The sequence below is a fragment of the Streptomyces sp. B15 genome, assembly GCF_018070605.1.
GTDB classification, from domain to species: domain Bacteria; phylum Actinomycetota; class Actinomycetes; order Streptomycetales; family Streptomycetaceae; genus Streptomyces; species Streptomyces smyrnaeus.
This window is the reverse complement of sequence record NZ_JAGPXJ010000002.1, coordinates 169,440-225,376: the sequence shown is the minus strand read 5'-3', so window position 1 is coordinate 225,376 and position 55,937 is coordinate 169,440. Positions and strand designations below refer to the sequence as shown.

General features: G+C 71.6%; 51 protein-coding genes and 1 tRNA gene (1 of these 52 only partly in view). 31 read left to right on the top strand and 21 right to left on the bottom strand.

From position 1 onward, the window contains the following. Positions 1–189 precede the first annotated feature (189 nt). A complete protein-coding gene (locus tag KBY19_RS02465) occupies positions 190–3,012 on the top strand; it encodes a penicillin acylase family protein (protein WP_210965042.1) in 2,823 nt (940 codons plus the stop codon). A gap of 130 nt (positions 3,013–3,142) precedes the next feature. On the opposite strand, the gene KBY19_RS02460 is transcribed toward KBY19_RS02465, so the two are convergent. Next, positions 3,143–3,781: a 5-formyltetrahydrofolate cyclo-ligase gene (locus tag KBY19_RS02460; protein ID WP_185017200.1), complete on the bottom strand. Its 639-nt coding sequence runs from the start codon at positions 3,779–3,781 to the stop codon at positions 3,143–3,145. 107 nt (positions 3,782–3,888) lie between these two features. Here KBY19_RS02460 and galU point away from each other — a divergent pair, with 107 nt between their 5' ends. The 7 genes from galU (at position 3,889) to KBY19_RS02425 (ending at position 9,872) form a co-directional block, all read left to right on the top strand. Then, positions 3,889–4,791, top strand: a complete 903-nt coding sequence (gene galU / locus KBY19_RS02455) for a UTP--glucose-1-phosphate uridylyltransferase GalU (protein ID WP_099886569.1) — start codon at positions 3,889–3,891, stop codon at positions 4,789–4,791. A 3-nt stretch (positions 4,792–4,794) separates the two neighbouring features. Then, positions 4,795–6,135, top strand: coding sequence for a gephyrin-like molybdotransferase Glp (glp, locus tag KBY19_RS02450; protein WP_099881868.1), 1,341 nt, complete (start codon positions 4,795–4,797; stop codon positions 6,133–6,135). A gap of 66 nt (positions 6,136–6,201) precedes the next feature. Then, positions 6,202–6,711: a cyclic pyranopterin monophosphate synthase MoaC gene (gene moaC / locus KBY19_RS02445; protein WP_099881866.1), complete on the top strand. Its 510-nt coding sequence runs from the start codon at positions 6,202–6,204 to the stop codon at positions 6,709–6,711. Further along, complete coding sequence (locus tag KBY19_RS02440) at positions 6,708–7,463, top strand: molybdenum cofactor biosynthesis protein B (RefSeq protein ID WP_210965041.1); 756 nt, start codon at positions 6,708–6,710, stop codon at positions 7,461–7,463. The genes moaC and KBY19_RS02440 overlap by 4 nt, the downstream gene beginning before the upstream one ends. Beyond that, complete coding sequence (locus KBY19_RS02435; RefSeq protein WP_099881862.1) at positions 7,460–8,089, top strand: GNAT family N-acetyltransferase; 630 nt, start codon at positions 7,460–7,462, stop codon at positions 8,087–8,089. The genes KBY19_RS02440 and KBY19_RS02435 overlap by 4 nt, the downstream gene beginning before the upstream one ends. A 173-nt stretch (positions 8,090–8,262) precedes the next feature. Next, complete coding sequence (gene glpR / locus KBY19_RS02430; RefSeq protein WP_210965039.1) at positions 8,263–9,723, top strand: gephyrin-like molybdotransferase receptor GlpR; 1,461 nt, start codon at positions 8,263–8,265, stop codon at positions 9,721–9,723. Positions 9,724–9,798: 75 nt separating this feature from the next. After that, positions 9,799–9,872 (top strand) — tRNA-Ala (locus tag KBY19_RS02425). 62 nt (positions 9,873–9,934) lie between these two features. Here KBY19_RS02425 and KBY19_RS02420 read toward each other — a convergent pair. Next, positions 9,935–10,816 (bottom strand): trans-aconitate 2-methyltransferase, encoded by an 882-nt coding sequence (locus KBY19_RS02420; RefSeq protein WP_210965038.1) that lies wholly within the window; start codon positions 10,814–10,816, stop codon positions 9,935–9,937. Further along, complete coding sequence (locus KBY19_RS02415) at positions 10,813–11,826, bottom strand: NAD(P)/FAD-dependent oxidoreductase (protein ID WP_210965037.1); 1,014 nt, start codon at positions 11,824–11,826, stop codon at positions 10,813–10,815. The genes KBY19_RS02420 and KBY19_RS02415 overlap by 4 nt, the downstream gene beginning before the upstream one ends. Before the next feature lie 92 nt (positions 11,827–11,918). Between KBY19_RS02415 and KBY19_RS02410 the strand changes: the two genes are divergently transcribed. Then, entirely contained in the window at positions 11,919–12,605 is a 687-nt protein-coding gene (locus KBY19_RS02410; protein WP_210965035.1) for a helix-turn-helix domain-containing protein, read from the top strand. Between the two features lie 112 nt (positions 12,606–12,717). Here KBY19_RS02410 and KBY19_RS02405 read toward each other — a convergent pair whose 3' ends face one another. Then, a complete protein-coding gene (locus tag KBY19_RS02405; RefSeq protein ID WP_180289665.1) occupies positions 12,718–13,560 on the bottom strand; it encodes a DUF2637 domain-containing protein in 843 nt (280 codons plus the stop codon). Between the two features lie 559 nt (positions 13,561–14,119). Between KBY19_RS02405 and KBY19_RS02400 the strand changes: the two genes are divergently transcribed. After that, the gene (locus KBY19_RS02400) at positions 14,120–15,304 is read left to right on the top strand and encodes a macrolide family glycosyltransferase (protein WP_185017175.1); all 1,185 of its coding nucleotides are present in this window, start codon (positions 14,120–14,122) and stop codon (positions 15,302–15,304) included. 227 nt (positions 15,305–15,531) lie between these two features. Here the strand turns inward: KBY19_RS02400 and KBY19_RS02395 are convergent, their stop codons facing one another. After that, positions 15,532–16,473 carry a LysR family transcriptional regulator gene (locus tag KBY19_RS02395; protein WP_210965033.1) on the bottom strand — a complete coding sequence of 314 codons (942 nt, stop codon included), beginning with the start codon at positions 16,471–16,473 and terminating at the stop codon, positions 15,532–15,534. Positions 16,474–16,598: 125 nt separating this feature from the next. Here KBY19_RS02395 and KBY19_RS02390 point away from each other — a divergent pair, with 125 nt between their 5' ends. Next, on the top strand, positions 16,599–17,237 hold the full coding sequence (locus KBY19_RS02390) for a maleylpyruvate isomerase family mycothiol-dependent enzyme (protein WP_099881849.1): 639 nt from the start codon (positions 16,599–16,601) through the stop codon (positions 17,235–17,237). 62 nt (positions 17,238–17,299) lie between these two features. Then, positions 17,300–18,274 (top strand): putative RNA methyltransferase, encoded by a 975-nt coding sequence (locus KBY19_RS02385; RefSeq protein ID WP_185017169.1) that lies wholly within the window; start codon positions 17,300–17,302, stop codon positions 18,272–18,274. A 374-nt stretch (positions 18,275–18,648) separates the two neighbouring features. On the opposite strand, the gene KBY19_RS02380 is transcribed toward KBY19_RS02385, so the two are convergent. Together KBY19_RS02380 and KBY19_RS02375 are read right to left on the bottom strand one after the other, a co-directional pair. Then, positions 18,649–19,197, bottom strand: a complete 549-nt coding sequence (locus tag KBY19_RS02380; RefSeq protein WP_099881845.1) for a hypothetical protein — start codon at positions 19,195–19,197, stop codon at positions 18,649–18,651. Positions 19,198–19,377: 180 nt separating this feature from the next. Continuing rightward, positions 19,378–20,154, bottom strand: a complete 777-nt coding sequence (locus KBY19_RS02375; protein WP_210965031.1) for a helix-turn-helix domain-containing protein — start codon at positions 20,152–20,154, stop codon at positions 19,378–19,380. A gap of 55 nt (positions 20,155–20,209) precedes the next feature. Between KBY19_RS02375 and KBY19_RS02370 the strand changes: the two genes are divergently transcribed. Then, entirely contained in the window at positions 20,210–20,794 is a 585-nt protein-coding gene (locus KBY19_RS02370; protein WP_210965029.1) for a class I SAM-dependent methyltransferase, read from the top strand. 17 nt (positions 20,795–20,811) lie between these two features. On the opposite strand, the gene KBY19_RS02365 is transcribed toward KBY19_RS02370, so the two are convergent. Further along, positions 20,812–21,132, bottom strand: a complete 321-nt coding sequence (locus tag KBY19_RS02365; protein ID WP_280635172.1) for a multidrug efflux SMR transporter — start codon at positions 21,130–21,132, stop codon at positions 20,812–20,814. A gap of 52 nt (positions 21,133–21,184) precedes the next feature. Next, a complete protein-coding gene (locus KBY19_RS02360) occupies positions 21,185–21,799 on the bottom strand; it encodes a DUF1269 domain-containing protein (RefSeq protein WP_099881839.1) in 615 nt (204 codons plus the stop codon). Positions 21,800–21,893: 94 nt separating this feature from the next. Between KBY19_RS02360 and KBY19_RS02355 the strand changes: the two genes are divergently transcribed. Further along, a complete protein-coding gene (locus tag KBY19_RS02355) occupies positions 21,894–22,634 on the top strand; it encodes an ACP S-malonyltransferase (RefSeq protein WP_099881837.1) in 741 nt (246 codons plus the stop codon). 118 nt (positions 22,635–22,752) lie between these two features. Here the strand turns inward: KBY19_RS02355 and KBY19_RS02350 are convergent, their stop codons facing one another. Further along, positions 22,753–23,265: a GNAT family N-acetyltransferase gene (locus KBY19_RS02350; protein WP_099881835.1), complete on the bottom strand. Its 513-nt coding sequence runs from the start codon at positions 23,263–23,265 to the stop codon at positions 22,753–22,755. A 22-nt stretch (positions 23,266–23,287) separates the two neighbouring features. Between KBY19_RS02350 and KBY19_RS02345 the strand changes: the two genes are divergently transcribed. Beyond that, positions 23,288–24,091: an exodeoxyribonuclease III gene (locus KBY19_RS02345; protein WP_210965028.1), complete on the top strand. Its 804-nt coding sequence runs from the start codon at positions 23,288–23,290 to the stop codon at positions 24,089–24,091. A gap of 171 nt (positions 24,092–24,262) precedes the next feature. Here KBY19_RS02345 and KBY19_RS02340 read toward each other — a convergent pair whose 3' ends face one another. Further along, positions 24,263–24,778 (bottom strand): hypothetical protein, encoded by a 516-nt coding sequence (locus KBY19_RS02340; protein ID WP_099881831.1) that lies wholly within the window; start codon positions 24,776–24,778, stop codon positions 24,263–24,265. Positions 24,779–25,136: 358 nt separating this feature from the next. Then, positions 25,137–25,538 (bottom strand): RidA family protein, encoded by a 402-nt coding sequence (locus tag KBY19_RS02335; RefSeq protein ID WP_099881829.1) that lies wholly within the window; start codon positions 25,536–25,538, stop codon positions 25,137–25,139. Between the two features lie 146 nt (positions 25,539–25,684). Between KBY19_RS02335 and KBY19_RS02330 the strand changes: the two genes are divergently transcribed. The 3 genes from KBY19_RS02330 (at position 25,685) to KBY19_RS02320 (ending at position 28,368) form a co-directional block, all read left to right on the top strand. Next, a complete protein-coding gene (locus tag KBY19_RS02330; protein WP_099881827.1) occupies positions 25,685–26,065 on the top strand; it encodes a helix-turn-helix domain-containing protein in 381 nt (126 codons plus the stop codon). A gap of 159 nt (positions 26,066–26,224) precedes the next feature. Next, complete coding sequence (locus tag KBY19_RS02325; RefSeq protein WP_099881825.1) at positions 26,225–27,061, top strand: alpha/beta fold hydrolase; 837 nt, start codon at positions 26,225–26,227, stop codon at positions 27,059–27,061. Then, the gene (locus KBY19_RS02320; protein ID WP_180289664.1) at positions 27,061–28,368 is read left to right on the top strand and encodes a cytochrome P450; all 1,308 of its coding nucleotides are present in this window, start codon (positions 27,061–27,063) and stop codon (positions 28,366–28,368) included. Before KBY19_RS02325 ends, KBY19_RS02320 begins: the two co-directional genes overlap by 1 nt. Here KBY19_RS02320 and KBY19_RS02315 read toward each other — a convergent pair. Further along, on the bottom strand, positions 28,312–29,148 hold the full coding sequence (locus tag KBY19_RS02315; protein WP_307843420.1) for a MerR family transcriptional regulator: 837 nt from the start codon (positions 29,146–29,148) through the stop codon (positions 28,312–28,314). The genes KBY19_RS02320 and KBY19_RS02315 overlap by 57 nt on opposite strands. 265 nt (positions 29,149–29,413) lie before the next feature. Between KBY19_RS02315 and KBY19_RS02310 the strand changes: the two genes are divergently transcribed. From KBY19_RS02310 to KBY19_RS02300, 3 genes are read left to right on the top strand one after another with little or no spacing between them, the layout of a single operon-like run. Beyond that, on the top strand, positions 29,414–31,051 hold the full coding sequence (locus KBY19_RS02310; RefSeq protein WP_185017160.1) for an NAD(P)/FAD-dependent oxidoreductase: 1,638 nt from the start codon (positions 29,414–29,416) through the stop codon (positions 31,049–31,051). After that, positions 31,048–32,022: an alpha/beta fold hydrolase gene (locus tag KBY19_RS02305; protein WP_099886565.1), complete on the top strand. Its 975-nt coding sequence runs from the start codon at positions 31,048–31,050 to the stop codon at positions 32,020–32,022. The genes KBY19_RS02310 and KBY19_RS02305 overlap by 4 nt, the downstream gene beginning before the upstream one ends. Beyond that, positions 32,019–32,909, top strand: a complete 891-nt coding sequence (locus tag KBY19_RS02300; RefSeq protein WP_099886564.1) for an SDR family oxidoreductase — start codon at positions 32,019–32,021, stop codon at positions 32,907–32,909. The genes KBY19_RS02305 and KBY19_RS02300 overlap by 4 nt, the downstream gene beginning before the upstream one ends. Before the next feature lie 140 nt (positions 32,910–33,049). Here the strand turns inward: KBY19_RS02300 and KBY19_RS02295 are convergent, their stop codons facing one another. Both KBY19_RS02295 and KBY19_RS02290 read right to left on the bottom strand, forming a co-directional pair. Beyond that, complete coding sequence (locus KBY19_RS02295) at positions 33,050–33,241, bottom strand: hypothetical protein (RefSeq protein ID WP_099881821.1); 192 nt, start codon at positions 33,239–33,241, stop codon at positions 33,050–33,052. A gap of 150 nt (positions 33,242–33,391) precedes the next feature. Beyond that, on the bottom strand, positions 33,392–36,742 hold the full coding sequence (locus tag KBY19_RS02290) for a S41 family peptidase (RefSeq protein ID WP_185017158.1): 3,351 nt from the start codon (positions 36,740–36,742) through the stop codon (positions 33,392–33,394). A gap of 242 nt (positions 36,743–36,984) precedes the next feature. On the opposite strand from KBY19_RS02290, the gene KBY19_RS02285 reads away from it, so the two are divergent. After that, entirely contained in the window at positions 36,985–39,240 is a 2,256-nt protein-coding gene (locus KBY19_RS02285; protein ID WP_210956728.1) for an MMPL family transporter, read from the top strand. Positions 39,241–39,368: 128 nt separating this feature from the next. On the opposite strand, the gene KBY19_RS02280 is transcribed toward KBY19_RS02285, so the two are convergent. Next, complete coding sequence (locus KBY19_RS02280; RefSeq protein ID WP_180289663.1) at positions 39,369–39,782, bottom strand: SsgA family sporulation/cell division regulator; 414 nt, start codon at positions 39,780–39,782, stop codon at positions 39,369–39,371. 284 nt (positions 39,783–40,066) lie between these two features. On the opposite strand from KBY19_RS02280, the gene KBY19_RS02275 reads away from it, so the two are divergent. The 4 genes from KBY19_RS02275 (at position 40,067) to KBY19_RS02260 (ending at position 44,159) form a co-directional block, all read left to right on the top strand. Then, the gene (locus KBY19_RS02275; protein WP_210965027.1) at positions 40,067–41,227 is read left to right on the top strand and encodes an energy-coupling factor ABC transporter permease; all 1,161 of its coding nucleotides are present in this window, start codon (positions 40,067–40,069) and stop codon (positions 41,225–41,227) included. A gap of 12 nt (positions 41,228–41,239) precedes the next feature. After that, on the top strand, positions 41,240–42,004 hold the full coding sequence (cbiQ, locus tag KBY19_RS02270; protein WP_210965026.1) for a cobalt ECF transporter T component CbiQ: 765 nt from the start codon (positions 41,240–41,242) through the stop codon (positions 42,002–42,004). After that, on the top strand, positions 41,992–42,825 hold the full coding sequence (locus KBY19_RS02265; RefSeq protein WP_221505982.1) for an energy-coupling factor ABC transporter ATP-binding protein: 834 nt from the start codon (positions 41,992–41,994) through the stop codon (positions 42,823–42,825). Before cbiQ ends, KBY19_RS02265 begins: the two co-directional genes overlap by 13 nt. A gap of 104 nt (positions 42,826–42,929) precedes the next feature. Then, positions 42,930–44,159, top strand: a complete 1,230-nt coding sequence (locus tag KBY19_RS02260; RefSeq protein ID WP_307842613.1) for a serine hydrolase domain-containing protein — start codon at positions 42,930–42,932, stop codon at positions 44,157–44,159. 24 nt (positions 44,160–44,183) lie between these two features. Here KBY19_RS02260 and KBY19_RS02255 read toward each other — a convergent pair whose 3' ends face one another. The 5 genes from KBY19_RS02255 to rsmI all read right to left on the bottom strand — a co-directional run bounded on the left by KBY19_RS02255 (position 44,184) and on the right by rsmI (position 48,448). Further along, positions 44,184–45,137, bottom strand: a complete 954-nt coding sequence (locus KBY19_RS02255; RefSeq protein ID WP_185017149.1) for a 4-(cytidine 5'-diphospho)-2-C-methyl-D-erythritol kinase — start codon at positions 45,135–45,137, stop codon at positions 44,184–44,186. Next, complete coding sequence (gene rsmA / locus KBY19_RS02250) at positions 45,134–46,081, bottom strand: 16S rRNA (adenine(1518)-N(6)/adenine(1519)-N(6))-dimethyltransferase RsmA (protein ID WP_307843419.1); 948 nt, start codon at positions 46,079–46,081, stop codon at positions 45,134–45,136. The genes KBY19_RS02255 and rsmA overlap by 4 nt, the downstream gene beginning before the upstream one ends. 48 nt (positions 46,082–46,129) lie before the next feature. After that, positions 46,130–47,008 (bottom strand): TatD family hydrolase, encoded by an 879-nt coding sequence (locus KBY19_RS02245; protein ID WP_099881801.1) that lies wholly within the window; start codon positions 47,006–47,008, stop codon positions 46,130–46,132. A gap of 86 nt (positions 47,009–47,094) precedes the next feature. Next, the gene (locus KBY19_RS02240) at positions 47,095–47,385 is read right to left on the bottom strand and encodes a hypothetical protein (RefSeq protein WP_099881799.1); all 291 of its coding nucleotides are present in this window, start codon (positions 47,383–47,385) and stop codon (positions 47,095–47,097) included. Between the two features lie 196 nt (positions 47,386–47,581). Next, positions 47,582–48,448 (bottom strand): 16S rRNA (cytidine(1402)-2'-O)-methyltransferase, encoded by an 867-nt coding sequence (gene rsmI, locus KBY19_RS02235; RefSeq protein WP_099881796.1) that lies wholly within the window; start codon positions 48,446–48,448, stop codon positions 47,582–47,584. Between the two features lie 124 nt (positions 48,449–48,572). Between rsmI and KBY19_RS02230 the strand changes: the two genes are divergently transcribed. The 5 genes from KBY19_RS02230 to KBY19_RS02210 all read left to right on the top strand — a co-directional run. Then, positions 48,573–50,369 (top strand): dolichyl-phosphate-mannose--protein mannosyltransferase, encoded by a 1,797-nt coding sequence (locus tag KBY19_RS02230; protein WP_210965025.1) that lies wholly within the window; start codon positions 48,573–48,575, stop codon positions 50,367–50,369. Between the two features lie 332 nt (positions 50,370–50,701). Continuing rightward, the gene (locus KBY19_RS02225) at positions 50,702–52,342 is read left to right on the top strand and encodes a penicillin-binding transpeptidase domain-containing protein (RefSeq protein ID WP_180289662.1); all 1,641 of its coding nucleotides are present in this window, start codon (positions 50,702–50,704) and stop codon (positions 52,340–52,342) included. Positions 52,343–52,431: 89 nt separating this feature from the next. Continuing rightward, positions 52,432–53,292 carry a DMT family transporter gene (locus KBY19_RS02220; protein ID WP_099881794.1) on the top strand — a complete coding sequence of 287 codons (861 nt, stop codon included), beginning with the start codon at positions 52,432–52,434 and terminating at the stop codon, positions 53,290–53,292. Positions 53,293–53,400: 108 nt separating this feature from the next. Further along, a complete protein-coding gene (locus tag KBY19_RS02215; protein ID WP_210965019.1) occupies positions 53,401–55,296 on the top strand; it encodes an ABC-F family ATP-binding cassette domain-containing protein in 1,896 nt (631 codons plus the stop codon). Positions 55,297–55,354: 58 nt separating this feature from the next. Then, positions 55,355–55,937, top strand: partial view of a PQQ-binding-like beta-propeller repeat protein gene (locus KBY19_RS02210; protein WP_180289661.1) — the start only. Its footprint extends 1,022 nt past the window's final position; the window shows 583 of its 1,605 coding nt (coding positions 1–583); the start codon lies at positions 55,355–55,357; its stop codon lies off the right edge, out of view.

Sequence of the window (55,937 nt, the reverse complement as noted above, 5' to 3'; positions counted from 1 at the left end):
GATGTCCGGCAGCGGCTAGTTCGTTTGGGTAGCTAACAATTTACCATTGCTTGAATATGCCGCCGGGAGAATTCCCAGGGGGTGACTCGCTGTCCGGGCGCGTCGGGGGTCGGCCTATGGTTGCTCCGTACGGATCGAGCCCGTCCGGTCCCCTCAGTCAAGGTTCACCCTGCCCCTCGAAGGACAGCGATGCCCGCCAAGAAGACCTCGCGACGCGCCCGCCTCATCGTGATCGTCGTCGTGCTGCTGCTCGTGGCCGGCATCGGCGGCGGCACCTACTGGGGCGTCAGCACTGTCCGGGACTCCTTCCCGCAGACCACCGGGTCGCTCAAGCTCAAGGGACTGACCGCGCCGGTCAGCGTGAAGCGGGACAGCAGCGGCATTCCGCAGATCTACGCCGACAACTCCAAGGACCTCTTCCTCGCCCAGGGCTATGTGCAGGCGCAGGACCGCTTCTGGGAGATGGACGTGCGCCGCCACATGACCTCCGGGCGCCTGTCGGAGATGTTCGGCGACAGCCAGGTGAAGACCGACGCGTTCTTGCGCACCCTCGGCTGGCGCAGGGTGGCCGAGAAGGAGTACAAGCAACTCCCCGCCGAGACCAAGGGCTTCCTCAAGGCGTACTCCGCTGGTGTCAACGCCTACCTGAAGGACCACAAGGGCTCGGAACTCTCCGTCGAGTACGCGGCACTCGACCTGGCGGGAGAGAACTACCAGCCCGCCGACTGGAGCCCCGTCGACTCGGTCGCCTGGCTCAAGGCGATGGCCTGGGACCTGCGCGGCAACCTGTCGGACGAGACCGACCGGGCGCTGATGACCAGCCGCCTGGACAAGGACCAGATCGAGGACCTGTACCCGGAGTACCCGTTCGACAGGAACAAGCCCATCGTCGACAAGGGCTCGGTCGACCCCGCCACCAAGAAGTTCGACCCGAAGGCCGAGGGCGGCGAGAACGGTCCGCAGAACGGTTCGGCCGGCACCGGCACCGGGCAGTCGGGTACCGGCGGCGGTGAGCCGCCCGCTGCGGGCGCCGGAGCCGGCGGGACGACCCCTGACGCCTCCGGGACCGGGAACGGCGCTCAGGGAGCCGGTGAGGCGGCTCAAGGGGCCAGGACACAGCTGGGGGCCGTGGCCAAGAAGCTGGACAAGATCCCCGGACTGCTCGGCCCGAACGGCAGCGGAATCGGCTCCAACTCCTGGGTGGTGTCCGGGAAGTACACGACCACCGGCAAGCCGCTGCTGGCCAACGACCCGCACCTGGCGCCGCAACTGCCCTCCGTCTGGTACCAGATGGGCCTGCACTGCCGCTCGGTGGACAAGTCGTGCCCCTACGACGTCTCCGGCTTCACCTTCTCGGGCATGCCCGGCGTGGTCATCGGCCACAACCAGGACATCTCCTGGGGGATGACCAACCTCGGCGCCGATGTGACCGACCTCTACCTGGAGAAGGTCAGCGACGGGCACTACCTGTACGACGGCAAGCAGGTGCCGTACCGCACCCGCGAGGAGACCATCAAGGTCGCCGGCGGCAAGGACCGCACCATCACCGTCCGCGAGACCAACAACGGGCCGATCATCTCCGACCGTGACAAGGAACTGCGCAAGGTCGGCGACCAGTCACCGGTCGGAAACGCCGCACCGGACCGCGGTGACGGCTACGCGGTCTCCCTGAGGTGGACCGCGCTGGAGCCCTCCAAGACCATGGACGCGGTCTTCAAGCTCAACCGGGCCTCGAACTTCTCCGAGTTCCGGGCGGCGGCCCGCGAGTTCGCCGTCCCCTCGCAGAACCTGATCTACGCCGACACCAAGGGCAACATCGGCTACCAGGCACCCGGCCGTATCCCGGTACGCGGCAAGGGCGACGGACGCTACCCGGCACCCGGCTGGGACCCCAGCTACCGCTGGAAGGGCTACATCCCCCAGCGCGCCCTTCCGTGGGAGTACAACCCGAAGCGCGGCTACATCGTGACCGCCAACCAGGCCGTCGTGGACCGTGAGAAGTACCCCTACCTGCTCACCGACGACTGGGGCTACGGAGCGCGCAGTCAGCGGATCAACGACCTCATCCAGTCGAAGATCAAGGACGGTGGGAAGGTCTCCATGGACGACATGGAGACGATGCAGATGGACAACAGCAGCGAGATCGCCAAGCTGCTGGTGCCCTACCTGCTGAAGATCGAGGTGGACGACAAGTACGTACGGAACGCGCAGAAGCTGCTGGAGGGCTGGGACTACACCCAGGACTCCGACTCGGCGCCGGCCGCCTACTTCAACGCCGTCTGGCGCAACCTGCTCAAGCTCGCCTTCGGCGACAAGCTCCCCAAGGAGCTGCGGGTCAAGGGCGACTGCCTGTACGTCGCGCCCTCCGACGACTCCGGCCCTGTCGACGATCTGAACGGCAACCAGCGACTGGTGCGCGAGTGCGGACAGCGCTCGCCCGACGACGCACAGCCCGACGGCGGTGACCGGTGGTTCGAGGTCGTACGCAAGCTGCTCAAGCAGCCGGACAGCGAGTGGTGGAAGACTCGCGACACCTCGACCCGCAAGGGTGACAAGAACCGCGACGACCTGCTGGCCCACGCCATGAAGGACGCGCGCTGGGAGCTCACCTCCAAGCTCGGCAAGGACATCAACACCTGGAGCTGGGGCAGGCTGCACCGGCTGATGCTCAAGAACCAGACCATCGGCACCGACGGTCCGGGCTTCATGCAGTGGCTCCTCAACCGCGGTCCCTGGGACCTGGGCGGCGGCGAGGCGGCCGTCAACGCCACCGGCTGGAACGCGGCGGGCGGATACGACGTGACCTGGGTGCCGTCCATGCGGATGGTCGTCGACCTGAGCGACATGGACAACTCCCGGTGGATCAACCTCACCGGCGCTTCCGGGCACGCCTACAACGCGCACTACACCGACCAGACCGACAAGTGGGCCAAGGGCGAGTTCCTCAAGTGGCCGTTCAGCGAGAAGGCGGTGGACAAGGCGACCGAGGACCAGATGGCCCTCACTCCCTGACGGCCCGGCGCTCAGCTACTGCGCTCGGTGACTGGGCTGAGCCGATGCGCTGAGCCACTCGGCTCAGCGGCGCCTGGGCTCAGCCCCTGCGGTAGGCGCCTGGGCTCGCACCTGCGGGCAGTTCCCGTGCTCAGCCTTTCGCTGGGCCTTCCGCCGGGCCCTCCGTGACCCCGAAGCGGTGTACTCCGCTCGGGGTCACGGCCGTGTCCACCCGGCGGTCGTGTTCCTCGCCCTCGATACGGTCGACCATTTCGCCGTCGTACAGCAGCACCGCACAGGCCGGCTGTGCACCCCGGGCCGCCAGCCGGGTGAGTACCCGGTCGTAGCAGCCGGCGCCCCGCCCCAGCCGCAGTCCGCTGCGATCCACGGCCAGCCCCGGCAGCAGCACCGCGTCCGTCTGGGTGACCGCCTCCGGACCGAGTCGGGCCCCGGACGGCTCGCGCAGCCCGCGCCCGGCCGCCACGAGCGCATCAGGCCCCTCGTAGGCCGCCCAGTCGAGGTCGTTGTCCTCCCGCAGAACAGGCAGCAGTACCCGTACGCCCCGCCTGCGCAGCGCCTCCAGCAGCGGGCCGGTGCCCGGCTCGCTGCCCACCGACGCATAACCGGCGACCGTGGCCGCACCGGCGAGCTCGGGCAGCTCCAGCACGTGACGAGCCAGTGCGTGTGCGGCTGCCTGGAGGTCGTCCGCAGTCAACGTTCTCCTCACCGACAGGACAGCGCGGCGCAACTCACGCTTACTACCGTCGCCGACGACCTCCGGTCCGCCCATGGAAATCCCAGCCCCTTCCGCGCCGTAAAACGCAATAAACCCAACAAACGCGATAAACGCCGTGGACGCTTATCTCCCACATCAAGTCAGCGGTTATGGTGCGGGACATGACTTCTCCCCGCGCACCGATCACCAAGGCAGTCATCCCCGCCGCCGGCCTGGGCACGCGCTTCCTGCCTGCGACAAAGGCCACACCCAAGGAGATGCTCCCGGTCGTCGACAAACCCGCGATCCAGTATGTGGTCGAGGAAGCGGTGACAGCCGGTCTTTCGGACGTCCTCATGGTCACCGGTCGCAACAAGCGCCCCCTGGAGGACCACTTCGACCGCAACTACGAGTTGGAGCAGGTGCTGCGGGACAAGGGTGACGACTCGAAGCTCGCCCGGGTGCAGGAATCCAGCGATCTGGCCACCATGCACTACGTCCGACAGGGCGACCCGCGCGGCCTGGGGCACGCCATCCTGTGCGCCGCACCGCACGTGGGGGACCAGCCCTTCGCCGTGCTGCTCGGCGACGACCTGATCGACCCGCGCGACCCACTGCTCTCCCGCATGATCGAGGTGCAGGAGGAGCGCGGCGGAAGTGTCATCGCACTGCTCGAGGTCGACCCCGGCAGCATCCACCTGTACGGCGCAGCAGCAGCCGACTCCACCTCCGACAGCGACGTGGTGCGGGTCTCCGACCTGGTGGAGAAGCCTTCGGCCGAGGAAGCGCCCAGCAATCTGGCCATCATCGGCCGCTATGTGCTCGACCCGGCGGTCTTCGAGGTCCTGCGCAAGACCGAGCCCGGCCGGGGCGGCGAAATCCAGCTCACCGACGCCCTCCAGGCCCTCTCCGCCGACGAGTCCCTGGGCGGCCCCGTGCACGGTGTCGTCTTCAGCGGCCGTCGCTACGACACCGGAGACCGGGCAGACTACCTGCGTGCCATTGTCAGGCTTGCGTGCGAACGTGAGGACCTGGGCCCGGAGTTCCGGGACTGGCTGCGCGGTTACGTCACCGAGGAGATGTAAGTCTTGAGCAAGACCTGGTCGGTCGATGAGCACCTGGAGGACATCCTCCGCAGTGTCCGCCCGCTGGACCCCATCGAGCTGAACCTGCTCGACGCGCAGGGCTGCATCCTGGTCGACGACGTCGTCGTCCCGACCGCGCTCCCGCCGTTCGACAACAGCTCCATGGACGGCTACGCCGTGCGCACGGCCGACGTCGAAGGAGCCAGCGAGGAGTTCCCCGCGGTGCTCAGCGTCATCGGCGACATCGCGGCGGGCAGCCAGGGCCTGCCCACCGTGGCGTCCGGCGAGGCGGCCCGCATCATGACCGGCGCGCCGCTGCCGCCCGGTGCGGAAGCCGTCGTACCGGTGGAGTGGACCGACGGCGGCACAGGCGGCGGTCCGGCGGATGCCATGCCCGCGCACAGTGACGCACCGGAGGGCGCCTCGGGCCAGGTACGTGTGCACCGCCCGGTCCTTCCCCGCCAGCACGTACGGGCCAAGGGCAGCGACGTGAAACCGGGCACTGTCGCACTCAAAGCGGGTACCGTCCTCGGCCCCGCACAGGTGGGACTGCTGGCAGCCATCGGATGCGGCGCCGTGACCGTCCGTCCGCGTCCCCGCGTGGTGGTCCTCTCCACCGGGAGCGAACTCGTCACACCAGGGGAACCGTTGGGGCCCGGGCAGATCCACGACGCCAACAGCTTCGTACTGACCGCCGCGGCACGCGCGGCCGGAGCCATCCCCTACCGGGTCGGGGCCGTGGCCGACGACGCCGACACGCTGCGGGCCACCATCGAGGACCAGCTGATCCGTGCCGATCTGGTCATCACCAGCGGCGGGGTCAGCGTCGGCGCCTACGACGTCGTCAAGGAGGCGCTCTCCCGGGTGGAGGCCTTCCGGGGCGGCGAGGAGGAGGACCGCGAGGACGCCGTCGGTGACGCGGTGGAGTTCCGCCGACTGGCGATGCAACCGGGCAAGCCGCAGGGCTTCGGTCTGATCGGTCCCGACCGCACCCCCATCCTCACCCTCCCGGGCAACCCGGTGAGCGCCTATGTCTCCTTCGAACTGTTCGTACGCCCAGCACTGCGCACGCTGATGGGTCAGGAGTCCGTCCGGCGGCGGACAGTGCGCGCCCGCCTGGCCGTCGACTCCCCGCTGACCTCACCGGAAGGCAAACGGCAGTTCCTGCGGGGCGACTACACACCGCCCGGCGAGGAGGACGAACTGGGCACCGTTCGGGCGGTCGGGGGAGCGGGCTCCCATCTGATCGCCGCTCTCGCACAGGCCAACGCTCTGATCGACGTCCCCGAGAAGACCGACCGGCTCGCCCCCGGTGAAGAAGTGACGGTCGTCCCCCTGGACTGATGCAGCAGGCCGCGCCCTTGCCGCTGCCGGTACCGTGTCTGGGCACAGCACAGGACCGGGAGAACCATGACCAGCCCCCAGCAGCACCTCACCCATGTCGACGCGTCCGGGGCCGCGCGGATGGTCGACGTGTCCGAGAAGGACGTCACCGCCAGGACGGCCCGCGCCACCGGGCGCGTGCTCGTCTCCCCGCAGGTCGTCGCACTGCTGAGGGGCGAGGGCGTGCCCAAGGGAGACGCACTGGCCACCGCCCGTATCGCGGGGATCATGGGTGCCAAGAAGACACCGGAACTCATCCCGCTGTGCCACCCCCTGGCCGTCTCCGGGGTCAAGGTCGACCTGTCGGTCGCCGACGACGCCGTCGAGATCGCGGCCCAGGTCAGGACCACCGACCGCACAGGCGTCGAAATGGAAGCGCTCACTGCGGTTACGGTCGCCGCTCTGACGGTCATCGACATGGTGAAGGCGGTCGACAAGTCGGCAGCCATCACGGACGTCAGGGTGGAGGAGAAGACCGGCGGCAAGTCCGGAGACTGGATCCGTCGGCAGCCGCTCACCGACGAGGAGGGCGCATGAGCGGTCCCGAGCAGCGGGAGTCCGAACGGCACCCGCACCCGCACGGGCACAGCACCGACCCCGGCACCGGTGCCGGCCCCAGCGCCGGCACCCGGGCCCACGACGGCTCCGGCCGCCCCGCGCAGCCCTACCGTGCCCTCGCCGTAACGGCCTCCAACCGCGCATCCGCGGGGGTCTACGCCGACAAGGGCGGGCCGCTCCTCGTGGAGGGCCTGAGGGCCATGGGATTCGCCGCCGAGGGGCCACGGGTGGTGCCGGACGGGGAGCCGGTCCGCGAGGTGCTCGAGGAGGCTGTGGAGGCGGGCTACGCCGTCGTTCTGACGACAGGCGGCACCGGCATCTCCCCGACCGACCGGACGCCCGAGGTGACCCGCGCCGTTCTGGACTACGAGATCCCCGGTATCCCCGAGGCCATCCGCGCCGAAGGAGTGACGAAGGTCCCCACAGCGGCTCTCTCGCGCGGCGTCGCCGGCGTCGTCGGCCGCACACTTGTCGTCAACCTGCCGGGCTCCACCGGTGGCGTCAAGGACGGGCTGGCCGTCCTCACCCGCCTGCTGCCGCACGCTGTCGACCAGGTGCACGGCGGTGACCATCCTGCCGAACCGGGCTCCGCAGGACATCAGGCAGGACATCAGTCCGACAGCCGGTCCAACAGTGGGCGCAGCAGTCGCTCCGACAGTCGGCGCAACAGTCGGTCCGAGAGCCGTTCCGACGACGGGTCCGGCGGCCCAAGAGGGGGCGACCCCCGCTGAACGCCCCGTGGCCGGCCGAGCTGGCGGACGGTCCCACGGCCCTCCGCCCGATAAGACTGCGCGACCAGCGAGCCTGGCGTGAGGTCAACCAGCGCAACCGTGACTGGCTGCGCCCATGGGAGGCCACCATTCCGCCGGCGCCTCCCGGCCATCTGCCGCCGCGCCGGCCCACCTTCCGCCAGATGGTGCGGCATCTGCGGACCGAGGCGCAGGCCGGTCGGATGCTTCCCTTTGTCATCGAGTACGAGGGAAAACTCGCCGGACAACTGACCGTGGCGGGCATCACCTGGGGCTCCATGTGCTCCGGGCATATCGGCTACTGGATCGACCGCGCGGTAGCGGGACGGGGCGTGATGCCGACAGCGGTGGCACTCGCCGTGGACCACTGCTTCCGTTCCGTCGGACTGCACCGCGTCGAAGTCTGCATCCGACCGGAGAACCTCCCCAGCCGCCGTGTGGTGGAAAAGCTCGGCTTCCGGGAAGAAGGCACCCGCCCGCGCTATCTGCACATCGACGGCGCCTGGCGCGACCATCTGGTGTTCGCCCTGACGGCGGAGGAGGTTCCAGAGGGTCTGCTGGCCCGCTGGCACCGGTCGCAGCCCGGTCGCTCGACAGAAATAAAATAAATGTTCGAATTGTGGGGTTGTCGGGATAGCCAGCCCCTGCCCGGCCATTTATCGGCCATTTCCGCGTAGCCCGGACGAGAAGTCACAAAAAAAGTTCGAGGGATCAGCCAGATCGTGCGACACACCGGGCTATTTGGCAGATGGGCTCATGCGATCCCCTCTACCGTGTGAGGGTGAGCAGCAGTGGCCTCATCTACGCAGTCATCGTCGGGGCCTGGGCCGCCTACTTGGTGCCGATGTGGCTTCGCCGACAGGACGAGCTGAACGAAGCCCGTCCGACGGAACGCTTCAGCACCGCCATCCGGCTGCTGTCCGGCAAGGCCGGCATGGAGCGTCGTTACGCGAGAGAAGCGGAGCGACGCCGGGCACGCGAGGGGTGGGCAGCGGAGGATCCGTACGAGCGGAGAGCCGCAGCAGAGTCCGGCGGTCCCGCCGCGTACGGCTTCGACGATGACGCGTACACGAGTGACCCGGACGCCGTCACCGAGCAGGCGGTGGACGTCCGGGCCTTTGCCGACCCCAAGACCATGGTCGGCGCGCCCGGTGTCGAAGCGCTGACCGAAGTGCACGCTCACCGAGTCTCTGCCGCGCACGAAAGTCCTGCTGCCGCGGAAGGCGGCCCTGACGCGGCGGCGCACGCCCGGCAGGCCCGTCCCGGGCAGGCGCACCCCGGGCAGGACCCGCGCGCAGGAGAGGACCCCGCCCAGGCAGGCCCCGACGGCCCCCGCGCGGGCGCGGTACGTGGGCAGGTGGCTGACGCGCGTGCTGCCGCGCTGGAAGGCAGACGCGCCAAGCAGGCCAAGCGCGCCAAGCTGCTGGCGCGACGGCGGCGTACGACGATGCTGCTGTTCCTTGCCTTCACCGTCGGCACCGTCATCGCGGCAGTCCGCGGACTCGCCCTCCTGTGGGTGCCCGCCGTTCCCGCCGTCCTGCTGAGCACCTACATCGTCTACCTCCGCGCGCAGGAGCGGCGCCGTTTCGCGTTCACCATGGACCGGCGCCAGGCCGAGGCGGCAGCGCGCAGTCTGCACGCCCAGCGGCCGCGCGGCAGCGCCAAGAGCGCTCCCGGCCGACGCCGGGCCGCGGCGCAGGAAACGGACACCGAACCAGGCCTCTCCGCCCGCCCGGCGGGAGCCGGTCGCGAGGGGCGCCGCCCACGGGCGGCTGTCGCTCCGGACGGTGCGCAGCCCGAGCGGGAGCGCGAGCGCGGCAGTGCCCACACTGACGCTCCCGGTGAGGACCGGATGGACGCCCGGCAGGAGGCCCGCGTCCAAGCGGAACAGCAGGAGGCGGCCGAACGGCGTGCCCTGGTCGAGCAGACCGACCACGCCGAATGGGTCGACCAGCAGCGTGCCCGGGACCGCGACTCCTCCGAGGGCGAAGGCTGGGATCCCGTACCGGTCCCGCTGCCCACCTATGTGAGCGCCCCGGTCGCCCCCCGCTCCACCCGGGGCGTCGACCTGGAGGCCCCGGACGCGTGGAGCTCGGCCCGCTCCAGCACCGCCCCCGTCGCCGAGCCGCACCCCGCCGAGACCGGGGCCCCCGGCAACGAGGCCTCGCACCCCCGCCGCGACCGCACGCCCCTCTTCGACCAGTACGAGGACGAGCACCGCCCCCGCGCCGCCAACGAATGATCCTCCCCCTGTGACCAGCGCAGGAACGGATTTCCTCCCGCCCCGGCGAGGATGCTAAAGTTTCATCCGTCGCAAGGGCCTGTGGCGCAGTCCGGTAGCGCATCTCGTTCGCAACGAGAGGGTCAGGGGTTCAAATCCCCTCAGGTCCACCGCACGTCAGAGCCCCCGCCGGGGATATCCGGTGGGGGCTCTTTCGTGTGTCGGGGGAGGGTCAGGGGTGGCAGGCGCGGGCGGTGTGGATCGTGGTGGCGGTGAGGAAGAAGGCGTCGGGGCGCCAGAGGATGCCGGTGCAGGCGTCGCCGTGCAGCAGATGGTCGAGAGTGGTGAGGTCCTCCTCGGGCAGGTAGGGGGCCAGTTGGTGGCGCAGGCGGGTCAGTAGGTGGTGGAGGTGTTCCCGGGCCGGCAGGGCGAGGGGGGTCGGGTGGTCGGTGAGGAAGGTGCGGGTGCCGGTGGGGACGAGGCCGGCGTGGGAGAGCATGGCGGGCCAGTCCTCGACGGTTGACATCGAGCCGGGGAGGGCGGCGCGCATTGCTGCGAAGCTCTCCTCGGACGCCGCGTCCAGTCTCGCCTGCAGGCCCGGGCGGCCGATGCCGATGTCGCGGGGGAGGAAGCGCGGGGGCAGCCCGCGTTCGGCGACAGCCAGTACGCCGCCGGGGCGCAGACGGGTGGCCAGGGTGTCCAGGGCGGCCTGTTGGTCGCCGAGGTGGTGTACCGCGTGGCTCGTCCAGATCAGTTCGGCCGATCCCAGGCCGGCCAGTTCTTCGGGCAGGTCGGCTCGGTGGGTGACGACTCTGCCGGCCGGGATCTGGCGGTCCGCGCGGGCCCGGGTGCGTTCCAGGAGGCCGGGTGCCTGGTCGACGGCCACGACCTCCGCGCCGGGGAAGCGGTCGGCGAGCAGGCAGCTGATGACGCCCGGTCCGCTGCCGATGTCGAGGACGCGGCCGACCGCGCGGGCGTCCGTGGCGTCGGTACGCAGCAGATCGTGCAGCCAGGCTGTCGCCGTTTCCAGGGCGGGCAGATGGAGTTCGGCCTCGCGCTCCAGTGCCGCGCCGAGCGCTTCCCAGTCCACGTCCGTCGGGTGTGTCTGCGTCATACGGCGGCTCCCTGCGGGGCGGGCACGGCGTGAGCGGCCGCGCGGTGTGCTTCGAGAGCCCGGTCGATGTCTTCGTCCACCAGGTCATGGGTGAGGGCGAAGGCCGCCGCGGCGCCCATGCCCGCGGCTGTCACCACCTGGGCGCGTGGGTCCACGACGTTGCCGACTGCCCAGACGCCGTACACGCTGGTGCGGCCCGAGCCGTCGGTGGTCACCACTCCCCGTTCGTCCTTGGCGCAGCCCAGTTCCGTCAGGAGGGAGTCGTTCGGCACCATCCGGGGGAAGACGAACGCCGCGCTCCGCGGTACGACGCGGCCGTCGGTCAGCTCGACGCCTTGCAGTCGGTCGTCGGTCACCGCCAGGCGCTTGATCTCGCCTTCGACCGTGCGGACACCGCGCGCGGTCAGCCGTTCGCGGTCCTGGTCGCTCAGTGGCCGGGTGTGCGGGAAGTGGACGACGTCAGCAGACCACTGGACGAGCAGCAGCGCCTGGTCGACCGAGTCGGGGTGGGTGCCCAGTACGCCGAGCGGCTGGTCGCGGACCTCGTAGCCGTGGCAGAACGGGCAGTGCAGCAGATCGCGTCCCCACCGTTCGCGGACGCCGGGAAGGTCGGGCAACTGGTCGCGCAGTCCGGTGGCCACCACGATGCGGCGTGCCCTCAGTGCTGCTCCGCCGGACAGGTGGACGAAGAAGCCGGGCGCTATCCGGTCAACGTGGTTGTCGAAGATGTCGGCACCGTAGCCGGTGAGCTCCGCCCGGCCTGCCTCCAGCAGATCCGCGGGGGGCATGCCGTCGCGGGAGAGGAAACCCCGCATGTGTGCGGCGGATGCGTTGCGGGGTCGGCCGCCGTCCACCACTGCCACCGTGCAGCGGGCCCGTGCCAGTACAAGGGCGGCGTTCAGACCGCCGGCGCCCGCACCGATCACCACCGCGTCGTACACCTTCTCGGCTGCCCCGGCCACCTTGCTGCCGACTTCGTCGGCGCGCCGGGGGGACTTCGTGTCGCTCATCGCGATCACCTCCTGGACGCAGGCTGCGACCAGCCGCGGCAGAGCGGCAAACTTTGTTGCCGTTTCCGGGAAAAGCAGGGTGCAATGGGCGCGTGGCAGACTCCGACGCCCTTGCACAGGCTCTCGCCCAGGTCGGTCCGCGGCTCAAGCGGTTGCGCACCCGGCGGGGGCTTACCCTGGCCGCCCTCGCTCGGGCGACCGGTATCTCCAAGAGCACGCTGTCCAGGCTGGAGTCCGGTCGGCGCCGCCCGAGCCTGGAACTGCTGCTGCCTCTCGCTCAGGCCCACCAGGTGCCGCTGGACGAACTGGTCGACGCTCCGGAGGTCGGTGATCCCCGGGTGCGGCTCAAGCCGCAGCGGGTCAACGGCAACACCGTGCTGCCGTTGACCAGTCAGCCGGGGCCGCAACAGGCGTTCAAAATGGTGCTCCCGGCACAGCGTTCCGAGCCGGACCTGTGCACGCACGAGGGCCACGAGTGGCTGTATGTCCTCTCGGGGCGGCTGCGACTGCGGCTGGCCGCGCACGACCTGGTGCTGGGCCCGGGCGAGGTCGCCGAGTTCGACACCCGGCTGCCGCACTGGTTCGGCAGCACGGGCAGCGGGCCCGTGGAGATACTCAGCCTCTTCGGTCGCCAGGGGGAGCGCCTGCATGTGCGGGCGCAGCCCCGCCAGACTCGTTCCATCGAGGGAGCAGACCGTTCCGCGGAGGGAGCCGGTCGTCCCGCCGGCGGGAGTGACCGGGCCGCCGAGGGGAGCGAGCGGGCCGTCGACGAGGGGTGACGAGTGTGCCGACCGCAGCGCTGGTCCGGCCGGCTGTCGGAGTCGTCCCCGGTGCTGAGCGGGGCGGTCAACCGGGTTGTCCGTTCGTGGTCAACCCGGTTGACCACGCCCCTCAGCCCGCGGACCGGTGACGGTTGGTCCCACGGGGAGGGCGGGCGTGCCGGGAGGGAGCCGTGGGCACCGGAGGGAGGTCGAGCTGTCGGACGAGTTGATGGAAGCAGAGCAGCGCCGTGATGGGCGGCAGGCCGGCCACCGCGATGCCGGCCGGAGTGGGGGGTGCGTCGGCGACGCACAGCAGTGAGGCGACGGCGGCGAAGAACAGTACGACGAGCCAGGAGTGCACGGTGCGGCGGCGGTAGGCGCGGGTCCGCAGGATGGAGAGCGTGGCGGCGACCCAAGGGGCGTAGATCAGCAGCGGCCAGGCGTGCGCGACGCTCGGGGGCGCTGATTCCTGGGCGAGGTCGTAGAGCGACGGGTAGGACGCCTTGGCGCCCAGGAAACTGACCAGCACCACGATCATGGCAGTGAGCGTGACGGAGAAGGCGCTGAGGATCCGCCGCCAACTCAGCTGCGTCCCGCGCTGCTGCTTCACCCGCTCCAAGGGACGTTCCTTGCGGTGTCTGGCCCGGGTGAGCGCGGCCGGGGAGTCGGCGAACCCCTGCTGTTCGACTGTGTCGAGGAAGTGGGCCAGTTCGGCGTCCAGGTCCGGGTGCTCGGCGTGCTCGGGGCGCTCGCCGTGCTCGGAGTGGGGCGAGGCGAAGCGGGTCAGTCCGAGAGTGCCGGTGTCGGTCGGGTCGGTGAGGCCCAGACGCGCCGCGGTTTCGTTCCTGACCGGCGAGGCGCCGTACGCGTGAGCTGAGTGCAGGTCCGGTTCGGCGGCATTTCTCGGCCCGGGAAAGCCGGTGTCCGGATCAGGGGGCGCATAGGGCGCGTACGGGTGCGACGTCTCGGTCAAGACTGAACTCTCTTTTCTGCGGGCAGGTTCAGACGACTGTGTCGAGACTGGTCCCGCACGCGCACGCTTCCGGTGGTGACCGATGGCGCGCAGCCCTGTGTCGTCCGCGATGACCAGCGCCAGGGGCGGATGCCGGGGATGACCGTCTCGGGTACAACCCCGTCAACGACTACTCCAGCCAGCGGAAACCCCTGTGGGCAGTACTCAGACTTATGAGCATGCGCTTTTCACGACGTATGTAACTCCTGCGTGAGACAGCGGGATGTCGGTATTGTGGACGGCATGTACTTTCACCAGATCTACGGCTGACACGCGCGGGGCGGCGCCCCGTCTCCCTCTCGCACCGGTGCGCATGCGCACACCGGTCCGCTGAGCGTGTCCATTTCCCGCCGCGGATTCTTGTCGCGGCGCGAAACCGAAGATCTGAAACGAGTGATCACTCATGTCTCGTGCATCCCGTGCATCCCGCACATCCGGTGAATTCCGTATGTCCCCGACGGCCCGTTCGGCCGATGCCTTTCCCGGGGCCCGGCCCGCTGACCGCCGCGCCCATATCGCGATGATCGGTATTCCCGCGGTCAGCCATGTGCTGCCCAGCTTGGAGATCATCCGGCAGCTCGTCGCCCGGGGGCACCGGGTGACCTACGCCAACGACCCGGCGGTGGTCGAACAGACCGCCGCGCACCTCGCCTCCACGGGCGCCGAGCTGGTGCCCTACACCTCCTCGCTGCCCGTCGCGGACAACAACTGGCCCAGCGATCCGATCGCCGCCATGGAGCTCTTCCTGGACGACGCGACAGCCGTACTGCCTCAGCTGCGGGCCGCCTACGACCAGGACCGGCCGGACCTGTACCTGTACGACATCGGATCGCTGGCGGCCCGGGCGCTGGCCGAGGAGCAGGGTCGGCCCGTTGTGCAGCTCTCGCCCACGTTCGTGGCCTGGGACGGCTACCGGGAGGAGGTCGGGGCGCAGCTGTGGGGGCTGCCGGGTGCGGACGCCCTCCGGGCCAAGTGCGCCTCCTGGCTGGCCGGTTGCGGAGCGACCACGAAGGATGTCGACACCTATCTGAGCCTGCCGGAGCGGGCACTGGCGCTGATCCCGCGCGCGATGCAGCCCAACGCCGAGCGGGTGGACACCGACCGCGTCACTTTCGTCGGCCCCTGCTTCGGCGTGCCCTCCGCCGAGGGGCCGTCGGCCCGTGGCACATGGCAGCGTCCCGACGGCGCCGAGCGGGTACTGCTGGTGTCACTGGGGTCCGCCTACACCAGACAGCCCGAGTTCTACCGGCACTGTCTGACGGCCTTCGGTGGGCTGCCGGGCTGGCATGTGGTGCTGCAGATCGGCAAGTACACCGACCCGGCAGAGCTGGGAGAGATCCCGGAGAACGTGGAAGTGCGCTCCTGGGTACCGCAGCTGGCGATCCTGGAGCAGGCCGACGCGTTCGTCACGCACGCGGGGATGGGCGGCAGTGCCGAAGGGCTGCGGACCGCGACGCCGATGATCGCTGTGCCGCAGGGGGCCGAGCAGTTCCAGAACGCTGACCGGCTGGTCGGTCTGGGCGTCGCTCGCCGGATCGACACCGAGGAGGCGACCCCGGAGCGGTTGCGCGCGGCGCTGTCCGCACTCACCAGCGACCCGGAGGTCGCCCGGCGGTGCGCCGAGTTGAGCGCCGAAGCGCGTGCCGAGGGGGGTACGCGGCGCGCCGTGGAGCTCATCGAGCAGTACGGCGGGTTCGACGACTGACCGACCCCGCCGACAGCCGCCCTGCGGCCCGCTGGAGGTCCACTGAAGGCCGCCGGGAAAGCCAGCTGGAAGGCGCCGTCAGGAAGACCGCCGCGAAGGCTGACGGTGGCAGTGCGCCGGGAGCGGGGACGGTCTCCCCGTCCCCGCCCCCGGCCCCGCCCCCGGCTACGAGGTGGCTTCGTCGAGCTCGTCGACGCACTCGCCGACGACGGTGGTGAGGAAGTACGTCATGCGCTCCATTCACCCAGGGTGTCGCCGTGGTCACCCGTTCGGGGTGCCTCCAGGGCGGTGCGCAGCCGGGGCAGCAGGGCGCGGGCGGCGGGGGCTGTCGGGCCGCCGGTGCGCCAGGTGAGAGCGATCCGGGCCCGCGGCTGAGGCGTCAGACGCAGCGTCCGCAGCCCCAGCGAGGCGGCCACCCGTGGCGGCATGTCCGGTACGACGGCGACGCCCAGTCCGCGCGCCGCCAGCTGGGCGAGGAGAGGCGGAGCGGCGGCCTCGAAGGCCACCCGGGGCCGGAACCCGGCATCGGTGCAGGCACGTTCGAGCACGCCGCGCAGGCCGGTGCCGCTGGGCAGGCTGATCAGGGCGCGGTCCCGCAGGGCGGTGACGTCTACAGGTCCCGCCCCGTGCGCCAGCAGTGGGTCGCCCGGTGCGACAGCTGCGACGACCGGCTCGTCCACCACGATCTCGGCCGCGGTGCCCTCGGGTGGATGCTCGTCCGCCAGCCCCAGTACGCCGATGTCGAGCTCGCCCCGGCGCAGGGCCTGGAGCATGCGCTCGGAGGTGTCCTCGGTGAGGCCGATCTCGACATGCGGGTGCTCACGGTGGAAGTCGGCCAGCACGGAGGCGATGTCGAACTGACCGGTCGCACCGGAGACCAGTCCGACCGCCACATGGCCGCGCAACAGACCGGTGAACGCGTCCGCGGCGTGGCGTACGCTCTCGACGGCCTCCAGGGCGGCCCTGGCGTACGGCAGCACGGCCTCACCGACCTCGGTGGGCGTCACCGAATGCCCCGTGCGATCCAGGAGAGGGTGGCCCAGTTCCCGTTCGAGCCTGCGGATGCGGGCGCTGATGCCGGGCTGGGCCAGGTGGAGGCGTTCGGCGGCTCTGGTGAAGCCGGCCTCCTCCACCACGGCGACGAAGAACTCCAGCTGCCGCAGATCCATGCCCGGCAGCCTAGTCGGGGCCATAACTGCTGCTTCTGGTTGCCAGAACCACCTGGTCTTGGACTTATGCGCCGCCCCGACGCCACCCTGGGAAGATCACCGCAGATGCTGCACGGGGAGCGGCCATGGACATCAAGCAGGCGATCGCAGCCGAACGCACGGAGCTCGCGGAGCTGTTGGAGCACCTGCCGGAAGCCGACTGGCAGGTGCCTTCCTTGTGCGCGGGGTGGCGGGTACGGGAAGTCGCGGCCCACATGTCGTCCGGGTTCCGCTCCTCCCGCTCCCAGGTGCTGCGCGAACTGCTGCGGGCACGCGGCAATCTGCACCGGATGACCGACCACTGTGCGCGCCGGGACGCGGCGGCCCTGAGCACGGCCGAGATCGTGGCTGCGCTGCGGGACAACGCCTACCACCCCTGGAAGCCCCCGGTGGGCGGCCTGCCGGCGGCGCTGGGGCACGACGTGGTTCACGGCCTGGACATCACCGTCGCGCTCGGCCACGAACGGCGCGTACCCGAGGAGCGGATCCGCGTCCTGCTGGACGGCATCACACCCAGGAGCGCGAAATTCTTCGGCGCCGACCTCGGTGGAGTCACTCTCCAGGCCGACGACCTCGACTGGTCGTACGGCGCCGGGGCGCCCGTGTCGGGAGCGGCGCAGGACCTGCTGCTGGTCGCGTTCGGACGCAGGTTGCCGCCTGGTCGGCTGGGGGGCGAGGCGGCGGACCGCTTCACCGCGCGCCTGGCCCGGCCGACCGCTCCGTAGGGCGGGGGCGGGCCGGCCCGACGGTAGCCTGGAGGCCCGCCGTCCGAGGAAGCCGCCGCACCATGTCCGAACCCCCCACCGCGCGCCACGAGCCCGCACGCCGCGAGACCGTAGGCCACGAGGCCGTACGCCGCGAGTCGGCGGGCCGTGCGCCGGCGGGACGCGGACCGTGGGCGACGCTGACGCGGCTGGTGCGTTGTCCCGTCTGCGGGGACGGCCTTGAGGTGGTGGAGCGCTCACTGCGCTGCCCGCAGCGGCACACCTTCGACATGGCGCGACAGGGCTACGTCAGCCTGCTCTCGGGCGCCAAGCGCACCGTGAACGCCGACAGCGCGGCGATGGTGCAGGCACGGACGGCGTTCCTGGAGGCCGGACACTATGCGCCGCTGACCCGGGCGCTGGCCCGCGTCACGGTCTCGCTGGGACTTCCCGGGGGCGGTGAGGACGGCACCGTGCTGGACGCCGGTGCGGGCACCGGGCACTACCTCGCCGCTGTTCTTGAGGCGCTGCCGGGTGCTGTGGGGCTGGCGCTGGACGCGTCGCCGTACGCGCTGCGCCGCGCCGCCCGGGCACACCCGCGGGCGGGTGCGGCCAGCTGGGACGTATGGCGGCCCTTTCCGGTACGGGACAGCTGTGTGGACGTTGTGCTGAACGTCTTCGCGCCGCGCAACAGTGCGGAGTTCCACCGGGTGCTGAAGCCCGACGGAGTGCTGCTGGTGGTCACCCCGACCGAGCGGCATCTGTGCGAGCTGCGCGACCGGTTGGGGCTGCTGGAGGTCGATCCGGACAAGGAGGAGCGCCTGGAGCGCGCACTGTCCGGCCACTTCGTGAGGGAGCGGACCGAGGCACTGGAGTACACCGTCGAGCTGCCCCCGCAGGATGTGGAGAACCTCGCTGCCATGGGACCGGCCGCGCGGCACATCGATCCCGAGGAGCTGCGGGAGCGGGTTGCCGCGCTGGGCGGGCCGGTGGATGTGACGGCGTCCTTCGGCGTCTCGGTCCACCGGGCGGATTCCTCACCCAGCGTTCAGGCCTGAACCAGGCTGCAGCAGGGCCGAACGACCGTCGGCCCGCCGTCGGCCGGGTTCGCGGTGGCCGACCCGGTGCTCACCTTCGCCGCTGAGCTCATCACGCGGCTGGGGCAGGTGGGGGAGTGGGGAGCGGTGGCGCGGCTCGCCACCCCGTCCGCCCTGTTCGGCAGCGATCCGGCCGAGCTCACGGCCGAGGTGTTCGAGGCCGCGGTGGTCAGGAGCGGGAGTTCCTGGCCGGGTTGCCCGGAGCGGCCCGCCGGCGCTAGCCGCTCGGCAGCCGGCCGATGTCCAGCGGCTGCCGAAGGCGAGCGACAGCTGCGACAGTGGCAACAGCTGCGACCGTCGCAAGAGCTGCAGCAGCTGTAAGAAACGCCGGAGGTTCAGCAGCCGCCGCAGTTGTAGTACGTGACGTCCCAGTGGTTGCTCTCGCGGTAGTAGATGTTGCCCGAGGCGGACTTCCACTTGGAGCCGCCGATGGAGGTGAACGTCCCGGTGATGTAGTTGGTCAGACAGCTGGAGAGGGACATGTCGAGTTTGTAGCCGTTCCAGTGGCTGTAGGTTCCGGAGGCGTGCCCCGTCTCCGTTCCGCCGGTCAGCCGGACGGCACAGCCGGATGCCCTCTTGAGCGTGATGGCGCCGTCAGCGGTGGCCGAGCGCAGCCCGTCGAACGAGGTGCAGGTGGGGTTGTTGCGGTCCGAGCAGCCGCCGGAGGACGTCCAGGTGATGCCCGCGGCCCGGAACTTGGCCGTCGCCTGCGCGTGCGTGAGCTTCGCGAGGAGCTGAGGGCTCCCGGCGGCCTGTGAGGGGCTCTGGGAGGCGGCGACAGGGGCCATTTGGGCGGCTTGGGCGCTCGTCGTTCCGGAGAGCGTCAGGGCGGCGGCGGCCACGGTACCGAGGAGTCCGGTCACAGCACGGCGAGTGAGTCTCATGGGTCCTACCTTCCCGAGTGGGGTGGGGCGGGTGGGGGGGGTGCACGACTCGCGGATCGGGGTCTGGGCGGCGGTCGGGCGTCAACGTAGCGGGGTGGCAGGGGCGTGTAAACAACGTGCAGAAGTGGTACGGCCATTGGCGGCGCGACTCGACGCCGGCCCTTCCGTCCGCCCCGGCCGTCAGCGGAAGAACTGCCCCGGAGTGAGCCCTGCCGTGCGGCGGAACGCGGCGATGAACGCGCTCGAAGAGGCGTAGCCCACCCGGTGCGCGACGGACTCGACCGAACGGCCCTGGGCCAGCAGCGGCATCGCCTCCTGCACCCGTAGCCGCTCCCGCCAGCGGCCGAAACCGTGACCGGTCTCGGCCACGAACAGCCGCGCCAGCGTGCGGGCGCTGACACCCGCTGACCGACTCCAGCCGGCGAGCGGGCGGGAGTCGGTGAGATCGGCGAGGAGCGCCTCGGCCACCGTGCGGGCCCGTGGGTCGGTCGGCCAGGTCAGCCCGATGTCCCGCGCGGGCACCGGCCGGAGCAGATCGAACAGCACGCCCTCGGCACGCTCCCGGGCAGGCCGCGACAGACCGGGCTGCGCCAGGTGGTCGATCAGCTCGCGCAGCAGCGGCGGTACGGCCACCACTGTCGGCTCCGGCCATGCCACGGGGCAGTGCGCGGGCGCGATGTACGGGCTGCACATAACCGCCGTACTGGTGGCGCCCGTCGCGTGCGCAACGTGTGCGGGGATCCACAGTGCGACAGAGGGCGGCAGCAGCCAGGTGCCGCCCGGTGCGCGTACCGACAGCAGACCGCTGGCGCACCAGGCCAACTGGTGCGCCGGATGGCGGTGCTCCTCGAACCATGAGCCCTGTGGGAGCGGGAAGCTGCGCACGACCAGCGCCTGCTGTCCGGGCGGGGAGTCGCATCCGGGCAGCGGGTCAGGAAGCTGTCCGTATGGCGGCATCAGTTGGCAGCGTACGGCGTAGTGGACTTCCGTCGGGGCCGTTTAGCTTCCCCGTATGCCGATGAACAGAGCGCACCGCAGACTGTGCAGTTCCGAGAAGTGGGCCACCGGTGTGCGGGAGCACCTGCTGCCGTGGGCCCTGGAGGACGTCGAACTGGGTGAGGACATCGTCGAGATCGGCCCCGGGTACGGAGCCAATCTGCGGGTCCTGATCGAAAACGTGCCCCGGGTGACCGCCGTCGAGATCGACGGCAAGACGGCTGAGCTGCTGCGCGACAAGTGGGGGGATCGCGCGCGCATCCTGCACGCGGACGGTTCGCGGATGCCGCTGCCGGACACGGCGTTCTCCGCGGTGGTGTGCTTCACGATGCTGCACCATGTACCCACCGACACCCTGCAGGACCGCATCTTCGCCGAGGCGTACCGCGTGCTGCGACCGGGTGGGACGTTCGCCGGCGCCGACAGCCAGCCCAACTTCCGCTTCCGCCTGCTGCACATCGGGGACACCATGAACACCCTCGACCCCGGCACACTGCCCGCCCGGCTGTCCAGCGCGGGGTTCACCGACATCGCCGTCGACCGCCATCCGGAGAGTGGCGGACTGCGCTTCCGTGCCCGGCGTCCGGCGCAGGAGGCGTAAGGCAGTGCGACCGCGCGTCAGTGCAGCAGTTTCAGCCCCACCACCCCGCCGACGATCAGCAGCAGGCACAGCAGCCGGGCCACGGTGACCGCGTCCCCCAACACGGCCATCCCGTAGAGCGCCGTACCGACCGCGCCGATCCCCACCCACACCGCGTACGCCGTGCCCAGCGGAATCTGCGACACGGCGTACGACAGGCCCGCCATGCTGGCCGCGAGAGCGACCAGGAAGAGCAACGTGGGCCACAGCCGGTGGAAGTTCTTCGACGCCTCCAGAGCGGTCGCCCACAGCGTCTCCAGACACCCGGAGACGATCAGTACGCCCCACGCCAGACCCATACGGTGCTCCCTCGCCGCCGATACCGTCCGTGTCGGTGCGGCGACGTACCCACTACCGCCGCCACCAGTGCTCCTCCCGTCCGCTCGCCCGCTCCCGCTCGCCCTCGCCGTGCGGCCCGACCTCGTGCCCCGCTGTCGGAGGGCCGGTGGGGGCGTCCGACGGGTTGGGCGCCGGCTGCGGGGTGGACAGGATGTCCTCCAGCTCCTGACGCACCGTGGCGGCCAGATAGCGGCTGACGCCCGGCCCCAGTGCCCGGTCCGCCGGATCGGTGGAGGTCTCCTTCACATCGGCGACCACGACCGTGCTGCTGGGCGGGATCTCCGCGGTCAGCTCCTCCAGCCCCTCGTTCGTCTCGATCACCCGGCGGGCGTCATGACTGCCGCCGATCAGCCCGCCGGCGCCGAAGCCGAGCAGCGCCCCCGCCGGGCCGCCCACCAGACCGAGCAACGCACCGACGAGTCCGCCCACGGCGAGGCCGGTGGCGCTGTCGGCGTGGTCCACCTCACCGGCGACCTCGGCCTTCCCGTCCGCGTCCCGGCCGATCACACGCGCCTCACGCAGTTCCAGCGCGCCCTGGCGATGCGCCTGCTCCAGCTCGTCCAGTGCGTGCAGGGCCGCCCTGGTGCCCCGCTCGGTGAAGTCGGCGAACAAGATGTTTTCCGTCATACGCCCACCATCGGCGCTCCGGCGGCGTCCGGCATCCGCAGCCGTTCGGGGGTGCGACTGGCACGGCCGGGGTGCTCCGGGTCAGGGTGGCCCCATGAGCGTCGCGTTCCTCTTCCCCGGCCTGGCCTCGCTACGGGCGGGCATGCTGCACCGGCTGCCGGACACCGCAGCCTCGGCGACCGTGCTGGCCGAGGCCGAGTGGGGTCACCCGGGAGGGGTGGCGCAGCTGGACACGGCCGAGGCGCTGGCGGAGTCGGAGGTGGCGCGGCACGTGTGTCTGCTGGTCGCCGGGGTGGCGGGGGCCAGGGCGCTGATCGAGGACGAGAACGTGCTCCCGTCCGCCGTGGCGGGACACGGCCTCGGGGGGTTCGCGGCGGCTCTCGTCGCCGGCCTGCTCACCTTCGAGGAGGCGCTGCGGGCGGTCCGGCTGCGTGCCGAGCTGCTGGAGCGCGCCGAGGAGCCGGTGCACGACATCGGGATCCGGATGGCGCAGCACCTGGCCACCATTCCGCGCCGCACGCACACGCTGCCCTATGTGGCGGGCACGAGCGGTGCGTGTCTGCGCGGGGACGCGAACGGCGTCTTCGACGATCTGGCCCGCTCGGTCGCCCTGCCGGTGCGCTGGGAGGAGATGACGGCGGCGCTGCGGAGCACCGGAGCCGACCGATGGGTGGAGCTGTCGCCCGGTCGCGCACTGACCGCTGATCTGACGGGAGGGGGAGCCGGCGCGGTGGGGCCCATGGTGCGGGTGGTCTCGGTGGAGGAGCGGGGGATCGCCGAGGCCGCGGACATCGCGCGCGGTGCGGCCGGGGAAGGGGTCGCGCCCGTCGGCTGACGGCTTCGGTCCATGGCGTCAGCGATGGCTTTGGCCGACGGCGTCGGCCGACGGGACCCGGCGAGGAGCAGGTGGCCCGGTGGAACCGGTCAGCTCGGCCGGTCGTCAGCCCGGCCGGTCAGACGGTTCGGCGCAGCGGCTTGGCGAAGCACCGGCTCTCCTCGTGGAACCGGTAGTGGCCGAATTTTGCCGGAGCCGGCTTGTACCCCTCCGAGGTGTACAGAGCGATGGCCTCCGGCTGCTTGAGGCCCGTCTCCAGCACCATGCGGGTGCGTCCCGCCTCCCGTGCGTCCTGCTCCAGCAGCGCGAGTATTCGGCGGGCGAGCCCCTGGCCCCGCGCCTCCGGCAGGACGAACATGCGCTTCAGTTCGGCGTCGCCGTCCGCGTAGTTCTCGTCCTCCTCGTCCAGCCCCCGCGCAGCGTCCCGGGAACGCCAGCCGCCGGTGGCGACCGGTCGCTGCTGGTCGTCGTAGGCCAGCACGTACAGACCGCGCGGCGGCTGGAACATCGAGGGGTCCAGCGGGGTCGCGTCACCTTCCGGGTCGCCGTAACGCAGCGCGTACTCCTGGAGCACGAGATCGTTGAGCTTCCGGGCGTCCGGGTGATCGAAAGGGGCGGGAACGATCTGCATGCGGGCATCGTAAGGTGCACGGATGCACAAGGTGAGCACGGTGAACGTCAACGGACTGCGGGCGGCGGCCAGGAAGGGGTACGCGGAGTGGCTGGCGACCAGTGAGGCAGACGTCGTCTGCCTGCAGGAAGTGCGCGCCGAGCCGGAGCAGCTGCCCGAGGCGGTGCGGTCTCCCGAAGGATGGCATGCCTTCTGGGCGCCGTCCTCGGCGAAGGGCAGGGCCGGTGTGGCGCTGCTCACCCGCCGGGAGCCCGACAGCGTACGTGTGGGATTCGGCACAGCCGAGTTCGAGACGTCGGGCCGGTACGTGGAGGCGGATCTGCCCGGGGTCACCGTTGCGAGCCTGTATCTGCCTTCCGGGGAGGTGGGAACGGAGCGGCAGGACGAGAAGGAGCGGTTCATGGCCGCGTTCCTGCCCTACCTGTGCGACCTTCGGGAGCGCGCGGCGGCGGCCGGGCGTGAGGTGCTCGTCTGCGGGGACTGGAACATCGCCCACCAGGAAGCCGACCTGAAGAACTGGCGCGGCAACAAGAAGAGCTCCGGGTTCCTGCCCGAGGAACGTGCCTGGCTCTCCCGCGTCCTCGACCCGGCCGACGGCGGCTACACGGACATCGTCCGCTCGCTCCACCCGGACGTGGCGGGCCCGTACTCGTGGTGGTCGTACCGGGGGCGCGCCTTCGACAACGACACGGGCTGGCGGATCGACTACCACATCGCCACACCGGGGCTGGCGGGGCGCGCGGTGAAGGCGTACGTGGAGCGGGCCGCCACCCACGACGAACGGTGGAGCGACCATGCGCCGGTGACCGTCGACTTCGGCCCTTGAGCACCTCGTGCAGCCGGCGCCATGAGCCCGCGTCATGGCGCCGGGCTCATGAGCCCGGCGCCATGGGCCCGACGTCGTGCGGGCGAGTCGGTGCAGCCGCCGTCTGCCGGACTCGACGGCTCAGCTCGTGCTTCAAGGTCCAGCCGCTCCGCGTCTTGCTCACGAGTGCGCCTACCTCTCGTTCAGTGCCGCGGCAGCTGCGTCAACGAGGGGCGTGATCAGCCGAATGTAGGCACGTAACGTCTCTTGGAACTCACGGCGGTTCTCCCGGCCGGCGTTCTCGGCCATGGCCGCCAGGGCTGTGGCGAGCGTGCCCGACATGATCAAAAGGTTCGATGCTGCGACTTGAACCGCGGAAGGGCCTTCCAAGTCGACCAGTGTCACCGCCCGACGCAACTGCTGGTGCCGGTCGCGGTGAGCGGCCAACGCGGCTTCACACTCGGTGATCGAGAGACCGTCGACTCCTCGGAGCCCGTCAGCGACGACCTGGGCCTGCTCAATGAGGTTCAGGTAGGCGGCCCGCCGGGTCTGACGGGTGCCTTCGCGGCGCTGCGCCTCAGTAGTCGCATCGACCTGGAGTCGAGCAGCGCGGGCGTTGCCCCTGCTGGTCAGCCAGCTCGCCAGCGAGCTTGCAGCGATCGCCGTCACCCCTGTGAGGCCGGCGACGAACAGCGAGTTGTCAGGCATGCCCAGGAGTCTCCCCAAGAAGACCCCACGACGGCCACTGCCTGGGAAGCCGCGGGATGAAGACCCCTATGTCCCGCCGGGCGAGCCATGGCTGTCGCCCGTCGGCGCCACACCCCCGCCGGGGGCACCGCTGTTGTCGCCGGCCAGGGCGGTGGCCGTGCTGATTGTGAGGCCTCCGGTGGCGATCAATGCGGCGGCCATTACGCGTGCTGCTGCCTCTTCATCGTGGCTCCCCCCGTTGTCGTGTGCGGGGCCTGTTGCTCCATCCTGCGCCCCGCACACGGTTCGGGCCCGGTGTTTCGGCCCACCCCGAAACACCGGACCCGGCCCGCACATCGGAATCGCGAACAGGCGGCGCTCAGGCGGGCAGCTCAGTGTCGATGATGAAGCTGATCTCGACGACCTGGCCGGGGAAGTACAGTCCGGTGACGCCGAGGACCGTGCTGACCGGGCGATGGTCGCCGAAGTACGCCAGGTTGCCTTCGGACATCGCCGAGGCGTTTCGCTGCAGGTCCACCATGTACACGGTCTGCGAGACGATCTGGTTGCGGGTGGCGCCGTAGTGGTCCAGGACCTTGTCGAAGTTGCGGTGGACCTGCGCGAGCTGGGCGGCGAAGTCGTCCGGGTGGAGGAAGTCGCCCGCCTCGTCGAGGGAGAGCTGTCCTGAGACGTGGATCAGGGTGCCGGACTTGATCGCCTGCGAGTAGCCGAAGCTGCTCTCGGCCGGCACGTCGTGGTTGAAGACGTCGATGGTGGCCATGCTGCCTGCCTTCCTGCCGGGAGTGCGCTCGGGTTGTCTTGCGTCTGCGTCGAACCAGGGCACGCACTCTCTTGTGGTTACCCCGGAACTGTAAGAGAGTGTTGGCTGACCTGGAAGAACGCACTTTTCGGCAACTGAGGAACCCAATGGTGACCAAGCAGTTCAGCGGCTCGCCCGAGGACGCGGACCTGCGGCGGGCGGACTCCCTGGCGCGGCAGATCTTCTCGGACGTCGCCAACAAGTGGGCGTTCCTGATCATCGAGGCGCTCGGTGAGCGCACCCTGCGCTTCAGCGAGTTGCGCAACGAGGTCGAGGGCGTCAGCCACAAGATGCTCACCCAGAATCTGCGCATGCTGGAGCGCTACGGGCTGGTCGAGCGGACGGTGCATCCCACCGTGCCGCCACGGGTCGAGTACGCCCTCACCGAGCCCGGCCGGGCACTGCGGGCCACGGTCGACGGAATGTGCGGCTGGACCCACCAGTACCTCGGCCACATCGAGGCCGCCCGCCGTCGCTTCGACGGCTGACGGGCCTTCGACGGCTGACGGACGCTTCGACGGCTGACGGGGCGTGGAACCCGCGGAGGCCGTCGGCCGGTCGTGCCGTGGTCTTGTGTCCACGGCAGGGGCCGGGCCACCGTGGAGCAGGCGGGGTGAGGGGCCCTGCCGTGCCCAGGGGAGGCGGCCATGGACGGTGCAGCGCAGTCCGGTACCGAGGACGGGACGGGGGCCGGTGCCGGAGGCGGGACCGGTGCCGTCGTACTGCCCGCCGCCCGGATCGGCGACGGAGCGCATCATGTGATCGCCGTGCACGGCTGGTTCGCCGACCGGCGGGCGTATGCGCCGGTCTTCGACGTACTCGACCGGAACACGTTCAGTTATGCCGTTCCCGATCTGCGCGGCTACGGCGAGGCGCGGGACATCCCCGGCTCCTGGACGACCGATGAGGCCGCCGGGGACATCCTGGCGCTGGCGGACGCGCTCGGCTGGGAGCGGTTCTCGCTCGTAGGGCACTCGATGGGCGGCGCCGTCATCCAGCGGGTCGTACTGGCGGCGCCGGAGCGGGTGCGCCGGATGGTGGGCATCGCGCCGGTGCCCGCGAGCGGGGTGCCGCTGCAGGGCGAGCAGTGGGAGCTGTTCGCGCAGGCCGCGCAGCGACCGGCGAACCGCAGGGCGATCATCGATCTGAGTACGGGCAACCGTCGTCCGGACGCCTGGCTGGACCTCATGGTCGAGCGGTCGCTGTCGTGCACCGACCCGGGTGCTTTCCGGGCCTGGTTGGACTCGTGGGCCCTGGAGGACTTCCACGAGCAGGTGCGCGGCTGCCGGGTGCCGGTGCGGCTGGTTGTCGGAGACGGTGACCCGGTGCTGTCGGCGGAGGTGGTGCGTACGACATGGCTGCGCTGGTACACCGCCGCCGAACTGGTGGAGGTGCCCGCCGCAGGGCACTATCCGCTCGACGAGACGCCGCTGGAGACCGTACGTGCGGTGGAGGACTTCCTCCGTGCGGAAGGCGGTGCGTGATGGGCAGCGCCGCGACGGCCGCGGCGGCGCCCGATGTGGACGTGTTCGATCCGCGCCGCTACGCCTCCGGCCTGCCGCACGAGGCGTTCCGTGTGCTGCGGGACAGTGCTCCGGTCGCCTGGCAGGAGGAGTACGAGGTGCTGGGCTGGCCGGCGGGACCGGGATTCTGGGCGGTGACGCGGCATGCGGACGTGCTGCGGGTGCTGCGTTCGCCCGCCGAGTTCTCCTCCCACGAGGGTGCGACCCAGATCCGCGACCCCGACCCGGAGGATCTGCCGTTCATCCGCCGGATGATGCTCAACCAGGATCCGCCCGCGCACCACCGGCTGCGCACCCTGGTCAGCCGGGCCTTCACACGGCGCCGGGTGGAGCGGTTCGAGGCAAAGGTGCGGGCGCGGGCCCGGCGGTCGCTGGCGGCGGCGTGCGAGCGACTGCGGGAGCGTGACAGCTGCGACCTGGTGGCCGCCGTCACCGACGACTTCGCGCTGCTGAACCTCGCCGACCTGCTGGGCGTGCCGACCGGGGACCGGGGTCTGTTGCTGGAGTGGACCGAACGGATCATCGGCTACCAGGACCCCGACCAGGCCCACACCGTGCTCGGGCCGGACGGCCGTCCGGCCAACCCGAGGTCGCCCGCCATGCTGGCGGAGATGTTCGACTACGCGCGTGGGCTGGCGGCGTACAAACGCGCACACCCGGCGGACGATGTGATGACCGGGCTCGCCCATGAACTGACCGGTGCCGAGCTGGAGATGTTCTTCTTCCTGCTGACTGTCGCGGGCAACGACACGGTGCGCAGCGCGGCACCTGGTGGGCTGCTCGCACTGGCGGAGCACCCGCGGGCTCAGCGCACCATGCGCGACCTGGTGCGCGAGGGGGACATCGAGGCGCAGTCCGTCGCGGTGGAGGAGCTGTTGCGCTGGCACACTCCTGTGCTCAGTTTCCGGCGTACGGCAGCGCGGGATCTCGAACTGTCGGGACGTCGCATCAGTGCCGGGGAAAAGGTGGTGGTCTTCCACGCCTCCGCCAACTACGACGAGCGGGTCTTCACCGCGCCGCACACCCTGGATCTGGCGCGTACGCCCAATCCGCATCTGGCGTTCGGGGAGGGGCCGCACGTCTGCCTGGGTGCGCACTTCGCCCGTCTCCAGCTGCGCGTCCTGTATCAGGAGGCGGCCCGGCTGCTGCCGCCGTACGCTCTGCTGCCGCCGCGGGAGCGGGCGCACGGGGCGGGAGGGGAAGTGCGGCGCCTAGTCTCCAACTTCATCCACGGCATCAAGGCCCTCCCCGTCCGTCCGGCCGGTTAGCCACTCCTCCAGTTCGGCCCGCACCCGCCGGTCCAGGGCGAGGCCGAGTTCCGCCTCGACGATCTGTTTGGCGACGGGCGCCACGCGCGCGAGCAGCTGGTTCAGCTCGCCCGGGTCGGTGGACCGCTCCCTGGGCAGGAGGTGGGAGCGCAGCAGACGGGCGAACGTGGCGGCGATCTCGTCGGTCTGTGCGCGCAGTTCGCGGCCGGCCTCCAGGACGTCGGCAAGGGGGATGCCCTTGGCGACCAGTTCGGCGGAGCCCTCCAGCAGCCGGCGGCTGGTGTGGACGAACTCGTCTCCGTCGATCGCGACGTAGCCCAGATCCAGGGAGGCGGCCAGGTTGTCGACGGTGACCTCTCCCTGGAAGTAGTCGGCCAGCTCCTCCGGGGTGAGCCGGACGGGGGTCTCCTCGGAGAACGGGGTGACGACCGTGCTGTCCAGCCCCATGACCTCGGCTGCCGAGCGTACGTCGCGGCCCTTCTCGAAGGCGTCGAGCAGGTCGGCGATGCCGCCCAGGGTGTGGCCGCGGGACAGCAGCGCGGTGATGCTGCGCAGCCGCGCCAGATGGTGCTCGTCGTACCAGGCGATACGGCCCTCGCGGCGGGGCGGCGGGAGGAGTTTGCGTTCGCGGTAGAAGCGCAGGGTGCGGGCGGTGATGCCGGCGGCCTCCGCGAGTTCGGGCGCGCGGAACTCCCGGCCGTGCCCGGCCTGCTCGCCGGGAGCGCCCCCGGTCGGCTCGCCCGCCCCGCCCGTCGCCTGTCGTTCGTTCCTGCTCGCCACGTCCCCCAGCCTAGGCGGAGGCCGTACGGCACCACCCTGGTGCGACCGGCGGTAACTTTCCTCCCGCCGACCCCTACCCATGGGTATCCCTCTGCCCTACTCTCGTGACCGTGCCAGTGATTACTGGCACGGTTGTGGGTCCGCGAAGCGGGAGCGCGGCGTGCGGCAACGCGCACGGCGCAGCGCACCACGGCACACAACAGCGCAGCAGACGCAGCGTGCGCAGCGACACAGCAGCACGCGACAGATCCCGGGAGGCGGCGGCATGGCGGCCGAGCACGAGCAGGAGCACGTCAGGGTGGCGGTGATCGGTACCGGGTTCGGCGGCCTGGGGGCCGCCGTCCGGTTGCGCCGCGCGGGGGTGACGGACTTCGTCGTCCTGGAGCGCAGGGACGCCGTCGGAGGCACCTGGCACGACAACACCTATCCGGGGTGCGCGTGCGACATCCCCTCGCACCTGTACTCGTTCTCCTTCGCGCCCAACCCCCAGTGGCCGCGCAGCTTCTCGCCCCAGCCGGACATCCACGCCTACCTGGAGCGGGTCACCGACACCTTCGGTCTGCGTCAGCACATCCGCTTCAACACCGAGGTCCAGCAGATGAGCTGGGACGCGGAGGAGCTGCACTGGCGGGTGGAGACCTCGGCGGGCACGCTGACGGCCGATGTCGTCGTCTCCGCGACGGGGCCGCTGTCCGAGCCGAAGCTGCCGGACGTCCCCGGGCTGGACTCCTTCGAGGGCAAGGTCTTCCACTCCGCCACCTGGGACCACGACTACGACCTGCGCGGCAAGCGGGTGGCCGTCGTCGGCACCGGCGCCTCGGCCATCCAGATCATCCCCGCCATCCAGCCGGTCGTCGGCGAGCTGACCGTCTTCCAGCGCACCCCCGCGTGGGTGCTGCCGCGCGGCGATCGCCGGATCAGCAAGGCGGAGCGGAAGCTGCACGCCCGCTTCCCCGCCACCCAGAAGCTGCGCCGCTTCGCGCTGTGGGGCGTACGGGAGCTGGAGACGCAGGTCTTCGCCAACTACCCGAAGCTGCTGCCCGCGGTGGAGCAGGTCTCCAAGCTGCATATGAAGCGTGCCGTCAAGGATCCTGAGCTGCGCCGCAAGCTGACGCCGGACTACCGCGTGGGCTGCAAGCGCACCCTGCTGTCGGACGACTACTATCCGGCGCTCGCCCAGCCCAACACCCACGTCATCGACTCCGGGCTCAAGGAGATCCGCGGCAACACCCTGGTGTCGGCGGACGGCCGCGAGGCCGAGGTCGACGCGGTGGTCTTCTGCAGCGGCTTCCACGTCTCCGACATGCCCGTCGCCCAACTCGTCAAGGGCGCGGACGGCGAGACACTGGCCGAGTCCTGGGCCGCGGACGGGATGAACGCGCTGCGCGGGACGACCACCACCGGTTTCCCCAACTTCCTGTTCGTCATCGGTCCCAACACCGGTCTGGGCACCAGCTCGATGGTGCTGATCATCGAGGCGCAGCTGAACTATCTGATCGACTACATGCGGAAGCTGGACACCCTCGGCGGCGGCGACAAGGTCGCGCTGGACGTACGGCCCATCGCACAGCACACCTACAACGCGAAACTGCGTGAACGCATCAAATCCAGTGTCTGGGAGACCGGCTGCACGAGCTGGTATCTGGATGCGCAGGGGCGGCCGGTGGCCGTGTGGCCGGGCACCACCGCCGAGTTCCGCAAGATCACCCGCGAGGTATGGCTGGAGGAGTACGAGGTGCTGCGCGCGCCGCGTGCCGGAGGGGCCGCGGGGCGGGGGGCCGCGCGCCGCAAGGCGCCGCTGTCGGCCGGGAGCGTCAGCAAGGGAGCCGCCACCGACGCCTTCCCCGCCGCGGGGGATCTGCCCTCGGCCGGGTCCTCGGATGTGCGGGAGGACGTGCGATGAGCCGCCTGGCCGGTACCCGTCCGCTCAAGGGGCTGACCGGGCGCTACGCGCCGCCCGCGCCCGCGCGCGAGCTGACCGCGCGCTCCGGGGACGGGGTGCGCTTCCCCGTAGAGGTGCACGGCAGCCCCGAGGACCCCGCCGTCGTCCTCGCCCACGGCTGGACCTGCTCGACCCTCTTCTGGGCGCCGGTGATCCGCGAGCTGACCGCCGGCGGCCACCGCGTCATCGTCTACGACCAGCGCGGGCACGGCCGCAGCCCGGCCGCCGACGCACCCCTGGCCTACAGCACCGCCATGCTCGCCGACGACCTGTGTGCCGTACTGGACGCCGCGCTGGAGCCGGGCGAACGGGCCGTCGTCGGCGGTCACTCCATGGGCGGCATGACGATCATGGCGGCGGCGGGCAGAAAGCAACTGCGCGAGCACGCTGCCGCGTTGCTGCTGTGCAGCACCGGCGCCGAGCATCTGACGGGCCAGGCGCGGGTGCTGCCGTTCCGCTCCGAGTCGGTGCGCGCCGTCGCACACCGGGCGCTGCTGGGCTCGGCGGCGCCGCTGGGCCCCGTCACCCCGCTGACCCGCAAGGCCCTCGCGTACGGCACGCTCGGGCCGCGTCCGGCGCCGGAGACCGTGCGGGCCACAGCGCACATCGTGCACGCCTGTCCGACGCGCGTCCGGTCCGCGTGGGGCGGGGTGCTGGCCGGGCTCGACCTCGCGGCCAAGGTGCCGCGGCTGGACGCGCCCACCGCCGTCGTCATCGGCACCCACGACCGCCTCACCCCGCTCCCGCACGCCCACCGGCTGGCCGCGCTGCTGCCCGACTGCACAGGCGTGCACGAACTGCAGCGGCGCGGGCACATGACGCCGCTGGAGGAGCCGGAGACGGTCGGTGCCGTCCTCGCGGGGCTCGCCAGGGACCACCTCCCGGCTGCCGACGTCGCCGCCGCAGCCATGACGAAGGAGAAGAGCGCATGAGCAGGGTCGGTCTGGAGGGGCAGGTCGCCGTCATCACGGGTGCGGCCCGTGGTGTGGGGGCGCTGCTGGCACGGAAGATGGCGGCGCGCGGCGCCAGGATCGCGCTGGTCGGGCTGGAGCCGGACGAGCTGAAGCGGGTCAGCGCATCCCTGCACACGGACTCGGCGCACTGGTACGCCGACGTCACCGATCACGAGGCCATGGCGCGGGTCGCCGGCGAGGTCAAGGAGCACTTCGGGAAGGTCGACATCACCGTCGCCAACGCCGGGGTGGCCACGGGCGGGCCCTTCATGGACTCCGACCCGGTGGCCTGGCGCCGGGTGATCGAGGTCAACCTCATCGGCGGCGCCGTCACCGGACGCGCGTTCCTGCCCGTACTGGAGGAGTCGCGCGGTTACTTCCTGCAGGTCGCCTCGCTCGCGGCCATCACGCCGGCCCCGATGATGACGGCGTACTGCGCCTCCAAGTCCGGTGTGGAGGCGTTCGCGCACAGTCTGCGCGCGGAGGTCGGCTACAAGGGTGTGGGCGTCGGTGTCGGCTATCTGAGCTGGACGGACACCGACATGGTGCGCGGCGCCGACGCGGACGAGGTGATGCGGGACGTACGGCAGCGGCTGCCGTGGCCCACCAACAAGACCTACCCGCTCGGCCCCGCCGTCGACCGCCTCGTCGCCGGTATCGAGCGCCGCGCCCCGCATGTGTACGGCCAGTGGTGGCTGCGCGGCATGCAGGGCATCCGCGGCTATCTGCCCCCGCTGATCGGCGGCCCGCTGGGGCGGCGCGAGATGCGGGCGGTGGCCGCCAGGCTCCAGGCGGCGGGCGGGGTGTCCATGGGGCTGGTCGGCGCGGGCGGCGAAGCCGACGAAAAGGCCCGCGCCTCGCGATAGGACCTGCCCCGCGGTTCCCCGCGCCCCGCAAGGGGCGCGGGGAACCGCGCGAGCAACACAGCTCACCCGCAGCCTGCGGGAGACGGACAGGGGCACCCCCCCGTAGCAAGAGGGTGCCCCTCGTCGGCCGTGGGACCGCGTCAGCGGTCTTTGTCCTTCCACTCCTGGGCGCGCTGCTGGGCCTTGTCCTTGAGCTCCTGCGCCCTCTCGCGGGCGTCCTGGCCGCCGCCGCCCTGCTTGCCGCCGGAGCGGGACTTGCTCTCCTCCGCCTTTGCCTTGCCCTTGTGCCGAAGCTGCTCTGCCTTGGACTTGAACTGGTCTGCGAGGCCCATCGTCACTCCTTCGGACGGATCGGATACGTGTCCTCATGGGCATGTCCTCATGGGCACTTTCCACCCTGCCACGCCACGCCATGACCCGCATTCCGTATCAAAAGGTGCAAAGTCTGGAAAGTGCTGCGGAGCGGTGCGGAACCGTGCGGGTCAGTAACGCGGCGGGAGCGGCGGGCGGGAGCGGTCGGGGACGTCCCGGTAGTCGGGCGGGGTCCGGGCCGGGTGCCGTTCCAGCAGGTCGAGGGCGGTGCTCACGGCGGTGCCCAGCACGGAGCTGCGGCCCTCGGCCCAGTCGAGCGGGGTGCGCAGCACCTCGATGTCCGGCTCCACACCGCGGTTCTCCACCGACCACCCGTAGCCCTCGAACCACGCGGCGTTCATCGGCACCGTGATCACCGTGCCGTCGCCGAGCCGGTGCCTGCCCGTCATACCGACGACCCCGCCCCAGGTGCGGGCGCCGACGACCGGACCCAGCCCGAGCAGCCGGAACGCGGCGATGATCATGTCGCCGTCGGAGGCGGTGGCCTCGTCGGCGACGGCGACCACCGGGCCGCGCGGAGCGTTGCTGGTGTAGGTGACGGGCTGCGCGTTGCGCGTCAGGTCCCAGCCCAGGATGGTGCGGGTCAGCTTCTCCAGGACGAGTTCGCTGATGTGCCCGCCCGCGTTGCCCCGTACGTCCACGATGAGCGCGGGCCGGGAGACCTCCAGGCGTACGTCCCGGTTGAACTGCGCCCAGCCGGAGCCGCCCATGTCGGGGATGTGCAGATAGCCGCAGCGCCCGTCGCTCAACTCGCGTACGACGTCCCGGCGGCGCGCCACCCAGTCCTGGTAGCGCAGCGGGCGCTCGTCGATCAGCGGGACGGCCGCGACCCGGCGCGGCCCTTCCTGCTGGAGGGTGAGCTCCACGGTGGTGCCGCCGGCCGCGGCCAGCAGCGGGGCCGGACCGCTGCAGGAGTCGACGGGCCGGGCGTCCACATGCGTCAGCACCGCGCCCTCCCGCACCGGAGAGCCGGCCAGCGGGGAGCGGGCCCGGGAGTCGGAGGAGTCGCCCGGCAGGATGCGGCCGATCTGCCAGTCGCCCTCGGGGGTGTGGATGAGATCCGCGCCCAGAAAGCCGATGGGCCGCTGGTAGTGCGAGGGGCCCTCGTCGCGCCGGGCGGGGGTGACGTAGGCGTGTGAGGTGCCGAGTTCGCCGAGCACCTCGCGCAGCAGGTCGGCGAACTCGTCGGGGGAGGCGACGCGTTCGACCAGCGGCCGGTACTGGTCGAGGACGGCCTCCCAGTCGATGCCGCTCATCCCCGGGTCCCAGAAGTAGGCCCTGATCAGCCGCCCCGCCTCCGCGTAGGCCTGCCGCCACTCGGCCGCCGGGTCGACGTCGTGCAGGATGCGGCGCAGGTCGATGTAGGTGGTGGTGTCGGAGTCGGCCTGCTGGTCGGCCGGGACGACCCGCAGCAGTCCCTCGTCGTTGACGACCAGCCGGGTGCCGTCGCCGCTGGGTGCGAACCAGTCGACGTCGCTGGTGAGTTCGGTGCGCTTGGCGGTGGTCAGGTCGAAGTGTTCCAGTGTCGGGCGGCCGGAGGTGTCGGCCGGGTTGACGAACGTCTCGCCGAGCGCGCCGGAGATCGGGTACCGCAGCCAGATCAGCCCGCCCCCGGCCACCGGGCACAGCGCCGTGTACTTCGAGGCCGTCACCGGGAACGGGGTGACCCGGTTCGCCAGGCCATCCGCCTCCACCAGCACCGACGCGTCGGGGCCCTCCTCCTCGCCGGGGGCCGGGCGGTCCTGCGGGTCGAGCCCGCCCGCCGCAGGGCGCCCCTCGGGGGTCAGCGCGAACGGCGAGAGCGTCGCCGAGGAGAGCGGCACCAGATACGGACGGCAGCCCAGCGGAAAGGAGAGATCGCCGGTGTGCACGTCGTAGACCGGGTCGAAGCCGCGCCACGAGAGGAAGGCGAGATAGCGCCCGTCCCGGGTGAAGACCGGCTGCTCGTCCTCGAACCGCCCGTCGGTGACGTCGAGGACCGTGCGCTCGCCCTCCGGCCCGCCGACGCTCCCGGTGACCTTCGCGATACGGATGCAGGACAGCGACCGGCCCACCCCCGGGTGCGCCCAGGCCAGCCAGCGCGAGTCGGGGGAGAACGCCGGGTCGTGCACCGGTCCGTTCTCGGAGCACGCCACCTCGCTGACGGGGGCTTCCGCAGCGGGCTCGCCGTCCGCTTCGGGGGTCTCGGTGGTGTCGGGCACATCGACGAGCAGCAGCCGCCCGTCGTGCGCCACGACGGCCAGCCGCTCACCGGAGGGTGCGGCGACCAGCTCCAGCACCCGCCCCAGCCGGCCGGCGGCGATCCGGTAGGCGGGCCGGGGCCGGGAGGCGCGGGGCAGGTCCGCGATCTCGATGGCGTCCTCGCCCTCCGCGTCGGTGACATAGGCGATCCGTCCGGTGTCGCCCAGCATGGTGGGCATCCGCACCCGCACCCCGGGGGTGTCCGCCAGCGCCCGCGCGGGTCCGTCGCGGTGGGTGAGCCAGTACAGACTGCCGCGTACGCCCACCGCGCTCGCCCGCCCGGTGGGATCGACGGACAGCGCGTTCACATGCGCGGCGGCGGGCACCTGGTAGGAGCGCCGCCCCGCGCGCGGGCCGCCCAGCCGCACGTCGAGCCGCCGGGGGCGTGCCACGTGCGCGAAGTCGTCGACCATCCACAGTTCGCCCGCGCACTGGTAGACCACGCGCCGTCCGTCGGTTGCCGCGTGCCGGGCGTAGAAGGCGTCGTGGTCGGTGTGGCGGCGCAGATCGGTGCCGTCCGGGCGGCAGGAGTACAGATTGCCGATGCCCTCGTGGTCGGAGAGGAAGGCGACCCGGTCGCCCACCAGCATCACCGAGTCCAGATGCCCCTCCAACTCCGGCAGCAGCCGCTCGCCCTGGAGCCACATGCGTCCCGTGGCCCCGCCCCGGTACCGCTTCCAGCTCGCGGGTTCATGCGGCGGTGTCCCGGTCAGCAGCAGCGTGCGGCGCTCGCCCTCCTGCTCGGCCACGGCGATGTCCGAGACCGGCCCCCACGGCAGCCTGCTGCCCGGGCACGAGACATCCGGGCGGCCGGCGGGCGGGCCGTCGGGTCCGTCGACGGGGATGCGGTACGCCCACGCCCGGTGGGCGAACGGCTCCCCGTGCGAGGCCACCGCCAGCACATCGCCCTCGGGTGTCCAGCCGCGCGCCCGGGTGTCGGTCGCGCCCCAGTACGTCAGCCGCCGCTCGGGGCCGCCCCGTACGGAGATCAGGTAGATCTCCGGGTCCAGGCTGCGCCAATTGGTGAAGGCGATGCGCTGTCCGTCCGGCGAGAAGCGCGGGTGGCCGATCCGCGTCCGGTCCACGGTCAGCCGCCACGCCCGCCCCGAGGGCTCCCCGGCCTCGGGGACGGGGGCCACCCAAAGGTCGTCCTCGGCGGCGAAGCAGAGCAGATCGCCATGCAGATGTGGAAAGCGGAGATACGCGCCGTCGTCGGTCATCTATTCCATGTTTCGTGTGTATTTGCACCCAAGCAAGTTGTGACGTGTCCCTCATTTCCGAGTCCGGACTCACCCTTACGGGTGCGAGCGAGCGTCGATTGACATGAGCTCTCATTGTCGGGCTCGGCACCTCCCCGCCGTGTTCCCTCAAGATCCCTCGGCTCACCCGGCTCTGCTGCTCCGTTCCGCTCTGCTTCATCCACCGTCCGACTGTCCGACCTCGAGACCGGAGAACCTCTCTCGTGGCCACGTTCCTGTACAAGATCGGCAGACTCGCCTTCCGGCGCCGCCGCATCGTCGCCCTGATATGGGTGGCGTTGCTGGCGCTCGCCATAGGTGGCGCGTCCACTGCCTCCAGCCCGCCCGACGACGACTTCGCACTGCCCGGCACCCAGGCTCAGAAGGCCTTCGACCTGCTGGAAGAGCGCTTCCCGGACGCCAACGCGGAGGGTGCGACGGCCCGGATGGTCTTCCGCGCCCCCACCGGCGAGAAGATCACCGCCTCCGACAACAAGGCCGCTGTCCAGGAGGCGCGCGAGGAGCTGAGCGGCGGCCAGGCGGCAGCCGTCTCCGATCCCTTCGCCAAGGGCAGCGGGGCGATCAGCAAAGACGGCAGCATCGCCTACGCCTCGGTGACCTACAAGGTCCCTGCCCAGGACATCACCGACAAGACCCGCGAGACGATCAAGGACGCCGCGCAGTCGGCCCGCGGCACCGGCCTGACGGTGGAGACCGGTGGCGACGCGCTGCTGGTCGAGCCCGAGATGGGCAACGCGGAGATCTTCGGCATCGGCGTCGCCGCCGTCGTACTGATCCTCACCTTCGGCTCCCTCATCGCGGCCGGGCTGCCGCTGATCACCGCGCTGATCGGCGTGATGATCGGCATCTCCTCGATCACCGCGCTCGGCGCCACCCTCGGCCTGTCGGCCAACACCACGACGCTGGCCATGATGATCGGCCTCGCGGTCGGCATCGACTACGCACTGTTCATCGCCTCCCGCTACCGAGCGGAGCTGACCGAGGGCCGTGACCGCGAGGAGGCGGCCGGACGTGCCGTCGGAACGGCGGGCTCCGCCGTGGTCTTCGCCGGTCTGACCGTCGTGATCGCGCTGGTCGGGCTCTCCGTCGTCAACATCCCGGTCCTCACCAAGATGGGTATGGCCGCTGCCGGCACCGTGGTCATCGCCGTGCTGGTGGCGCTCACGCTGGTGCCCGCCGCGCTCGGGATGGTCGGCAAGCGGATCTTCGGCCGCCGGGTGCGCAAGGCCAACCCCGCCACCGGAGTGCCGCCCGCCGCGGACGCGGAGGGCCAGCGCCCCAAGGCCGGCGCCCGCTGGGCGAGCTTCGTGCTGCGCCGTCCGGTGCTGGTGCTGGTCACCGCCGTACTGGCGCTCGGCGCCCTGGCACTGCCGGTCGGTGCCATGAAGCTGGGCCTGCCCGACGAGGGCAACCAGCCGGAGAAGACCACCCAGCGCAAGGCGTACGACATGCTCTCGGACGGCTTCGGTGCGGGCTTCAACGGCCCGCTGATGGCCGTGGCCGATCTGAAGGGCGCCGACGACCCGCAGGCCGCTGCCGCCGAGATCCAGAAGCGGCTGCAGAAGGTGGACGGCGTCGTCGCCGTCACCCCGGCGCAGCCGAACAAGAAGCAGTGGGACGCCGCTGACACCGCCACCCTGACCGCCGTCCCGAAGTACGGCCCCAGCGACGCGCGCACCGAGGACATCGTGCGCGACATCCGTGACCAGTCGGACGCGATCGAGAAGGAGACGGGTGCCACCCTGCTGGTCACCGGCGCCACCGCGGTCGCCATCGACTTCTCGCAGGTCATGAATGACGCGCTGGTGCCCTATCTGGCGCTGGTCGTGGGCCTGGCCTTCGTACTGCTGATGCTGGTCTTCCGCTCGGTGCTGGTGCCGCTCAAGGCGGCGCTCGGCTTCCTGCTGTCGGTGCTGGCGGCACTCGGCTCCGTGGTGGCCGTCTTCCAGTGGGGCTGGCTGGCGAGCCTGATCGGTGTCGAACAGACCGGGCCGATCATGAGCATGATGCCGATCTTCATGATCGGTGTGATCTTCGGGCTCGCGATGGACTACGAGGTCTTCCTCGTCACGCGGATGCGCGAGGCGTATGTGCACGGGGAGAACCCCGGCCAGGCCATCGTCAGCGGATTCCGGCTGGGCGCGCGAGTGGTGACCGCGGCGGGCATCATCATGATCAGCGTGTTCGCCGGGTTCATCGGCTCGTCCGAATCCATGATCAAGATGATGGGCTTCGGCCTCGCCGTCGCCATCCTCTACGACGCCTTCGTGGTGCGGATGGCCATCGTGCCCGCGGTGCTCGCCCTGCTGGGGCGGCACGCCTGGTGGCTGCCGCGCTGGCTGGACCGGGCCCTGCCCAATGTCGACGTGGAGGGCGAACGCCTGCAGAAGCAGCTGCACTCGGACCAGGCCCCCGCTGTGGTTCCCCCGCCGCGGGAGCCGGAGCGCACCGGGGTGTGAGCCGGCCCTGAACGAAGAGCCCCCGTCCAGCTGTCTCCCGAAGGGAGCGGGTGGGCGGGGGTTTCCTCTGCGGGGAGCGGTGGCGGCGGTCGTCCGCCGGGCCGACGGACGGGCCCGCCGGCGTCCGGTCATACGCCGCGCAGCAGTGCGGCGAACCCCTCCTCCAGGTCCAGCAGCGCCGTCTCGGCACCGGCCGGCACCAGGTCGTAGGAGTGCCGGAGGAACCGCCCCAGGTCGGCGGCGCGGAACTCCAGCACCGCGACGCCCTCGCCGGCGTACAGCTCGATCACTGTCCGCTCCTGCCCGCAGGGGCAGATGTGGACATCGCCCTCGCCCGCGGGCCCGCGGAGCCCCTCGGCGAGCAGTTCGCGGGAGAAGGCCCAGGCGACTTCCTCGCCGTCCAGGGAGATCTCGGAGGGGAAGACGATCCGCACGGCCAGCGGATCGTCGGTGTCGTACCGGAGAGCGGGTGTCAAAGGCCGGGTCGCGGGCGGCCGGGTGATCAGTTGAGCCTGCACGATGCGGGTGATGACCTTGGACACTTCTGCTCCTCTGGGTCGGGGGTTCCCGGTGCGCTCATCGCTCGGGCCGGGTTGCCCCTTCGCTCTGTCAGACGCTTTTCGCAGCGGCACAGTCACCCGAACGGCCTGGTGAGCTCTGCCACAGGGTGGGGGACAGGGCCCCACGTCCTCTCCCAATCCGGGCATTTGAATCGCCCTCTTGCGAACTCTTTGCATCTGACCGCTATTCTCAAAAGGCTGGAGACGGCCGCTGCCAGGCCATTGCCGGGCCGTTGTGAGAAGCCGTGAGAAAGCGGAGTGCCTCGATGCACGTACCCGATGGATTCATCAACGCCCCCGTCTCGGCCGGTACGGGAGTCGTCGCCGCCGCGGCTGTCGCCGTGTCCCTGCGTGGCGCCCGGCGCGAACTGGGCGGCGGTCCCGGTGCGGCGGGGGAGCGTACGGCGCCGCTGGCCGGACTGGTGGCCGCGTTCATCTTCGCCGTGCAGATGCTCAACTTCCCGGTGGCCGCGGGCACCAGCGGCCATCTGCTGGGCGGTGCGCTGGCGGCGATACTCGTGGGGCCGTACACGGGCGTGCTGTGCGTGTCCGTCGTACTGCTCCTGCAGGCCGTGCTGTTCGCGGACGGTGGGCTGACCGCGCTGGGCACCAACATCACGGACATGGGCGTGGTGACCGTCCTGGTCGCCTACGGCATCTTCCGCGGGCTGCTGCGGGTGCTGCCGCGCCGGCGGTCCATGGTGACCGGCGCCTCCTTCGTCGCCGCGCTCGTCTCCGTCCCGGCGGCAGCGGTCGCCTTCACCGCCCTCTACGCGCTCGGCGGGACGACGGACGTCGCGCTGGGCAAGGTCTTCGGCGCGATGGTCGGCGTGCATGTGCTCATCGGCATCGGGGAGGCGGTGATCACCGCAGCGACCGTGGGAGCGGTGGTGGCCGTCCGCCCCGACCTGGTGTACGCGGCACGCGACCGGCTCACCGTACGGCTCCAACTGCGTCCCTCGCCGCTGTCCGCCGACCCCGACGCGGCACCCCGGCCGGCTGCCGCGCCAGCGCCCGCTCCTGAGCCCGCCTCCCCGGCGGCCCCCGCCACCCCTCGGCGCCGCTCCACCCGGCCGCTGTGGATCACCGGCCTCGTCGTCACCCTGCTGTGTGCGGGAGGGCTCAGCTTCTACGCCTCGTCCAGCCCCGACGGGCTGGAGAAGGTCGCCGCCGACCACGGCATCGACAAGAAGGCGGAGAAGCACGCGGCGGAGGACTCCCCGCTGGCCGACTACGGCGTCGAGGACATCGCCGACGCACGGCTTTCCGGCGGTCTGGCGGGCGTCATCGGGGTGGGTGCCACCCTCGCCGTCGGCTCGGGCGTATTCGTCCTCCTGCGCCGCCGTCGCGACCAGACCCGGCACGAGGCCGCCGGGGCCCGGGCCGCCGAGGGCGCGCCCACCGCCCCGCCCGCCACCGAGGGCTAGGGGCCGGCCGGGATGGGCGCCGGACACGCGCACAAGCTCTACAAGCACGGCCACTCGCCCGTGCACGCGCTGCCCGCGCACTGCAAACTGGCGGCGGTCTTCTGCTTCGTCCTGCTGGTCGTCGCCACCCCGCGCGAGGCCGTCTGGGCGTTCGGCGCCTACGCGCTGCTGCTGGCCGCGGTCGCCGCCGTCTCCCGCGTGCCGCCGCGCCATCTGCTGACCCGGATGGCGATCGAGGTGCCCTTCGTGGCGTTCGCGGTGCTGCTGCCGTTCGTCGCGGAGGGGGAGCGGATCACCGTCTGGGGCCTGACGCTGTCCCAGTCGGGCCTGTGGGGCGCGTTCAACGTGCTGGCCAAGGGCACCCTCGGAGTGGCCGCCTCGGTGCTGCTCGCCTCGACGACCAGGCTCGACGAACTCCTGCTGGGGCTGGCGCGGTTGCGGATGCCGCCGCTGCTGTGCCAGATCGCCACCTTCATGGTGCGCTACGCCGACGTCATCAGCGAGGAGATGCGCCGGATGCGCACCGCCCGCCTCTCGCGCGGCTTCGAGGCACGCGGCCCCCGGCACTGGGGAGTACTGGCCAAATCGGCCGGTTCGCTGTTCATCCGCTCCTACGAGCGGGGCGAACGTGTGCACCTGGCGATGCTCAGCCGCGGTTACACCGGGACCATGCCGCCCGCCCTCGGTGACGGGCCCGCCGGCCGGGCCGAGTGGGCCCGTTCGGCCGCCCTGCCGCTCACCGCCCTCGCGATCTGCCTGTTGGGATGGACCCTTTGACCTCCACCGCCGATAACCCCGGTACCGCCCGCACCCCCGACACCGCCGATCCCGCCCCCGACGCCGCCGAGGTGCCCTCCCTCCAGGTGAGCGGTCTCGCCTACGCCTACCCCGACGGCCACCAGGCGCTGTTCGGCGTCGACCTGACCGTGCCGCGCGGCCAGCGTGTCGCGCTGCTCGGTCCCAACGGCGCCGGAAAGACCACGCTGGTGCTGCATCTGAACGGCATCCTGACGCCGGGTGCCGGATCGGTCACCGTCGCCGGGCTCAAGGCCGAGCGCCCTCATCTCGCGGAGATCCGGCGCCGGGTCGGCATCGTCTTCCAGGATCCGGACGACCAGCTGTTCATGCCGACGGTGCGGGAGGACGTGGCGTTCGGACCGGCAGCCGCCGGGCTGCGCGGCGCCGAGCTGGAGGCGCGGGTGCACGAGGCGCTGGAGCGGGTGGGGATGGCCGAGCACGCGGACCGGGCGCCGCACCACCTCTCGTTCGGCCAGCGGCGCCGCGTCGCGGTCGCCACCGTGCTGGCCGGCCGTCCCGAGATCCTCGTACTGGACGAACCGTCCTCCAACCTTGATCCGGCGGCCCGCCGCGAGTTGGCCGATCTGATCCTCTCGCTGGAGCTGACGGTGCTGATGGTCACGCACGACCTGCCGTACGCGCTGGAGCTGTGCCCCCGCTCGGTGGTGCTCAGCGACGGGGTGCTGGTTGCCGACGGGCCGACGCAGGAGTTGCTCTCCGACGGGGAGCTGATGCGGGCCCATCGGCTGGAGCTGCCCTTCGGTTTCGACCCTCGGTCGGTGACGGTGCCGGTTGCCTGACGGAGCGCGGCCCCGCCCCCGTCGCACAGCCTTGAGCCCTCCGTAGGACCATGGGGGGCGGGGCGTCACAAAAGCGCCCTCAAGGCGACAGGAGCGAAGGAACCGTGGCAGAGGTCGTTCACACAGCGGTGGCGGGGCACGGCACTGAGATCGCGGTGCACGGCACGGTGGCGGACGGGTACGAGCCCGTCCGGGACGCCTTCATACGCAACTTCGAGCAGCGCGGCGAGCAGGGCGCCGCGCTGGCCGTGCACCGGGACGGCCGCAAGGTCGTCGACCTGTGGGCCGGCAGCACCGACCCGGCCGACCCGCAGGCGGCGCCCTGGAGCGAGGACACCGCCGTCGTCGTCCGCTCGGTCACCAAGGGGCTGGCGGCGGCCGTCCCGCATCTGCTGCACCAGCGCGGCCAACTCGACCTGGACGCGCCGGTCGGCGCGTACTGGCCGCAGTTCAACAGGGCGGGCAAGGAACGCGTCCTGGTCCGCCATCTGCTGACACACCGGGCAGGACTGCCCGCGCTGGACGTCCCGCTCACCCTGGAAGAGGCGCTGGAGCCGGGCCGTGCGGCCCAGGCGCTCGCCGCTCAGACGCCGGAGTGGCAGCCGGGCACGGCGCACGGCTATCACCCGCACACCTTCGGCTGGCTGCTGGGCGAACTGGTGGCACGCGCCAGCGGCGGCCGTACCCTGGGGCGCTGGTTCGCCGACGAGGTGGCCGGGCCCCTGGGACTCGATCTGTGGATCGGGCTGCCCGACCGGATCGCGGCCCAGGGCCGGGTCGCCCGGGTCGCCGAACGGGAGGCGCCCGCGCCCGAGCCGGGTGCGCTGCGGACCCGCCCCAAGCGCGCGGTGACCGACGCCTACGCCGACCCGGGCTCGCTCACCCGCCGCGCCTTCGGCGCCATCGCGCCGAAACCCGACCAGAACGACCCCGCCTACCGCGCCGCCGAACTCCCCGCCGCGAACGGTATCGCCACGGCCCGCTCCCTCTCCGCCTTCTACGCGGCGCTGCTGGGCCCGCTGGGTACGGCGCGCCGGCTGTTCACCCCCGCAACGCTCACCCAGGCACGCTCCCTGGAGTCCGACGGACCCGACCGGGTACTGGTCGTGGGCACCCGCTTCGGACTCGGCTACATGCTGCACGGCCCGGCCTGCCCGCTGCTGGGCCCCGGCTCCTTCGGCCACCCCGGCCGGGGCGGCTCCCTCGGCTTCGCCGACCCGGAGACGGCCACGTCCTTCGGCTACGTCACCAACACCCACCACCGCTCCGTCACCAGCGACCCCCGCCCGCAGGCTGTGATCCGGGCGCTGCGCTCCGCTGTGGGCGTCGCCTGATGAGGAGCAACCCGCGGACGGGCGCTACACCACCGTCGCGCCCGGCGCGGGGCCGGTGGTGGCGCGGGCCGTGCGGCAGGTGCCGGAGGCGGTGAGGGTGTGCGCGGTGCGGGTCGCCGAGTCGGCGTCGGCCGTCAGGAACGCACAGGTGGGGCCGGAGCCCGAGACGAGCGCCGCCAGTGCGCCGGCGGCCAGACCGGTCTCAAGAGTCTCGGCGAGCGAGGGCCGCAGTGAGAGCGCCGCCGGCTGGAGGTCGTTGTGCAGGGTCGCGGCCAGCGCCTGTGCGTCGCCTGCCCGCAGCGCCGCCAACAGGGCCTCGGAGGCGACGGGTTCGGGCACATCGGCTGCCGAGGAGCCGGTACCGGCCGCTTCCCGCAGCCGGTCGCACTCGCGGTAGACGTCCGGTGTCGACAGGCCGCCGTCCGCGACCGCGAACACCCAGTGGAAGGCGCCGCCCACCTCCAGCGGTGTCAGCCGCTCGCCCCTGCCCTGGCCGAGCGCCGCGCCGCCGGCGAAGCTGAACGGCACGTCCGAGCCCAGCTCCGCGCAGAGCGCCAGCAGCTCCTCGCGCGGGGTGTTCAGGCCCCACAGCCGGTCGCAGGCCAGCAGGGCGCCCGCCGCGTCGGCACTGCCGCCCGCCATACCGCCGGCCACGGGGATGTCCTTGGCGATGTGCAGATGCACATCGGGTGCCAGCCCGTGCCGCTCGGCCAGCAGTTCGGCGGCGCGTGCCGCCAGATTGGTGCGGTCCTGCGGCACCTGCGCGGCGTCCGGTCCGGAGACGGTCAGCAGCGGCGCGTCGGCGCGGGTCGCGCTGATCGAGTCGTACAGACCGACGGCGAGGAAGACGTTGGCCAGGCCGTGGAAGCCGTCGGGACGCAGACCGCCCACCGACAACTGCACGTTGACCTTGGCGGGAACACGCACGGTGACCGTCCCGGTGGGGCCGGTGGGGGTGGCAGCGGCTGGCTGGATCACGCGGTGTGCTCCTCGTCGTCTCCGTCCCGTCGGCCCGGCGCGGCCTCCCGGCGCGGGCCGTGCTCCGCGCTCGCGGCGACCTCGGCGATGGTCAGCGACTCCCCGCGCGCCTGCGGGGAGACCCCGGCGGCGCGCAGCGCCTCCTCGGCGGCGGCGCCCGACCCCGCCCACCCGGACAGCGCGGCCCGCAGCGTCTTGCGACGCTGGGCGAACGCGGCGTCGACGACGGCGAACACCTCCGTGCGGCTCGCGCGGGTCTCGGGCGGATGCGCGCGGCGTACGAGCGAGACCAGCCCCGAGTCGACGTTGGGCGCCGGCCAGAACACGTTGCGCCCGATCGCTCCGGCGCGCTTGACCTCGCAGTACCAGGCGGCCTTCGCCGACGGCACCCCGTAGACCTTCGAGCCGGGCGGCGCGGCCAGCCGGTCGGCGACCTCGGACTGCACCATCACCAGCGTCCGCGCGATGCTCGGGAACGTCGCCAGCAGGTGCAGCAGCACCGGGACGGCCACGTTGTAGGGGAGGTTGGCCACCAGCGCGGTCGGCTGCGGCCCGGGCAGCTCGGTGACCCGCAGGGCGTCCTCGTGCACGAGGGAGAAGCGCCCGGCGCGCTCCGGCAACCGGGCCCGTACGGTCGCGGGCAGGGCAGCGGCCAGTACGTCGTCGATCTCGATCGCGGTGACCTGCGCCGCCGTCTCCAGCAGCGCCAGGGTGAGCGAGCCGAGCCCGGGGCCGACCTCCACAACCACGTCGTCGTCGCCGACCTCGGCGGTGCGCACGATGCGGCGCACCGTGTTCGGGTCGATCACGAAGTTCTGCCCGCGCTGCTTGGTGGGCCGCACCCCCAGCGCTTCGGCCAGCTCCCGCACCTCCGCGGGGCCGAGCAGCACACCACTGCCGGAGGCGTCAAAGACGGCGGACGGGTCGGAAGGGGCAGCGCTCACCGCGCCAGTTTACGGCCCCGCCCGGCGCCCGCCGCCCGGCGTCCGCTCTCAGTAGCCGAAGGCGCGCGCCGTGTTCGCCGCCACATGGCGGGCCAGCCGCTCCTCGTCCATGCCCTTGGTCGCGGCCATGGCCCGCAGGGTGAGCGGGATCAGGTACGGCGCGTTGGGGCGGCCCCGGTGGGGTGCCGGGGTCAGGAACGGTGCGTCCGTCTCCACCAGCAGCAGCTCGGGCGGCGCCGCGGCGAGGGCGTCGCGCAGCGGCTGCGCGTTCTTGAAGGTGATGTTTCCGGCGAAGGACATGAAGTAGCCCTTGTCGGCGCACAGCCGTGCCATCTCGGCGTCGCCGGAGTAGCAGTGGAAGACGGTCCGCTCGGGGGCGCCCTCCTCGTCCAGGATGCGCAGCACGTCCGCATGGGCCTCGCGGTCGTGGATGACCAGGGCCTTGTCCAGCCGCTTGGCCAGCTCGATGTGGGCGCGGAACGAGCGCTGTTGCGCCGCGATGCCCTCGGGGCCGGTGCGGAAGTAGTCCAGTCCGGTCTCGCCGACGGCGAGCACCTGGCCGAGCCCGGCCAGCTTCTCGATGCCCGCGAGCGCCTCGTCCAGCGCCTCCTGGCCGCCCTCCGCGCTCAGCCGCGGCGCCTCGTTCGGGTGCAGTGCGACGGCGGCCCAGACGCTCTTCCAGGTGGCGGCCGTCTCGGCGGCCCACCGGGAGCGCTCCAGGTCGCAGCCGACCTGGATGACCGTCGTCACACCCACGGCGGCTGCCGCGGTCAGCGCGTCGGCGACGGAGGACTCCTGCATGTCCAGGTGGGTGTGGGAGTCCGCGACCGGGAAGGCCAGCGGCTCGGGCGGCGGCGGGGGTGCCTGGGCCGCCCGAGCCTTGGCGGCGTTCGTCGCTGCGCTGTTCGGGGTCGCGGGGGTGGACATACCGGCGATGATAGAGCGCGGTGCTGTCCGCCTCCGGGGGAGGCGGCCCCGCGGCGCGACTCGCCTCAGCGGCACCGCGGCGTCGCTCAGTGGTGCGGCAGTGCCGCCTCCGCCTTGGAGACGCGTCCGGAACGCATGATGCGGACGACATGCGCGTCGCAGAAGCGGCACGTGGGTTTGGTGAGCGGCGAGGGGACGCGCTTGCCGTCCTCGTAATACACGACCAGAGGCCTGCCGTCGGTGTATTCGAGATGCTGTATCTCGTACTCCTGCTCCCACCCGTGGCCGCATTTCATGCAGGCGAACGAGTACGCCTCGTGCACCGTCTCCCGCGTGGAGTGGGGCATGTCCTTGCCGTTGCCGCTCTCGTGCTTCATGGCAGCTCCTTCCTGGGGCGCATCACGCCCACTGCCAGTGCACTCCTCGTATGAGCGGACCGGAAGGCGGCTCGGTGGGGCTTTTCCTCCGTTTGGGGAAATTTGGGCCGAGCGTCAAGGTGAAGGGCGTCCATGGACCTTCCCTTTGCCTTGCCGGGCGAGTCCTTTACCTGCCCGGCCGGCTGCGCCGGGCTCCTCAGGTCTTCGGCCGGGAGGAGCCCTGGGCGTTCTTGGCGGCGACCACGGCGTCGAAGACCTCCCGCTTCGGTACCCCCGCGGCGCGGGCCACCTCCACGATCGCCTCCTTGCGCGGCTGGCCCGCCTCCTCGCGCTCGGCGACCCGGCGCGCCAGCTCCGCGGCGTCCGCCTGGCCCGCGGCGGGCGCGTCGGCACCGCGCACGACGACGGTGATCTCGCCGCGCACCCCCTCGGCCGCCCACTGCGCGAGCTCGCCCAGCGGTCCGCGCCGCACCTGTTCGTAGGTCTTGGTCAGCTCCCGGCAGACGGCGGCCTCGCGCTCGGCGCCGAAGACCTCGGCCATCGCGGCGAGGGCGGCCTGCAGCCGGTGCGGCGCCTCGAAGTAGACCAGCGTGCGCCGCTCCTGGGCGGCCTCGCGCAGCCTGCCGAGCCGTTCGCCCTGCTTGCGCGGCAGGAACCCCTCGAAGCAGAACCGGTCCACCGGCAGCCCCGAGACCGCCAGCGCCGTCAGCACCGCCGAGGGGCCGGGGACGGCGGTGACCCGCACTCCCCGTTCCACGGCCGCCGCCACCAGCCGGTACCCCGGGTCCGAGACCGACGGCATGCCCGCGTCCGTCACCAGCACCACCCGCGCCCCCTCCGCCAGCGCCTCGGCCAGCTCGGGCGTACGGGCGGCTTCGTTGCCCTCGAAGTAGGAGACGATCCGCCCGGCCGGGGTGACACCCAGCGCCTGGGTCAGCTTGCGCAGCCGCCGGGTGTCCTCGGCGGCCACGACATCGGCGTCGGCCAGTTCGGCCGCGAGTCGGGGCGGGGCGTCGGAGGGGTCGCCGATGGGAGTGCCGGCGAGCACGAGCGTTCCAGTCACCCGCCCATCCTCGCAGTGCCGCCCGTCCCCCGGCGCAGCGTCACTCCTGACACCACACGCGGTGGCGACCGACACCACACGCGGTGGCGACGCGCCCGCGCACGGCGCCCCGGCGATCCCTACGATGGCCCGCGTGACGACCAGTGACACCGTGGGGGAAGCCGACCGCAGGCAGGGCGGGCCCGGCAGCCCGGACCGCGAGGACAGCGCCGGGATCGGGGACGACCCTGTGCGGCTCCCCAGGTGGCAGGCGCGACTGCGCCGCTTCGGCTACGCGGCCCGGCCCCGTGCCGGTGTCCGCGACCGGCTCATCCCGGCCTTCCCCGCGCCGGACCCGCGGCCGGGGGCGGTCTTCGGACTGGCGCCCGAGGTCTCCGTGCGGCTGGCGCGCTGGGCCGCCTGGGGCGGGCCGCTGCTGATCGCGCTCCTCGCGGGGGTGCTGCGCTTCTGGCAACTCGGCTCCCCGCACGCCGTCATATTCGACGAGACGTACTACGCCAAGGACGCCTGGTCGCTCATCCACTACGGGTACGAGGGGACGTGGCCGGACAACGCCAACGACAAGATCCTGGGCGATCCGCAGCACATCCCCCTCTCGCCGGAGGGCTCGTACGTCGTCCATCCACCGGTCGGCAAGTGGATGATCGGGCTCGGTGAGGCCCTCTTCGGGCTGAATCCGTTCGGCTGGCGGTTCATGATGGCGCTGCTCGGCACCCTCTCGGTGCTGATGCTGTGCCGTATCGGGCGGCGGCTGTTCCGCTCGACGGCGCTGGGCTGCCTGGCGGGCGCCCTGATGGCCGTGGACGGGCTGCACTTCGTGATGAGCCGGGCCGCGCTGCTGGACCTGGTGGTGATGTTCTGGGTGCTGGCCGCGTTCGGCTGTCTGCTCGTCGATCGCGACCGGACCCGGGAACGGCTCGCCGCGCGGCTGCCGCGCGGGAGCACCGACGAAGGACCCGGCACCGGTGCGCCGCTGCCGGACGCCTTCGTGGGGGACCGTGCCGGCCTGGGGCTGCGGCCGTGGCGGCTGGCGGCCGGGGTGTGCCTGGGGCTGGCCTGCGCCACCAAGTGGAACGGGCTGTATGTGCTGGCCGCGTTCGGTCTGTTGACCGTCCTGTGGGACATGGGCGCACGCCGCACCGCGGGGGCCTCCCGGCCCTTCCCGGCGATGCTCCGCAAGGACGCGCTGCCCGCCTTCGTCTCGCTGCCCGTGGTCGCGGTGGTCACCTATGTCGTCTCGTGGACGGGCTGGTTCGCCACCTCCGGCGGCTACTTCCGCGACTGGGCGGACAAGCAGGGCGCCGCGGGCCCCTGGGGCTGGCTGCCCGGGCCGCTGCGCAGCCTGTGGCACTACGAGAGCCAGGTCTACGACTTCCACGTCAATCTGACCTCGGGGCACACCTACCAGTCGAACCCGTGGAGCTGGCTGGTCCTGGGCCGTCCCGTCTCCTACTTCTACGAGTCGCCCAAGGCGGGCACCGACGGCTGCACCGACAAGGCCGAGGGGTGCGCCCGGGAGGTCCTCGCGCTGGGCACCCCGGTGCTGTGGTGGGCCGCGTGCGCGGCCCTCGTCTATGTCTTCTACCGCTGGTTCTTCCGCCGCGACTGGCGGGCGGGCGCGATCCTGTGCGGTGTCGCGGGCGGCTATCTGCCCTGGTTCGCCTACCAGGAGCGCACCATCTTCCTCTTCTACGCCGTGGTGTTCCTGCCGTTCCTGTGTCTGGGACTGGCGATGGCGGCCGGAGCGCTGGCCGGACCACCGGGCACGGACGACAGACGGCGCACCCTGGGCGTGGTCGCCGCGGGGGTCGTCGGGCTGCTCATCGTCTGGAACTTCATCTATTTCTGGCCGATCTACACCGGGCAGACGATCCCCATGGGGGAGTGGCGGCACCGGATGTGGCTGGATTCGTGGATCTGACGGCAGCCGGCCGCCCGGCAACGTTCGGACGACTCCGCCCGGCAACGTTCGGATGACTCGAAGATCGCGATTCGGACACAAGGCCGCTATCCGGAACCGATCGCCCCGTGCTACTCGTCTGCCTCAGAGGCCGCGGGAGTGCGGCCGCCGCGGCGCGGTGGTTCCGCTCTCCGGTCCGGATTCCCGGAACCGGTGAAACCTGGAAGCCAGATCTCCGGAAGAAAGGGCCAATCGGGCATACCGGGGCACGTTCTGTCATGAACGTGCTCTAGGGTGCCTGGCGTCAGGACTTCGGCCGCAAGGCCAAGGCGGGGTGGAGAGGCAGAACTCGGATGCGCGACACACAGAAGATGGCCGTGATCGGTGGGGTCGCAGCCGCCGTCGTCGGGCTCACCGGCGTCGGCGTCTACGCCCTGGTCGGCAGCGACGGTGAGGAGGACAAGGGCACCGTCGCCGCCGAGGACGAGGGCAAGGCGCCGGGCAAGGCCAAGAAGGGCCCGCTCAGCCCCCGCGAAGTACGCACCGCCGCCAAGGCGTTCCTCGGTGCCTGGGCCGACGGCGACACCAAGAAGGCCGCCGCGCTGACCGACGACTCCACGGCGGCCGGCAAGGCGCTGCGCACCTTCCGCAGCAAGGCCCACGTCACCAAGGTCGCCGTCAGCCCCAAGGCGGCCGACGGCGAGAAGGTGCCCTTCGATGTCACGGCACGGGTCGCCTACGGCCAGAAGCGTTCCGCCTGGAATTACGACTCCGCACTGGAGATCGTCCGCGCCGCCGGCACCGGTGAGCCGGTCGTCGACTGGAAGTCGTCCGTGCTGCACCCCAAGCTCAAGGACGGCCAGACGGTCAAGACGGACGAGTCGGGCACCCCGCCCGTCACCGCCGTCGACCGCGACGGCTCGCCGCTCAGCGCCGACGATCACCCCGCCCTGGCCGGCGTGATCAGCGACCTCGGCAAGCGCTACGGCGACAAGACCGACGGCTCCCCCGGCGTGCAGACCCGGATCGTCGACGCCAAGGGCAAGACCAAGGACGTGCTGCGCCAGCTGTCCAAGCCCACCCCGGGCAAGCTGAAGACGACCATCGACGCCAAGGCGCAGCGGGCGGCCGAGGCCGCCGTACGAGGCAAGGAGAAGGCGTCCGTCGTCGCGGTCAAGCCCAGCACCGGCGAGATCCTGGCCATCGCCAACTCGCCCGCCAAGGGCTTCAACAGCGCGCTGCAGGGCTCGCTGGCTCCCGGCTCCACCATGAAGGTCGTCTCCGGCGCCATGCTGCTCGACAAGGGACTCGCCTCGCCCGGCAAGGCGCACCCGTGCCCCAAGTACTTCACGTACGGGGGCTGGAAGTTCCAGAACGACGACAAGTTCGAGATCAAGAACGGCACCTTCGCGCAGAGCTTCGCCCGTTCCTGCAACACCGCCTTCATCAGCCAGGCGCCCAAGCTGAAGGACGACGACCTCACCAAGGAGGCGCGGGACGTCTTCGGGATCGGCCTCAACTGGAAGACCGGCACCAGCACGTTCGACGGCAGGGTCCCCGTGCAGTCCGACGCCCAGATGGCCGCCTCCCTCATGGGCCAGGGCGGCGTGCGGATGAACCCGCTCAACATGGCGTCCGTCGCCGCCACCGTGCAGAACGGCACCTTCAAGCAGCCGTACCTGGTGTCCCCCTCCCTCGACAAGCGCACCCTCGCCAAGGCGCCGCGCAACATGAAGCCCGGTGTGCACAAGGACCTCAAGTCCCTGATGAAGCTCACCGCCACGAGCGGGACCGCGGCCAAGCCGATGGCCGGACTGGGCGGTGACTTCGGAGCCAAGACCGGTTCGGCGGAGGTCGACGGGCAGAAGAAGCCGAACGCCTGGTTCACCGCCTACTCCGGTGACGTCGCCGCCGCTGCCGTGGTCCCGGCATCCGGGCACGGCAACGAGAACGCCGGCCCCGTCGTCCGCAAGGTGCTGGACGCCGCCGGTTGATGCCCCGGGGAAACCGCTCGATCACCGGGCGGTAGCGTCCGGTACATGACACACCGCTCCCGCATCCGCGCCGCGGCCGGCGGCTCCCGGTGACGCCGATGGTCGTCGCCGCGGTCCTGGCCGCGGCGCTCACTCATGCCACCTGGAACGCCCTGGCGCACGGCATCCGTGACCAGTTGCTCGCCTTCACGCTGGTCGGTGGCGGCGGCGCGCTGTGCGGGGCCCTCCTCGCCTGCTTCGCGCCGCTGCCGGCCGCCGGGGCGTGGCCGGCGCTCCTCGTCTCGGCGGTGCTGCACGTCGTCTACCAGGCACTGCTGATGCGCTCCTTCCGGATGGGGGAGTTCGGGCAGATGTACCCCATCGCGCGGGGTACGGCGCCGCTGGTGGTGACCGTGCTGGCGGCGGTGTTCGTGCACGAGATGCCCGACGCCTGGCAGCTCGCCGGGGTGCTGCTGGCGTCGGTGGGCCTGGTCGGGGTCGCCCTGTGGGGGCTGCGGACCGGAGTCGGCGCGGCCGCCGGCCCGCAGTGGCCCGCGCTGACCGCCGCCGTGTGCACAGGGCTGGCCATCGCCTCGTACACCGTCGTGGACGGCGTGGGCGTACGGGCCTCGGGCACCTCGCTCGGCTACATCGCGTGGCTGATGCTCCTGGAGGGCCTGCCGATCCCCCTGTGGGCGCTCGCGACCCGTCGCGGGGAGCTGGCAGCGCAGCTGCGCCCCATAGCGCTGCGCGGGCTGATGGGCGGCGCACTGTCCATGCTGGCGTACGGACTGGTGCTGTGGGCCCAGACGCGGGCGCCGCTGGCACCGGTGGCGGCGCTGCGGGAATCGTCGATCATCGCGGGCGCCGCGATCGGTGCCCTCTTCTTCAAGGAGCGCTTCGGCTGGCCCAGGACCGCGGCGAGCGTGCTCATGGTCGGCGGCATAGCGCTGATGCTGCACGGCAGCTGAGCCCGGGCCCGCGCGCCGGGGCCCTCCCGGGCCGCCCGACCACCGGCCGCTGCTCGGCAGGCTCCTCGGCGGGGCTACCCTGGGGAGCTGGTCCCCAACAGGAGTGAGATGGCTGGCAACCGCGGTAACCCCGTGAACCTCGTCAACATGGAAGCCGTCGACAAGGTGCATGGCACCCGCACCCTCCTCGACGCCGTCTCCCTGGGCGTCAGTGAGGCCGACAAGATCGGCGTCGTGGGCCGCAACGGAGACGGCAAGACCACCCTGATCAAGGTGCTCGCCCGGCAGGAGGAGCCGGACGCGGGCCGGGTCACCCACGCGGGCGGCCTCCGCCTCGGTGTGCTGACCCAGCACGACTCCCTCGATCCACAGGCCACCGTCCGGCACGAGGTGGTCGGCGACATGGCCGACCACGAGTGGGCGGGTGTCGCACGGATCCGCGACGTGCTCACCGGGCTGTTCGGCGGCCTGGACATGCCGGGCTTCCCGCAGGGCCTGGACACCGTGATCGGCCCGCTCTCCGGCGGTGAGCGCCGCCGGATCGCGCTCGCCAAGCTGCTCATCGCCGAGCAGGACCTGATCGTGCTGGACGAGCCCACCAACCACCTCGACGTCGAAGGCATCTCCTGGCTGGCCGGCCATCTGCGGGACCGCCGCTCCGCGCTGGTGTGTGTCACGCACGACCGCTGGTTCCTCGACCAGGTCGCCACCCGGATGTGGGATGTGCAGCGCGGCTCGGTGCACGAGTACGAGGGCGGTTACTCCGACTACGTCTTCGCCCGTGCCGAGCGGGAGCGTATCGCCGCACAGGAGGAGACCAAGCGGCAGAACCTGATGCGCAAGGAGCTGGCATGGCTGCGGCGCGGCGCTCCGGCCCGTACCAGCAAGCCGCGCTTCCGTATCGAGGCCGCGAACGCGCTGATCGAGGGCGAGCCGCCGCCCCGGGACAGCCAGGAGCTGATGCGGTTCGCGAACTCGCGGCTGGGCAAGACCGTCTTCGAGCTGGAGGACGTGACCGTACAGGCCGGACCGCTCGTGACATCAGCGGCTCCGCCGCGGGTGCTGCTCAAGCATCTGACGTGGCAGCTGGGCCCCGGCGACCGGATCGGTCTCGTGGGGGTCAACGGCGCGGGCAAGACCTCCCTGCTGCGCGCCCTCGCCGACACCGCCCGCACCGGTGGTGAGCAGGCCTCACCGCTGGTGGCCGAGGGGCGGATCAAGGTCGGCAAGACGGTGAAGCTGGCCTACCTCTCCCAGGAGGTGGCCGAGCTGGAGCCGACGCTGCGCGTCCTGGAGGCGGTGGAGGCCGTTCGCTCCCGGATCGACCTCGGCAAGGGCCGCGAGATGACGGCCTCGCAGCTGTGCGAGCGGTTCGGCTTCGCCAAGGAGAAGCAGTGGACGCCGGTGGGCGACCTGTCCGGCGGTGAGCGCAGGCGGCTGCAGATCCTGCGGCTGCTGATGGACGAGCCCAACGTCCTGTTCCTGGACGAGCCGACCAACGACCTGGACATCGAGACCCTCACCCAGCTGGAGGATCTGCTGGACGGTTGGCCGGGCTCCCTGGTGGTCATCTCGCACGACCGGTACTTCGTCGAGCGCACCACCGACCGCGTCCTCGCGCTGCTGGGCGACGCGACGCTGCGGATGCTGCCGCGCGGTATCGACGAGTATCTGGAGCGGCGCGCCCGGATGGAGGCCAGGGCAGCGGCGGCGACCCCCGCCGCGGTGCCGGAGGAGACCGCGGCCGGGCAGCCCGCCGCGTCGGCCAAGTCGCCGGCCAAGCCCGCCGGGCTCTCCCGGTCCGCGCAGAAGGAGATGCAGCGGATCGAGCGCCAGGTGGAGAAGGCCGAGCAGCGCGAGGCGACCCTGCACGCCGAACTGGCCGAGCACGCCACCGACTTCGAGCGGGTCGCCGAGCTGGACGCCGAGCTGCGCGAGGTGCGCGAGAAGCGCGAGGAGTTGGAGATGCGCTGGCTGGAGCTGGCCGACACTGAGGGTGCATGACAACACACCCGGGGTCGGTGGTACAAAGAATCGCCTTGCTCCGTTCTGAGGAACCGCGATGACACAGCCACCGCCCCCGCCGCCCGGCCGCCCGCCGCACCACGGCTGGAACCCGCCCGCACAGCCGCCGCAGCCGCCCTCCCCGCCGACGGGTCCGCCACCGGCGCAGCCACCCGGAGCGGGGTTCGGTCAGCCGCAGGGCGGTGGCTTTCCGCCGGCCCCTCCGGGTCCGCCGCCGCTGCCGGGGCCACAGGGGCCCTTGGGGTCGCAGCCTCCTGCGGGCCCGCAGCCGGGGCCGGGCGGTGCCAACTCCAAGGTGCTCGCCGCCGTCGCGGCCGTGGTCGCCGTGGTGCTGATCGCGGGCGGCATATGGATGTTCACCGGTGACGACGGCGGCAACGGGGGCGGCGGCCAGGCGAAGGACAGCAGCGCGGTGCCGGGCGGTCGCACCGCCGAGCAGCTGTTCACCCTTGAGCAGCCCGACACCCACGTCAAGGACTCCCAGGGGGCGGAGGGGAGTTGGGCCACCAAGAAGGTCTACGCCAAGTCCACGATCAACGCGGTCGAGGGCTACCGCATGAACGGCAAGCGGGCCTGGCGTCTTCCGCTGGACGGACCGGTGTGTGCCGCCTCGCCGCATA

Bases quoted from the DNA above. Each gene is read 5' to 3' on its own strand.
- KBY19_RS02340 (WP_099881831.1), bottom strand. From the start codon at position 24,778: ATGCCTGACAACTCGCTGTTCGTCGCCGGCCTCACAGGGGTGACGGCG.
- KBY19_RS02230 (WP_210965025.1), top strand. From the start codon at position 48,573: ATGGCCCGCGTGACGACCAGTGACACCGTGGGGGAAGCCGACCGCAGG.
- galU (WP_099886569.1), top strand. From the start codon at position 3,889: ATGACTTCTCCCCGCGCACCGATCACCAAGGCAGTCATCCCCGCCGCC.
- KBY19_RS02215 (WP_210965019.1), top strand. From the start codon at position 53,401: ATGGCTGGCAACCGCGGTAACCCCGTGAACCTCGTCAACATGGAAGCC.
- KBY19_RS02375 (WP_210965031.1), bottom strand. From the start codon at position 20,154: ATGCCGCCATACGGACAGCTTCCTGACCCGCTGCCCGGATGCGACTCC.
- KBY19_RS02370 (WP_210965029.1), top strand. From the start codon at position 20,210: ATGCCGATGAACAGAGCGCACCGCAGACTGTGCAGTTCCGAGAAGTGG.
- KBY19_RS02400 (WP_185017175.1), top strand. From the start codon at position 14,120: ATGATCGGTATTCCCGCGGTCAGCCATGTGCTGCCCAGCTTGGAGATC.
- KBY19_RS02390 (WP_099881849.1), top strand. From the start codon at position 16,599: ATGGACATCAAGCAGGCGATCGCAGCCGAACGCACGGAGCTCGCGGAG.
- KBY19_RS02420 (WP_210965038.1), bottom strand. From the start codon at position 10,816: ATGACGCAGACACACCCGACGGACGTGGACTGGGAAGCGCTCGGCGCG.
- KBY19_RS02290 (WP_185017158.1), bottom strand. From the start codon at position 36,742: ATGACCGACGACGGCGCGTATCTCCGCTTTCCACATCTGCATGGCGAT.
- KBY19_RS02300 (WP_099886564.1), top strand. From the start codon at position 32,019: ATGAGCAGGGTCGGTCTGGAGGGGCAGGTCGCCGTCATCACGGGTGCG.
- KBY19_RS02330 (WP_099881827.1), top strand. From the start codon at position 25,685: ATGGTGACCAAGCAGTTCAGCGGCTCGCCCGAGGACGCGGACCTGCGG.
- KBY19_RS02365 (WP_280635172.1), bottom strand. From the start codon at position 21,132: ATGGGTCTGGCGTGGGGCGTACTGATCGTCTCCGGGTGTCTGGAGACG.
- moaC (WP_099881866.1), top strand. From the start codon at position 6,202: ATGACCAGCCCCCAGCAGCACCTCACCCATGTCGACGCGTCCGGGGCC.
- KBY19_RS02245 (WP_099881801.1), bottom strand. From the start codon at position 47,008: ATGTCCACCCCCGCGACCCCGAACAGCGCAGCGACGAACGCCGCCAAG.
- KBY19_RS02325 (WP_099881825.1), top strand. From the start codon at position 26,225: ATGGACGGTGCAGCGCAGTCCGGTACCGAGGACGGGACGGGGGCCGGT.
- KBY19_RS02345 (WP_210965028.1), top strand. From the start codon at position 23,288: ATGCACAAGGTGAGCACGGTGAACGTCAACGGACTGCGGGCGGCGGCC.
- KBY19_RS02360 (WP_099881839.1), bottom strand. From the start codon at position 21,799: ATGACGGAAAACATCTTGTTCGCCGACTTCACCGAGCGGGGCACCAGG.
- KBY19_RS02295 (WP_099881821.1), bottom strand. From the start codon at position 33,241: ATGGGCCTCGCAGACCAGTTCAAGTCCAAGGCAGAGCAGCTTCGGCAC.
- KBY19_RS02395 (WP_210965033.1), bottom strand. From the start codon at position 16,473: ATGGATCTGCGGCAGCTGGAGTTCTTCGTCGCCGTGGTGGAGGAGGCC.
- KBY19_RS02440 (WP_210965041.1), top strand. From the start codon at position 6,708: ATGAGCGGTCCCGAGCAGCGGGAGTCCGAACGGCACCCGCACCCGCAC.
- KBY19_RS02320 (WP_180289664.1), top strand. From the start codon at position 27,061: ATGGGCAGCGCCGCGACGGCCGCGGCGGCGCCCGATGTGGACGTGTTC.
- KBY19_RS02240 (WP_099881799.1), bottom strand. From the start codon at position 47,385: ATGAAGCACGAGAGCGGCAACGGCAAGGACATGCCCCACTCCACGCGG.
- KBY19_RS02275 (WP_210965027.1), top strand. From the start codon at position 40,067: ATGCACGTACCCGATGGATTCATCAACGCCCCCGTCTCGGCCGGTACG.
- KBY19_RS02460 (WP_185017200.1), bottom strand. From the start codon at position 3,781: ATGGGCGGACCGGAGGTCGTCGGCGACGGTAGTAAGCGTGAGTTGCGC.
- KBY19_RS02225 (WP_180289662.1), top strand. From the start codon at position 50,702: ATGCGCGACACACAGAAGATGGCCGTGATCGGTGGGGTCGCAGCCGCC.
- KBY19_RS02355 (WP_099881837.1), top strand. From the start codon at position 21,894: ATGAGCGTCGCGTTCCTCTTCCCCGGCCTGGCCTCGCTACGGGCGGGC.
- KBY19_RS02310 (WP_185017160.1), top strand. From the start codon at position 29,414: ATGGCGGCCGAGCACGAGCAGGAGCACGTCAGGGTGGCGGTGATCGGT.
- KBY19_RS02465 (WP_210965042.1), top strand. From the start codon at position 190: ATGCCCGCCAAGAAGACCTCGCGACGCGCCCGCCTCATCGTGATCGTC.
- cbiQ (WP_210965026.1), top strand. From the start codon at position 41,240: ATGGGCGCCGGACACGCGCACAAGCTCTACAAGCACGGCCACTCGCCC.
- KBY19_RS02385 (WP_185017169.1), top strand. From the start codon at position 17,300: ATGTCCGAACCCCCCACCGCGCGCCACGAGCCCGCACGCCGCGAGACC.
- KBY19_RS02415 (WP_210965037.1), bottom strand. From the start codon at position 11,826: ATGAGCGACACGAAGTCCCCCCGGCGCGCCGACGAAGTCGGCAGCAAG.
- KBY19_RS02305 (WP_099886565.1), top strand. From the start codon at position 31,048: ATGAGCCGCCTGGCCGGTACCCGTCCGCTCAAGGGGCTGACCGGGCGC.
- KBY19_RS02335 (WP_099881829.1), bottom strand. From the start codon at position 25,538: ATGGCCACCATCGACGTCTTCAACCACGACGTGCCGGCCGAGAGCAGC.
- KBY19_RS02265 (WP_221505982.1), top strand. From the start codon at position 41,992: ATGGACCCTTTGACCTCCACCGCCGATAACCCCGGTACCGCCCGCACC.
- KBY19_RS02380 (WP_099881845.1), bottom strand. From the start codon at position 19,197: ATGAGACTCACTCGCCGTGCTGTGACCGGACTCCTCGGTACCGTGGCC.
- KBY19_RS02350 (WP_099881835.1), bottom strand. From the start codon at position 23,265: ATGCAGATCGTTCCCGCCCCTTTCGATCACCCGGACGCCCGGAAGCTC.